Origin of the sequence: Halomonas sp. 111 (assembly GCF_052379685.1) — a bacterium.
Classification (GTDB): domain Bacteria; phylum Pseudomonadota; class Gammaproteobacteria; order Pseudomonadales; family Halomonadaceae; genus Vreelandella; species Vreelandella citrativorans.
Window position 1 is genome coordinate 1 of the sequence record NZ_JBQSYV010000023.1, and the last position, 57,474, is coordinate 57,474.

The following is a 57,474-nucleotide window of genomic DNA, read 5'->3' on the forward strand; positions in this document are numbered from 1 at the left end:
GTCACGGGTTTTTCCGTAAGCACAGCTACCCTGGCCGCTGGCATCGGTCGAAATCATGCCGCCGATGGTCGCTCGATTGGAGGTCGAAAGCTCCGGGGCAAAAAACAGCCCGTGGGACTTTAAGGCGGCATTCAACTGATCCTTGACCACCCCTGCTTGAACGCGTACCCGACGGTTCTCGACATCAATATCCAGCACCTGATTCATGTGCCTGGAGATATCCACCACGATGCCATCGGTAAGCGACTGACCGTTGGTACCAGTGCCGCCGCCTCGCGGCGTTAACACCACCTCGCGGTAAGGCGCTTCAGCGGCCAGTTTGGCCAGGCACTCCAGGTCTTCTGCATGGCGGGGAAACACCGCCGCCTGGGGCAGACGCTGATAGATCGAGTTGTCGGTTGCCAGCACCGTGCGGTGGGCATAGTCAGGGGCAATCTCGCCATCGAAGCCGCGTGTTTTAAGGGCTTCCAGAAAGCGCTGGTAGTGGGAGGCCAAGCGTTCAAACGGGGCGGTTCGAGAGTCCAGCGATGCAATCATAATCGTTCAAGCCGTCAGTGCCGGGGCATCAAAAAAAGAGAGCGCTACTTTACCTCAGTGCCTGCCCGGCTGCACCCTGCGCTAAACATGCTAGCTCAAAGCTTCTTTTACCAGGGCGGCAGAAGCAGGCGACATGGGCAGTGCCAGGGCCAATTCATGAGCTTGGGGTGACATCTTGCGCCAGGTTTTTTGAATAATTCGCACCATATGGTCATGTTCGACCTTGCGCGAAAAATCGGCAAAGTAGTTTTCCAAAAATACCAGACAGGCGCAGTCTTCAAGTGTCTGTACGTCGGCGTCACGGCCCAACCCCTTTTTGGTGATGAGTGTGATAACCCGCTCGGCGTCCTCTGCGCTATAGCCTGCTTCACGCATTAATTGGGCGGCAGTGTCGCCTGCGCGGATACCCTGGTCGCGCCGCCAGGTTAAGTAGCCTACTCGACCTTCAAGGTACGCTTCGCGTGCTACCTGCCAGCGCTGCAAGTGCTGGGCGCGGACAGCAATCTGTAAGCACTCGCTGGGTGTCTGGTTAAGGTGAGCAAGCCATTTGCTCATGCGCTGTGCGTAAAGCAGCTCGGCAGGGAGCGGCTCATCGGCCACGTTGGCCGTTTTTGGGTCTTCGCTGTGAAGCTGGTCCAGCGCAGTTAATACCTGTTCAAGGCGGTGGGGCATGATGCTCTCCTGGTTAGCTGTCGCGATACTCTGCAACGGTCTCGTCGCAGAGTATTCTGGCGTGGGGCGGGCGGTCAGGCTTTATTATCGGCGTTATAAACGTCGAGGTTCAATTCGCCTTCGCTTTTACCTACCAGGGTAGTGACCATAATGTCGCCCGCCACGTTAACGCTGGTGCGCGCCATATCGAGAATACGGTCGATGCCTGCTACGACGGCGATGGCCTCAAGCGGTAAGCCAATTTGAGCCATCACGATAGAGAGCATGATAAGACCCGCACCGGGTACGCCTGCGGTGCCAATGGAGGCAAGCGTGCCGGTGGCGACAATCATGCCGTAGTCGACCAGGCTCAGCTCAATACCCAGCATTTGGGCAATAAACAGTACGACGACGCCCTGGTAAAGCGCTGTACCATCCATATTAATAGTCGCGCCCACTGGCAGTACAAAGCTTGAAACGCCTTCAGATACGCCTAGGTTCTTCTGTGCACAGCGAATCGATACCGGCAGTGATCCTGCCGAAGAGGCGGAGGAGAACGCTATCATCATGGCGTCGAGGCTGCCCTGGAGATAACGCACTGGGTTAAGTCGCCCCAATAGGCGAATAAAGCCTGAGTAAATCACCAGAACATGCAGCGCACAGGCTAAATACACCACGCCAATCAGCTTGGCGAGTGGTAACAGGATTTCCAGCCCGTATTGGCCAGATACATGCGCCATTAGGCCAAACACCCCAAAAGGTGCAAAGGCCATGACGATGCCCGTGAGCTTGTACATTGCCTCGGCAAAGCTATCGAACACCACGACCAGTGCTTCACCCTTTTCACCAATCAGAGTCAGTGAAATGCCCAGGCCAATCGCAAATACAATAATTTGCAAAATGTTGCCGTTGGCCAGCGCATCAATGGGGTTACGGGGTACCAGGTTAATCAAAATGGATGCCAGGGTAGGCGCCTCGCTTGCATTCACGCTGCTATCAAAACTGATGTTAACGCCTGCTCCAGGCTGTAGCAGTGTCGAAAGCAACAACCCGATACTGATAGCAAAGGCCGTGGTCAAAAGATAAAGGCCGATGGTGCGGGCGCCAATGCGACCCATTTTTTGCGGGTCGCGCATCGACGTAATGCCGACCACCAGCGTTGAGAACACTAGCGGTACGATCAGCATCATGATCGCGTTGATAAAAATATCGCCCAGCGGCTTAAAGATGCTGGCGTTTTCACCCAGTAGCGCGCCCGCCGCTATCCCTAGCGCTAAACCTGCGAGAATTTTCTTCCAGAGGGCGATGCCTCTCCACCAGCCGAAGGCGCCTTGTGATGTGCTCACGGATCTCTCTCCTTGGAGTTTTATTTACGGTTGATCAATAGCAGGATTACGATTCGGCGCGCACTTTATCACTTTTTAGTAAGAAGGGCGGGGGCTTGTAGTGGGCGAAGTGAGCGCTTACGGGCGGCTGCGGCTTCGAAGCAGCCTCTGGTTATTTAATCGCCGACGTGAGTTGCCGGGCACGTTGCTATAACGCCCCCATAGCTCCCCGCCGTGCTTTTGCCTACAATAGGGGCCTTTGATACTGGCGTTTGGCGCCGTGTTTAACTGAATACAGGCCAAGGAATAACTCATGCTCGATCCGAAACTGCTGCGCGGTGATCTGGACGCGCTAGCGCAACAACTAGCTCGTCGCGGCTTTGTACTGGATAAAGAGGGGCTTCAGACGCTGGAGTCGCGCCGCCGTGAATTGCAAACGCAGACCGAGCAACTGCAAAGCGAGCGTAATACGCGCTCAAAAGCCATTGGCAAAGCCAAAGCCAGTGGTGAAGATATCCAGCCGCTGTTGGATGAAGTCAGCGATTTAGGCGATCGTCTGGATAACGCCAAGTGTGAGTTGGCCGAGGTGCAAACGGCCTGGGATGACGCGGTCAGCGGTATTCCTAACCTGCCCCATGAAAGCGTGCCGGAAGGTGAAAAAGAAGAAGACAACGTTGAGTTGCATCGCTGGGGTACACCACGTGAGTTCGATTTTGACGTGCTCGATCATGTCGATTTAGGCAAAAAATCCGGTTATCTGGATTTTGAATTGGCCGTTAAACTGACCGGTGCCCGCTTTGCCGTTATGCGTGGGCCCATTGCTCGTCTGCACCGCGCGCTGGCCCAATTTATGCTGGATACCCAAACCGAGAAGCACGGCTATGAAGAGTGCTACGTGCCCTATATGGTGAATCGCGACTCACTAACCGGCACCGGCCAGCTGCCGAAGTTTGGCGAAGACCTGTTCAAGCTGGATGATGAGCGCGAGTACTACTTGATTCCTACTTCTGAAGTGCCGCTCACCAACTTTGTGCGTGATGAGATTGTGGATCAAGCGGCATTACCGATGAAGCTCACGGCGCACACGCCGTGCTTTCGTAGCGAGGCTGGTTCGCACGGGCGTGATACACGCGGCATGATCCGTCAGCATCAGTTTGATAAAGTGGAAATGGTGCAGATTGTAGAACCAGAGAAGAGCTATGAAGCGCTGGATGAAATGCGTGGTCATGCAGAGGCGATCTTACAAGCGTTAGAGTTGCCGTACCGGGTAGTGACACTTTGCACGGGCGATATGGGCTTTGGAGCATCGAAGACCTACGACCTGGAAGTCTGGCTGCCCAGTCAGAGCACTTATCGGGAAATTTCGTCTGTTTCCAACTGCGAAGACTTTCAGGCGCGACGTATGCAGGCGCGCTTCCGTCAACCGGATGTGAAAAAGCCACAGCTCCTGCATACGTTAAATGGTTCTGGCTTGGCCGTTGGCCGTTGCCTGCTGGCAATACTTGAAAATCACCAGCAGGCAGACGGCTCGGTGGTTATTCCTGAGCCGCTACGTCCCTATCTTGGTGGTCAGGAGCGTCTGGCCCTTTAAGCGTCCATTCGACGTTAACCCCGGCATCAATACGGATGGTGCCGGGGCTGTAATCGCTTTGTGATCCGCTACTGGCCATATCACTCTCAGCCCGCATGGCCATCATGCGGGGCTGAAACATAGGCGCTTGCGTCTCTTCAATACGCTGAACGTGGCCGAGTTCGGTTTCCAGCGTGCTGGCCATCAGGTTGGCTTTGTGGCGAGCTTTCTCCAGTGCTTTTACCAGCGCTTCATCGGTGGCGGCTTCTCTGTCCTGTAAATCAAATTGGACGCCGTCCATTGCATTCACACCCACCCCGATCAGCGCGTTGAGCACATCGCCCAATTGATCAAGGTCGGTTAGCTCTATGCTGAACGGGCGTTCAAGGCGCGTGCGTTGGAGCATCTCCTGGTCGCCATTTTCGCTACGTGGCGCAGCGACATGGTCAGGATAAACGTTCAACGACCCGGCATTGATAGCGCGTCGCTCGATTCCCAGGGCTTCAATGGCTTCGATCAGTTCGCTGGCACGATTCTCAAGGCGTTCACGGGCTTCTCCTAACGCTTCGCTGTCGGTATCTTCCAGTGAAGAAACGGCAGGTGTGTTTTCCCAAAGGCGCGCTGTGAACGTCGCCTGGTCGGGTTCAACCTCAACCCAGGACTGTGCCTGGACATTTAAGCTGGGCGGTGCAGGCGGGGCCGCAAAGGCGAGGGGAGTGCTCAGAAGCGCCAACAGAGCGCCACTTAAAATTCCATAACGAAAACGCGGTAAACGTGCCGATACTGGGCTCATAGAGAAACTCCTTGAGGTAGAGAAGACTAGCCGGGTACGCGTCAATTAAAAGTATAGACGCTTGCTTGGAATAGCGACTACAGGGAAAGTTCAGCGTAAAAGAGGTGACGCAAAACAGTTGCTTATTATTTGCACGGTTTGTGCAATACCTTTATTACCGCCATTATGTATGGGTAACTAGCTAAGGATGAGGCTATGTCGAGATTATCGGATGAGGATTATCGAAGTATCCCCTTAAATGCCACGTTGGCGCTAGCGGCATTAGTGGTAATTATTGCGGGAATGAAAGGGGGGGCAGATTTACTTGTACCCTTGCTGCTGGCGGTATTTATCGCGGTAGTGTGTACCTCTCCGGTGCAGTGGCTACACCGTTGTGGCCTAAGCATGAGAATGTCGGCTTTTTTAACCCTGATGGTGTTGTTGGGGTTTCTTTCACTGATTGGCGTGTTGGTCGTCAACAGTTTTAGCACCTTTGTGGCGGCGCTGCCTGATATTGAGGAGCGGCTTTACGAGCACTATTGGGACCTGCTTAATACGCTCGCCATGCATGGCTTTAATATTGACCCTGATGAGCTTAGCGCCGTCTTTTTCAATGCGGATGAGGAAGGCTCTTCTTGGGTGGCAACGCTGTTGGGTGAACTGGGCAACCTGGTGATGCAGAGTATCATCGTGGGGTTGCTGGTTATTTTTATGCTGTTTGAAACGCTGAACCTTCGCCAAAAAGTTTCGCGTGCCTTGGAAAACCCTGCACCTAGTTTAAAGCGATTTAGCGAATTCAGCTTAACGCTAAAGCGCTATTTGGCCGTAAAAACAATGATTAGCCTAGCCACGGCGGTATTAATTTGGCTCTCCTGTGTGATTGTCGGGGTTGATTTCCCATTACTTTGGGGTGTTCTGGCGTTTGGGCTTAACTTTATCCCTAACATTGGCTCAGCACTTGCGGCTATCCCTCCAGTGCTGCTGCTTCTGGTGTCCCAGGACGGTGGCGCGCTACAGGCGCTGCTGCTGGCGTCCGCTTACCTGGTCATTAACTTTGTACTCGGTAACCTGATTGAACCGCGTGTCATGGGGCAAGCGCTAGGGCTTTCAACGTTTGTGGCGTTTCTTTCGCTGGTTGTTTGGGGGTGGATTTTTGGACCGGCGGGGATGCTGCTATCTGTCGTGTTAACCATGACCCTAAAAATTGCTTTGGATAGCCATCCGCAGACGCGCTGGATTGCCCATTTTCTGGGACCTGGGAGACACCGCACGGGGCGTTATCTTAGCCAGCAAGATGCAGGTCGCGCACCGTGGAAACGTAAAAATAGTGCTACGCCCGAAGAGCATCTAAAAGAGGGGGAGAGTTAACAGGAGGGGCCGCACGGCCACCACCGGTTGTGCCGGCGGTGGCCAATTTCATCAAGCGTTTTGGTCGATGAATTGCGTTAGTTGAGACTTGGATTGTGCGCCTACCAGTGAAGCGACTTTGGTACCAGACTTGAACAGCATAACGGTCGGTACACCGCGTACGCCTTGTTCTGCGGCAATTTCAGGCGCATCGTCAACGTTTACGCTGACCACTTTTAAGTTATCACCGCGCTCGGCTGCCACTTCATCGACAACCGGTGCCATAACTTTACACGGGCCACACCAGGGCGCCCAAAATTTTAGCAGGACAGGCTGGTCGGCGTTGAGGACTTCTTGCTCAAAATTAGCGTTAGTGACGTCAACATTATTAGCCATTTGCTTCTCCCGTTTGCGTTGCTCTTGCAGTGTCGTTGCCTCAAATGGAGCAACGGTCATTACGCGTTAAACCTGCGCACTTTCATTACGCCAAGTCGGCAGATGTTAGCGGGCGCGGCGTTTGCTGGCAAATATCTGCGCTTATTTTTGTGCTTAATTACAAAATTAATAGATGCTAATAGAGATCATCTCTTATAATATAAGTGAATTATAGAGTGTTTTTTTATGCCAAATAGTGCTTTGTGGCGAGTGCAAGATAGGCGGTGCCAGCGTTAGATGACCTGCCTGCTATCGGTATAGATAATGAGGTGATGATATGAAGCTACAACAACTTCGCTATATTTTGGAAGTTAACCGACACAACCTAAATGTATCGGCGACCGCTCAAAGCCTGTTTACCTCTCAGCCTGGTATTTCCAAGCAAATACGGCTGTTGGAGGATGAGTTGGGCGTTGAGATTTTCGCGCGTAGCGGAAAACATCTAACCCGGGTAACGCCAGCAGGTCAGTCCATTATTAACCTGGCGGGCCAGGTGCTCAAGCTTACCGAAAATATTAAACAGGTGGCCCAGGAGCATAGTGATGAGCGGCGGGGAAGCTTATCTATTGCGACCACGCATACCCAGGCACGCTATGCACTTCCGCCGATTATCAGTGAATTTACACTGAAATATCCGGAAGTCGCGCTACATATGCAGCAGGGTACTCCTAAGCAAATTGCTCAAATGGTGAGTGAGGGGCAGGCCGATTTTGCGATTGCCACTGAATCGTTGGAGCTGTTTACCGACCTGGTGCTCTTGCCTTGTTACCGCTGGAATCGCTGTATCCTGGTGCCTAAAGGCCACCCACTGGCAGAACTGAGTGGACCTTTAACGCTGGAAGCGTTGGCAGAACATCCGCTGGTGACGTATGTCTTTGGATTTACCGGTCGTTCCCAGTTGGATGATGCGTTTAAAGCGAAGGGTTTGACGCCTAACGTTGTGCTAACGGCAGCGGATGCCGACGTGATTAAAACCTATGTGCGGCTCGGCATGGGCGTTGGGATCGTGGCACATATGGCGGTAGACGATAAGTTGGACGGGGATTTAGTCGCGGTGGATGCCAGCCACCTGTTTGCGAGTTCAACGACTAAAATAGGCATTCGCCGGGGCACGTTTATGCGTGGCTATATGTACGATTTCCTGGCGCGCTTTGCCCCACACTTGACGCGAGACCGTGTGGATGAGGCGCTCATTGCTGGCCCACGCTTTGAACAAGCGCTGTTTGAAGGGATAGAGCTGCCCGAGTACTGATAGCTTGTGGCACTGATGTGTGACAAGTGCTTGTTACACGCACTTATCACAAGCACTTATTACAAGTACGGATTGCAAGTACCTACTAAGATACTAACGCTTTAAGCGCTCACGTTGTTAGGGGGCATGATGCCAGCGAAACCGCTGGCAAGCCGCTAACAACGTGAGTCGTACGTTTGGCTTGTGGCCTAACCTGGAGCCAAGTCTTTCAATACCTGGTTTTTCAATGACAGATTTTCAGAGAAAGGTTTAATGCTGTAGGTGCAAGCCACACTCGCGTTTTTCTTCCACCTTGGTGGGGTCGAAGTAATCGAAGTTGTTAGGCAGGTCGTGCGCCTGTAAGTATTGATACATCTCTTTAGCACTCCAATGCAACACCGGCGCCACTTTAACCAGCCCATCACTGTTACGGCTGACGGGCTGCATTTTGGCCCGTTCGGGCGTGTCTTCTGCACGAAGCGCTGTAAACCATACGTCAGGGCGCATCTCACTTAATGCACGTTCAAACGGCTCAATTTTGACCTCTTGGGTGAAGGCCGCATGGCGCGGGTCATCAATGCCCGGCATGGGGCCTTCGAGTGCTTCACGATGCGCGCGCGTCCGCTTGGGTATATAGCTGACCATGTTCAGGTTCAAGCGCGTTATTAGCTCGTCGGCGAATCGATAAGTGGCTTCGGTGTTATAGCCACTGTCCATCCAGACAATCGGCATGTCAGGACGTACCTGTGTCACCATGTGCAGAATAACGGCTTCAAAAGGGCGAAAGTTCGTCGTACAGATCGCCCTTTCACCTTGTGTTAACGCCCACTCAATAAGTGCTTGTGGGTTCTTGCTAAAATCGTTCTCGGAAAAATCACGATTGATCGCATCTAGCGATGAGGACATGCTGCCTCCTTGTCATATTAATGAACCATACCGCTAGGCTATCAAACTGCCCGTCGTTCCCCCCAATACCGTTTGGTTTGGCTTTTATATTCCTTTTTGATTTAAGTACGGCGGCTGTTATTCCAGTGCCTTAATAAGATGGCGAATTTTGTCAAGTGTCTCCACGTACTCTTCCTCAAGTGCTGAGTCGGCAACCAGCCCACCGCCGCCCCACACGTGAAGCCTCCCGGCATCCGCCGCTAACGTACGAATAGTAATAGAAGTGTCCATGCTGCCACGTATATCAACGTATCCCATGCTTCCGCAGTACACGCTGCGCTGACACGGCTCAAGCTCGGCGATAATCTGCATGGCGCGAACCTTGGGCGCGCCGGTAATCGACCCGCCGGGAAAGGCCGCCGCCAATAAGGCAAGAGGGTAGGCGCCGGACGCGAGCTGTCCGCGCACTACGCTCACCAGATGATGCACATTAGGGTAGCTTTCCAGCTTGCAGAGTTGGGGCACATTGATACTGCCCGGCTTACATACACGGCCCAGGTCATTGCGCAGTAAATCAACGATCATGACGTTTTCAGCACGATCTTTAAGGCTGCTGGTTAGATCATTGGCCAAGGCAAGATCCTCATCAGCCGTAGCGCCCCGTGGTCGGGTGCCTTTTATAGGACGAGCCTCAACCGCGCCATTACTGCTTTTGATAAACCGCTCGGGTGAAAGAGAGAGAACGGCCTGTTGGCCCCAAGCCATGAAGCCTGAAAACGGTGTGGGCGTGGCGTTGCGTAAGCGTAAATAGGCCTGCCATTCATCGCCCTGGTAGGCAGCAGAAAAGCGCTGGGCGAGGTTAATCTGATAACAGTCGCCCGCCAGAATATAGCGCTGAACGGCTTTAAAGCGTTCAGCGTAATCGCTCTGGCTAAGCTCTGCTTGAAAGGGTTCGGTTAAGGCAAAAGGGGGCCGTTTGGGCGGCGCCTGGTCTAGCCACTCTAGAACCTGCTCGCGACGCTGCGCGGTGGCTACCAGCCACGCCCGCTTTGCTACGTGGTCAAGGGTGATGCACCAGTCATAAAGGCCCAGGCGCGCCTGAGGTAGGTGAGTCACCTGAGGTTGTTGGTGGGTCGCCAGTGAGCGCCCAAGGTCATAGCCCCAGTAGCCTATCAGTCCGCCCATAAAGGGCAGCTCGCTATGTAAGGCGTGTTGATCAACCTCTGTAGCCTGTAGCGGTAGCTGATTTAACAGCCACTGCTGCTGAGCAAAGCAATCGCCTAGCGGTAGAGCCGCTATATTGAGCTGTTCACTCGTGAGTACTGACTTGCCTGTGGCGTCCACTTCCAGCGTCGCTAAGGGGTCGCTGCTCAGAATATCGTAGCGCCCTTGAGCGACGGGGCGGCCACTATCCAAAAGTACTGCACCTGGGCGTTGGCGAAGCGAATCAAACAGCGCTAACGGGTCAGAAGAATAGGGCAGAGTAAATATCGACAATGCCGTGGTCATGGAGCAAACGCCTCGCCGGTAAAAGGCCGTTCATTTTAGAGGGCGTTGAAGGCCGACACCAGCAATGTAATCGATGTGCTTCTAACGGTTTTAGCGAGATTGTTGACACTGACGGAAGGGGTAGACTTTTTGCTTACAACCAAAGATACATAAAATCGCCAGTATTCTATGGTTGACGCTAGAAAGGCGCGCAGCTAAAGTTTGAATACTTTCCTAATTGTCGACAATTCGCCATGAGTTCATCCATTAGCGCCCCTTATTCTGTTGATTCGTCGCTTGAAATAGCGCCGCCTGAAGTGCGCACGCTAGCCGAGCGAGTATTTCATCAACTGCAAAGCGATATTGTTCGTGGCGTCTTGGCGCCAGGCAGCAAAATCACTGAGCCCGGGCTTTCAAAAACGTACGGCATTTCTCGCGGTCCGCTTCGCGAAGCCATGCGGCGTTTAGAGTCTCATCGCTTGATTGAGCGCATACCTCACGTCGGCGCACGCGTCGTTAAGCTCTCTATGAAAGAGCTGATAGAGCTGTTTGATGTACGCGAAGCGTTGGAAAGCATGGCCGCAAGGCTAGCAGCGGAGCATATGTCGGCAGAGGAAATACAAGGCCTTCGTGATGTGCTGGCACTGCACGAAGGGCAGGCCGATTTACAGCGCGGTGAAGCTTACTATCAGCGTGAGGGCGATCTCGACTTTCATTACCGCATTGTGCAAGGCAGCCACAACAAGATGCTAATGAGCCTGCTGTGCAATGACTTGTACTACCTGGTGCGCCTTTATCGTACGCAGTTTAGTGCCAGCGGTACGCGCCCGCAGCGTGCCTTTGTTGAGCACCACCGGATCGTGGACGCCATTGAATCAGGTGACGCCGAACTTGCTGAGCTATTAATGCGCCGCCACGTCAGTGCCTCGCGTGCCAATGTTGCCGACCGTTATGCCGCGATTCTTAAACAGCAATCATCTGAGCCTGCCGAGGAACGGCAGGCCCCTACCCTTCAGGAGACACGCTAATGTCAACGCTCACCCCAGGCGCCCGTTTTAAAGCCGCCCTTGACGCCCAGCGCCCGCTGGCCATTTTAGGCACTATTAACGCGTATACGGCGATGATGGCTGAACGTGTCGGCCATCAGGCGATCTACCTTTCCGGCGGTGGGGTGGCAAATGCCTCGTTTGGCCTGCCTGATTTAGGGATGACCAGCATGAACGATGTCGCCGAGGATGCGCGCCGTATCTGTGGTGCAACGGACCTGCCGTTGCTGGTGGATATTGATACCGGATGGGGCGGCGCGTTCAATATTGCCCGTACAGTGAAAGAGATGCAGCGTGCTGGCGTCGCCGCCGTTCATCTGGAGGACCAGGTGGCGCAAAAACGTTGTGGTCATCGACCCAACAAGGCAATCGTTTCCCAGGCTGAGATGGTTGATCGCATTAAAGCGGCCGCCGATGCCCGAATAGATCCCGATTTTTATCTGATTGCACGCACCGATGCTTTTCAAAAAGAGGGCCTGGACGCGGCTATTGAGCGCGCCAATGCCTGCGTTGAAGCCGGTGCGGATGCCATCTTTGCTGAAGCCGTATATACCCTTTCCGATTACCAGGCATTCTGCGAGCGAGTGGATGCCCCGATTCTGGCCAATATCACTGAGTTTGGTGCGACGCCGCTCTTTACTCAAGCCGAGCTTGGCGAGGTTGGTTGTCGCATGGTGCTTTACCCGCTCTCTGCGTTTCGAGCGATGAACGCTGCTGCCCTGAATGTCTATCAAAGCATTCTGGATAATGGCCATCAAAAAGAAGTCGTTAACACCATGCAGACGCGCGATGAACTCTACGATTTCCTCAACTATCACGATTTCGAGCAGAAACTGGATGCGTTATTCGCCGAAAAGGGCGAAGAGCCGCAATGAGGCGCGCACGACAACACGGTTATCTGCAATTAATGATAGGTACAACGATAAGCACACCAGGAGACTCGTCATGGCTGATAAACCGCTAGCGGGAGCAGGGCTGCGTGGACAAAGTGCGGGAACTACCGCCTTGTGTACTGTTGGAAAGACTGGCTCGGGCCTAACGTACCGTGGCTTTGATATCAAAGAGCTGGCTGAAAAGGCTAAATTTGAAGAAGTCGCCTACCTGCTCTTGAAAGGTAAATTGCCTAATCAGGCAGAGCTTGACGACTACATCCGCAAATTAAAGGGCTTGCGTGGGTTGCCCGATGCGCTGAAAACGGTGCTTGAGCAAATTCCGAAAGATGCTCACCCGATGGATGTCATGCGGACCGGCACCTCCATGCTGGGCAATCTTGAAACCGAAGAGAGTTTTGACGAGCAGCAGGACGTTGCTGATCGGCTGCTGGCCGTGTTGCCTTCGATCATTTGCTACTGGTATCGCTACTCTCATGACGGAGTGCGGATTGATACCCAAACCGACGCTGCATCGGTTGGCGGGCACTTCTTGCATCTACTGCGTGGCGAGCCGGCCTCTGAGCTCCATGCGCGAGTGATGAACGTATCGCTTATTTTATATGCCGAGCATGAGTTTAATGCGTCGACCTTTACCGCCCGGGTGTGTGCCTCAACGCTTTCTGATATGCACTCTTGCGTCACTGGCGCCATCGGTTCGCTGCGTGGCCCGCTGCATGGCGGTGCCAATGAAGCGGCCATGGCGATGATCGAAAACTGGAAATCGCCAGAAGAAGCGGAAAGCCAGATCATGGGCATGCTGGCGCGTAAGGATAAAATTATGGGATTTGGCCACGCGATTTATCGCGAGTCTGATCCACGCAACGAGATCATCAAGCAGTGGGCCAAAAAGCTTGCCGATGACGTAGGCGATACGGTGCTTTATCCCGTATCTGAAAGGGTCGAAGAAGTGATGTGGCGTGAGAAAAAGCTGTTCTGCAACGCAGACTTCTTCCATGCCAGCGCCTATCACTTTATGGATATTCCCACCAAGCTGTTCACACCAATTTTTGTCATGTCCCGGCTAACGGGGTGGGCCGCACATGTCTTTGAACAGCGCGCCAACAATCGAATTATCCGCCCCAGCGCTGACTATATTGGTCCCGAGAAAAGCGAGTGGGTGCCGATAGAAGCGCGAGATTAATCAGCGTGCTGCCTGGCGGCTTGGCTGCCGGGCTTGTTTAAGCTCCTCCTTTCGCGAGTCTGTTTTTATGAATAGCCAATATCGTCAACCACTGCCAGGCACCAGCCTTGATTACTTTAATGCGCGCCAAGCCGTTGAGGATATTCAGCCAGGAGCCTACGCCACGCTCCCTTACACATCACGCGTGCTGGCAGAGCAATTGGTACGCCGCTGTGATCCTGAGCTTCTCACCGATGCCCTTAAACAGCTCATTGAACGCCGGCGCGACCTGGACTTCCCTTGGTATCCTGCGCGGGTGGTATGCCACGATATTCTAGGCCAGACGGCGCTGGTTGATTTGGCCGGGCTGCGCGATGCTATCGCCGAGAAGGGCGGTGACCCGGCCAAGGTCAATCCCGTAGTTCCCACCCAGCTGATTGTCGATCATTCGTTGGCGGTAGAACACCCGGGCTTTGAAGAGGGGGCCTTTGAGAAAAATCGCGCCATTGAAGACCGGCGCAACGATGACCGCTTCCACTTTATCAACTGGACCAAAACGGCTTTTGAAAACGTTGATGTCATTCCGCCTGGCAATGGCATCATGCACCAGATCAATCTGGAGAAAATGTCGCCGGTAGTGCAGAACCGGGACGGCATTGCTTATCCTGATACCTGCGTGGGTACCGATAGCCATACCCCCATGGTGGACGCGCTCGGGGTTATTTCAGTCGGCGTTGGTGGCCTGGAAGCTGAGAGCGTCATGCTTGGTCGCGCTTCCATGATGCGCTTGCCCGATATCGTCGGGGTAGAGCTGACCGGTAAGCTGCAGCCAGGAATCACGGGCACCGATATGGTGCTGGCGATCACCGAGTTTCTGCGTAAAGAGCGCGTGGTCGGTGCCTATCTGGAATTTTATGGCGAGGGCGCCGATGCGCTGACGGTCGGCGATCGCGCCACGATTTCAAACATGACGCCCGAGTACGGTGCGACGGCGGCGATGTTCTATATCGATAGCCAAACCATCGATTATTTGAAGCTCACCGGTCGTGAAGATGAACAGGTGGCGCTGGTGGAAACCTATGCCAAGCACACCGGCCTTTGGGCGGACAGCCTGACACAGGTTGAGTACGAGCGAGTGCTGAGCTTTGATCTTTCATCGGTTGCGCGGACGTTGGCAGGGCCTTCCAACCCGCATGCGCACCTGCCCACTTCCGAGCTTGTTCAGCGCGGTATTGCGGTAGGGCTTGATGCAGCACGCGAAGAAGAGAAAGCGGGCAAAATGCCTGATGGCGCCGTTATTATCGCCGCTATCACCAGCTGCACCAATACGTCCAACCCGCGTAATATGGTGGCGGCTGGGTTAATTGCGCGCAACGTCAACCGGCTCGGCTTGTTGCGTAAACCCTGGGTAAAGTCATCCCTGGCGCCTGGTTCAAAAACGGTCAAGATGTACCTGGAAGAAGCCGGTTTGATGAATGAGCTGGAAGATCTGGGTTTTGGCGTGGTGGCTTATGCGTGCACCACCTGTAACGGCATGTCGGGTGCGCTTGACCCTGTTATTCAGCAGGAAATTATCGACCGGGACCTTTATGCCACGGCAGTGCTTTCCGGTAACCGCAACTTTGATGGGCGGATTCACCCCTACGCCCAGCAGGCCTTTTTGGCCTCGCCGCCATTAGTGGTTGCTTACGCCATTGCAGGCACTATTCGCTTTGATATTGAAAAAGACGTGCTGGGGATCGACCAGGCGGGGAATCCCGTTACCTTGAAGGATATCTGGCCAGCGGATGAAGAGATCGACGCTATTGTGAAATCCTCGGTGAAGCCCGAGCAGTTCCGCCAGACCTATATCCCCATGTTCGATATTGATAAAAGCGCGCGTGCCCAGGTTAATCCGCTATATGACTGGCGCCCCCAGAGTACCTACATTCGTCGCCCACCTTACTGGGAGGGCAATATGGCGAAAGAGCGTACCCTGAAAGGCATGCGCCCGCTGGCCATCTTGCCGGACAATATCACCACCGATCACCTATCGCCTTCCAACGCCATTCAGCTTAACAGCGCGGCGGGTGAGTATTTGGCGAAAATGGGCCTGCCGGAGGAGGACTTCAACTCCTACGCGACTCATCGCGGCGATCACCTCACCGCCCAGCGCGCTACCTTTGCCAATCCCAAGCTGTTTAACGAAATGGTCCGCGATGAAGAAGGCAATGTCGTTCAGGGATCGCTGGCGCGGGTCGAACCTGAAGGGGAAGTGACCCGCATGTGGGAAGCTATCGAAACCTACATGGCGCGTAAGCAGCCGCTGATCATTATTGCTGGCGCCGATTATGGCCAAGGCTCATCAAGAGACTGGGCTGCCAAAGGCGTGGCGCTTGCTGGTGTGGAAGCCATTGCTGCTGAAGGGTTTGAGCGTATTCATCGCACAAACCTGATTGGTATGGGCGTAATGCCGCTAGAGTTTGAGCCGGGAACCACGCGCACGACATTAGGCCTGGATGGCACCGAAACCTTTGATGTTGAGGGGGCTGTTTCGCCGGGCGCGATGCTTACGCTGGTGATCCATCGTCAAAACGGGGGCAGCGAGCGCGTAGCGGTCAAATGCCGCCTGGATACCGCCGAGGAAGTATCAATTTACGCCGCCGGTGGTGTGCTGCAGCGCTTTGCCCAGGACTTCCTCGAGTCAACGGCTGCGTAAGTGCCGGGTTATTTTTCGGAGTGAACAAGATGACTGATGTCGCCAACGCCCGCCATGTGCCGCAAATAAAAATCCCCGCCACCTATATGCGTGGCGGTACCAGCAAAGGCGTGTTTTTTAAATTAAGCGATTTACCCCAGGCTGCTCAGGTGCCGGGCGAGGCGCGTGACAAGCTGCTGCTGCGTGTGATTGGAAGCCCCGACCCGTACGAAAAACAGATTGACGGTATGGGCGGCGCGACCTCAAGCACCAGTAAAACGGTCATTCTTTCCAAAAGCCACTCGGCTGATCACGATGTGGATTATGTGTTTGGCCAAGTATCCATCGATAAGCCCTACGTGGATTGGAGCGGCAACTGCGGCAATCTTTCGGCGGCGGTAGGCCCATTTGCCGTAGCGAACGGGCTGGTTGATCCGGCACGTCTGCCTGAAAACGGTGTGGTCGAGGTGAGAATCTGGCAGGTCAATATCCAGAAAACTATCGTATCGCAGGTGCCCATCGTGAATGGGGAGGTTCAGGAGACCGGCGATTTCGAGTTGGATGGCGTGACCTTTCCCGCCGCCGAAATTCCCGTGGCTTTTATGGACCCGGCTGACGGCGAGGGGGCGATTTTTCCCACCGGCAACCTGGTGGATGACCTGAATGTGCCGGGTGTGGGTATTCTGAAAGCTACCCTTATCAATGCAGGTATCCCCACGGTGTTTATTAATGCCGCTGATATTGGTTACCGCGGTACCGAGCTGCAAAACGCCATCAATGGCGACGGTAAAGCATTAAGTATGTTTGAGACTATCCGTGCCCATGGCGCTGTACGTATGGGGTTGATAGGGGATGTCAGTGAGGCTGCGAGCCGCCAACATACGCCCAAGGTAGCGTTTGTTGGGCCGCCAACTGATTATGTTTCCTCGAGCGGTCAGACCGTTAACGCTGGTGATATCGATCTGGTGGTGCGGGCGCTGTCCATGGGTAAATTGCATCACGCCATGATGGGCACTGCCGCCGTGGCAATTGCTGCTGCCGCTGCGATAGACGGTACGCTGGTTAATTTGGCGGCCGGAGGCGGAAAGCGTCAGTCCGTTACGTTTGGCCACCCGTCGGGCAGTTTGCGCGTTGGCGCAGAGGCCAATCTGGTTGACGGGCACTGGCAGATTGATCAGGCCATTATGAGCCGCAGCGCGCGCGTGCTAATGGAAGGTGCGGTACGCGTACCGGGCGACAGCTTTTAACTCACTGCATTGATTGGGAGGCGACTCCATGAATGTCACAGCGGAGATAAACGAGCGGCCAGAATACGATGATGAGCTACAGCTAATCGCTGATTATGTGCTGAGCTTTGATACTCCCTCGCCGGCGGCACTGTCTACGGCTCGTTACTGCTTAATGGATACGTTGGGCTGTGGGCTTCTGGCGCTGCGTTTTCCAGAGTGCACCAAGCATCTTGGCCCGCTGGTAGAAGGTACCCAGGTGCCATTTGGGGCGCGTGTGCCGGGCACTTCGCTACGCCTTGACCCGGTAAAAGCGGCCTGGGATATCGGCGCAATGATCCGCTGGCTGGATTATAACGATACCTGGCTTGCCGCCGAGTGGGGGCATCCTTCTGACAACCTGGGTGGCATCCTGGCGGTTGCCGATCACCTGTCGCAAAAGCGGGTTGCCCAGGGGGATGCGCCTCTGACGATGCGTGATGTGTTGAACGCCATGATCATGGCGCATGAAATTCAGGGAGTGCTGGCCCTGGAAAACAGCTTCAACAGGGTGGGGCTGGATCATGTACTGTTGGTGAAAGTGGCTTCGACGGCGGTGGTTGCCAAGCTAATGGGCGCTGCGCGCGAGCAGTTGCTGGCCGCGCTTTCCCATGCGTGGGTAGACGGCCAGAGCCTGCGCACCTACCGACATGCACCCAACGCCGGGTCGCGCAAAAGCTGGGCGGCTGGCGATGCCACTTCCCGAGGCGTTCGCTTGGCGGATATGGCGTTGCGCGGTGAGATGGGCATTCCCAGCGCGCTCAGCGCACCGCAATGGGGGTTTTACGATGTGTCCTTTAGCCATAGTAATAAAGACCTGAGCCTTAAACCTGAAGTAGAGCGGCGCCTGCGTTTTCAGCGTGAGTTTGGGTGCTATGTGATGGAAAACATTCTATTCAAAATTGCTTTCCCGGCGGAGTTCCATGCCCAAACCGCCTGCGAAGCGGCCGTACTTCTGCACGCTCAGGTAAAAGAGCGCTTGGCTGATATTGAGCGCATTGTGATTACCACACATGATTCAGCGATTCGGATAATTTCCAAAACCGGAGCGTTGGCTAACCCCGCTGACCGCGATCACTGCCTGCAATACATGACGGCCGTGCCGCTTATCTTTGGCTCGCTTACCGCCGAGCACTATGAAGACAGCTTTCATGCGGCTCATCCGCTAATTGATGTACTGCGCGACAAAATGGTGGTCGAGGAGAATAGCGACTATTCAGCGGATTACCACGACCCGCAGAAGCGCTCTATCGCGAATGCGGTACAGGTCTTTTTCCGTGATGGTAGTGCAACAGACAAAGTTGCAGTGGAGTATCCGATAGGCCATCAGCGACGTCGAGAAGAGGGAATGCCGCTATTGGTCGATAAGTTTGAGCGCCATCTCGCCACCCGTTTCCCTGCATTTCGCTGCGAAAAGATTAGCCAGCTCTGCGGTAACCAAGCGACGCTTGAAGCAATGCCGGTGGATCAATTCATGTCACTTTGGATGATTTAAAAGTTTGCCTAGTCACGAGGTCACGGGCAGTAATGCGGAAGAGAGAGGAGTCGTTAGGTGAGCTTTTCAATGTTGGGTATGTGATAAACACTTGCCCGGCAAACAGCTGCTGTGCTGCCGCCGGGCAATAGTAATCCTGCTATGTTGCAGGGCTTACTGCAGGGCTTACTTCAGGGCTTTAGTCTTCGAGTACGATTTGGTCGCGCATGCGATCTACGGTTGCTGCGCCGATGCCGCTGACGCGCGTTAAATCATCAATACTTGCAAATTCTCCCTTGGTATCACGCTCTTCGATAATGGCGGTAGCGCGGCTTGGTCCAATGCCGGGAAGCTCGCTCAACAGCTCGGCGTTGGCGGTATTAACATTGATAGGCGCGACGGCTTGAGCCAGTGCGCTACTGGATAATCCCAGACTTAAACTAAGTAACAGGGCGGCAAACAAGCTTTTTAATGTCATGTTCATTACGCGTATTGTTCCTTCTTGTCGATAAAGAAAAGTAGCATAACCAGGCACTGTGCTAACGGGTGCCTTAACTAACTTAACGCGTTCGCTATCCTATTGTTGTCAGTGATGTAGGACACTGTTTGTAGGATTTTCGCTTGTACTGGTTAGCAAATAGCTTACAAGCGGGTCGTGTTGGACTGATATAATGCTTAAAAATGCGTATGGAGTAGTGTTGTGTCTGAATCCCCGTTGATTATCGCGCTTGATTACCCGTCACTTGACGCCGCCTTGTGCATGGCGGACCAACTAGACCCCGCCCGGTGTCGTTTAAAAGTAGGTAAAGAGCTTTATACCCGCAGCGGCCCGGCTATCCTTGAAGCGCTGCATGGGCGCGGGTTTGACGTGTTCCTTGACCTCAAGTTTCATGATATTCCCAATACGGTGGCGGGGGCTGTTCAGGCCGCAGCAGAGCAAGGCGTCTGGATGGTGAATGTGCACGCCAGCGGTGGCCGCAAGATGATGGAAGCAGCCGCCGAGCGTTTGGTCAGCCAAGGTTTAGACACGCACCTAATCGCCGTTACCGTATTAACCAGCCTCCAGGAGAGCGACCTGCGCGAAGTGGGTTTAAACGTTTCACCCGCCGAACAGGTGGAGCGCTTGGCGCTTTTGACCCAACAAAGCGGCCTGCACGGCGTTGTATGCTCAGCCCAAGAGGCGGCACATTTAAAGGCTGTGTGTGGTGAGTCGTTTTTAAAAGTAACGCCCGGTATTCGGCCGAGTTTTGCCGCTGTTAACGATCAGCAGCGTATTATGACGCCGAGCGAAGCGATGCAGGCAGGGAGTACACATTTGGTGATAGGGCGGCCTGTTACTCAGGCGTCTGACCCCATGGCGGCGCTGGCGGCTATCGAAGCAGAGCTTCAGTAGCACGATATGTATGTGGCTACTCGCCCTCTACACCGGTAATCGGCTTGGTAGTGCCCCAGCGGCGGCAGCTGGGGCACTGCCAGGCAAGGGCATCACTCGTAAAACCACAGCGTCTGCATTGATGGCGTGGACGATCTTTTAAAAGCGCATCCGTGTGGTATTTCAGCAGTGATAAGCGAGTGTCCGGCGCCGTTCTTCCGCTTAGCTTCTGGCTTTCGACATACAGATCCAGCAGATAGTCCAACCCGCCAAGGCTCGGCGCATCACGTAGCCAGTTTCCGGTTAATTCAATGGCGGTATCCACGCCATCCCGCTGGTGAATAAGCTCGCCGAGCATAACGATAACGCTGGTGTAAGGTGCCTGGCCCAGTAGACGGTATAAGTGCTTCTCCAGACCTGCTATATCGTCGTTACGCGCATAGGCCCGCTGAAGGGTTGGCAGCATGGTTGGGATATGCGCGGCATCCTGTTCAGGAATATGGTCAAGACGTTCTATCGCGCGGCCATAGTGGCCGTTATCCATCTCAAGATCCGCCAACAGTAGTGTGGCGCGAATGCAACGTTCATCCAGCAGTAAGGCTTTTTTTAGATGCTTTTTCGCGAGCGCACGGCTGGATTGTTGGATCTCTTCTATGGCCAGCTCGCATAGCCAGTGTGACGCTGGGCGCCGCATACCTGGGTGCTGCTTTAGCAGGGGTTGGATTACCTCTAAAGCGGTTTGCCACTCCTTTTCGCGCTCCAGAAGATCCACCAGTAGCTGCTTGGCCGCATAGCGGCGATCATCGTCGGTGGATTGCTCAAGCAGCGAGTGCAGCAGTCTCTGGGCACGGTCATGAACACCTAGCGCTATAAAATCGCGCGCAAGCTCAAGCTGGATGCGTTCGTTGGTGCCATGCGATAGGGCCGGGCGTGCAAGCAGGTTTTGGTGAATACTGACGGCTTTGTCTGCCTCGCCACGTGTGCGAAAGAGCTTACCCAGCGCGATATGGGTATCTACCGTATCGCTATTAACATCAAGTGCACTGATAAACGTGTTAATGGCTTCATCGGGTTGCTCATTCAGCAGGTAATTTAACCCAACGAAATATTCGCGCGACAGTTGAGAAGGCGGCGCTGTTGGCGCTCGCCGGTGGCGCTGGGCAGCGTATCGAATGCCTAGCCCGAAGCCTATGGCAATCGCTACCAATAGTAGCCCTAGCAGCATGACATCATGCATTTACGCTAGTTCCTTAAACTCCTGGGTGCGTAAACGATCAAGCTCTTTGCGCTGCTGTTTGTTATGGCGCTCGCTGCGTGCAAGGCGTGCTTTCAATCGTACGTATACCCCCATCATTGCGAGCATGCCGAGTATGACGCCAAACGTTAATGTCGCCAGCAGCCATACCGAGAGTGTGATGGGGGGGAGTTCAACCCAGATCAGATTCAAGGCAATGGTTTGCTGATTGTTGACGGCAAACAAGATGCCTACCAGTAGAACAACCAGCAAAATAATGGCGAGAATCAGCCCTTTAATCCAACGCATGAGAGTTTCCTAGTCAGTGACGTTCGCAGTATGACCCTATTGTGTATGAGTCTTGGCGCGACGTCATCCCACAGTCACAGATTATCAAAGTATGGCGGCTTCGGTCTCTGTGTTAGTAACCCAGCGCACGGCTGGCATCTACCTGTTCGCGCAGCTCTTTGCCGGGCTTAAAGTGCGGTACATATTTACCGTCCAGCTCGACCGGGTCGCCCGTTTTGGGGTTACGGCCAGTACGCGGCTCACGGAAATGCAGTGAGAAACTGCCAAAGCCACGTATTTCTACACGACCGCCGCTGGAAAGAGCGTCCGTCATATCGTCCAGTATAATACGTACCGCCGTCTCGACTTCTTTGGCGGATAGCTCCGGTTGACGCATCGCGATTTGTTCGATTAGTTCAGATTTTGTCATCGGTTGGCTCCCTGTAAACGGTGAAGGCTGCCGTTAATAATAGCGGCTGACCTTGATAACCTCGAATTCAGCATACTGTGCAAATTGATATTAAACAATTCAGATAAAACAAGGTACTAGACTGAATAACAGCATAGGCGAAGCTTGGCGCTGGCGCGACCCTTTAGCTTAGGTATACTGACGCTTCATTTTTACCAATGAAAGAGGCTGACCTTGAACGACGATACATCCCCAGCAGCCGTGCTACGTAAGCGACTCTACTGGCATTCGCGTCGCGGTATGTGGGAGCTTGATCTGTTGCTGATCCCGTTTTTAGAAAAACGCTTTGACACACTTAGCGAAGAGGAGCAGTTGACTTATCAGCGCCTAATTGAAGAAGAAGACCAGGACTTGTTTGTTTGGCTCATGCACCGTGAATGGCCTGAAGACCCAGCGTTAAAGCATATGGTGAAAATGATCGTTGAGCATGCAGAAAACACCGATAATTCTGCCTATCGTACCCTCTAAAATGGCAGGCCTGCTTCACTCGGGTTTGGCGATGGGGCTGTGTTCGTTGAGCTACTGGGTATTGGGGCTTTGGGTAGGCAGCGGCATTACCTTTGTCATCAGCCTTTTGCTATGGCGTACTCTGCATAGGCAAGTCCATGGCGTGCTTTATCTAAGCAAGCGTGATACGGCTATTTATGGCCGTTGGCGAAAGCCCTATGGAGAGCTGAGCGATGAAGTGGTGGTTCGCTGTGATTACCTGGGGCCTTGGTTGGTGGGCTTGTGGGTGGGGCCACAGTGGCTCTGGCTGTGGCCCGATAGTTTCTCTCGTCATCATCACCGTTTGTTGCGCCGCTTATACCACCGTGCCGGGCATTAAATCCGCTAGCGTTAAACAAGAAATCGCAGGGGCGGGAAGGTGAGACGGCCAATCCATAGAGTAATGTAACCCGCGTGATTCATGCCGTTTCAATGCGGCGATAACGGTTAGCTGAGCCAGCCTGATTGCTTGACGTAACTGCATGTACTCAGGTTGAAACTGCCCGGCTCCTAAGCGTTCCAAACGCTTATCCAATAACGCCAACTGCTCATGGGCGGCAGCCAATCCTGAGTTGCTGCGTACAATCGACACCTGTTGGCTCATCGTGGTTCGTAGCTCGTGGCGCCATTGAGCCAGTAGGTCCTGCTCTTCAACGCTTAATAACCGGGCGGACGGTGGTAGGGGCGTAATGGGCGGCGCGTGCCATTCGTTGAGATGTTGTTCTCGAAGTGCGCTTGCACAGCTACGCGCATACACCAGGCACTCCAATAGTGAGTTGCTGGCCATGCGGTTGGCACCATGTAGGCCGGTACAGGCAGCTTCACCGACTGCATAAAGCCCCGGTATGCCTGTCGCGCCCTGATGATCGGTGGCAATGCCACCGCAGCTATAATGGGCGGCGGGGACGACGGGGATGGGTTGCTGGGTGATATCAACCCCGCGCGAGGCGCAGTGTGCCAAAATGGTTGGGAAGTGGTGGTGAATAGCTTTTTCACCAAGGTGGCGGATATCCAGCCATACATGCCCTTGGGTGCCTTGCTGAATTTGAGCATCGATGGCTCGCGCAACAACGTCCCTGGGAGCAAGTTCTGCGCGAGGATCAATGGCTGGCATAAACCGCTCACCGGCTTCATTGAGCAAGTAACCACCTTCGCCACGTACCGCTTCGCTAATTAAAAACGCGGGGCCGTCAGGATCATACAGGCTGGTCGGGTGAAACTGCTGAAACTCCAGGTTCATTAATCGCGCGCCAAGCTCCGCAGCCATCATCATGCCTTCGCCGCTACCGGGGGTAGGGGTTGTGGTGTGGCGATAAAGGCCGCTAGCGCCCCCGGTGGCTAGCGTGGTGTAAGTCGCGGTGAGTGTTTGCCGTTGTCGCTCTGTATCGATGCCATAGGCACCTGTGCAGTGCCCGTGGCAGTTTTGGAGTAACCCTAAAATAGTGATATCGCGGCGCAGGGTAATATTGGCATGCGCGGCGACTTTGTCTTGCAGGGTATCTACCACAGCGCGCCCCGTGGCATCGTCGGCATGAATAATACGCCGGGCGTTATGGCCGCCTTCACGGGTCAGGTGATACGGATAGCAAGCGTCAGGGGCGGGGTCCGGGGTAAAGTGTACCCCTCGATCAATTAACCATTGGATAGCCGCCGGGCCGTGGGTAACGGTAAAACGTACAGCCTGCTCATCACATAACCCGTCACCGGCGACAAGTGTGTCACGAATATGCGCTTCCAGGTTATCTTCGGGGGAGAGCACCGCTGCAATGCCACCCTGGGCCCATCGGCTGGCGCCTTTATCATTGTGGGCTGGATTTACCAGTGTCACCGACAGGTGGTCGGCAATGTCCAGGGCGAGGGTTAACCCGGCGACGCCGCCGCCAATAATTAATACATCCGTTGTTGGCGTGCTCATGCGGCCCGCTCCTTGTTTTTGCTATCTGGCGCTATGGCGCATAAAAGGTAAGCGCATCGCGTAGTCATTAGCCGTTGACGATGTATAGACGCAAAAAAATCCGCGTCGATCAAAATGATCTCGCAGATAATAAAGTCATAGGGGGAGATAAAAACAATGGTGCCCGGAGCCGGACTTGAACCGGCACGGAGTTACCTCCGAGAGATTTTAAGTCTCTTGCGTCTACCAATTTCGCCATCCGGGCAGTGCAATTGGTGTATCGTTGCACTTAACACAAAAGTGGAGGCTGGAGTCGGAATCGAACCGGCGTACACGGAGTTGCAGTCCGCTGCATAACCACTCTGCCATCCAGCCTAAAGAGTCGATGGAGTGGGAAGATAGATTCGACCGGGCTGGCGTTCCAGCTCTCGACCTAACCTGCTTGCCGCACAATCCAAGTTGGAGCGGGAAAAGAGATTCGAACTCTCGACCCTCGCCTTGGCAAGGCGATGCTCTACCACTGAGCTATTCCCGCTCGACTCGAGGGCGAATTATACGCATCGTTGAGCGGTTGTCAATCATCAATGATGCAAACATCCCCTTCGAGGAATCAACTGCTTACATGGAGCGGCTAAGGTGCGGCCAGGCAGCCTTTAAATATTGGATCATGGACCAAAGCGTTAAGGCCGCAGCGACGTACAGCACTACCACACCCAGTAGGGCGATCTCGTGTGTGGGCGGCAGCGCCAAAAGGATCAGCAGGGCCACCATCTGGAGCGTGGTTTTAAGCTTGCCTATCCAGGAAACCGCGACCAAACCCCGCTTGCCCATTTCTGCCATCCATTCGCGCAGGGCCGATATGACGATTTCACGGCCAATAATGACAAGCGCAGGCAAGGTCAGAATGAGTGTGTCGTAGCGCTCAATCAGCAGCGCGAGTGCCACAACGACCATTAGTTTGTCGGCCACTGGGTCTAAGAAAGCGCCAAAGGGTGTTGACTGATTCCAGCGGCGGGCCAAATAGCCATCTAGCCAATCGGTCATCGAGGCTAGCGCAAAAAGGCCAGCCGCCAGCGGCATGCTCCAATTAAAAGGCAAGTAGAACAGCACAACGAGCAAGGGAATAAAGGCAACTCTTGCCAGTGTAAGTACGTTGGGTATATTCATCGCGACTGGCGATCCTTACCGGAGAGTCATTAAATTCGAAATGTAGTAAAGGCTATTCTATCCGCCTTAGCGACTAGCATCTATGCCCAATGGTGGTTTATCCATTCAGGGCCAAATAAATACTCTCTGCAAGTGCGGCGCTAATGCCGGGGACTCTTGCCAGCTCGGCGCGGCTCGCTTTCTGCACACCTTGCAATCCGCCAAAAAAACGTAACAACTCACGGCGCCGTTTAGGACCAATGCCGGGAATGTCTTGCAGAGTAGAAGTGCGCCTGGCCTTGTCGCGCTGGGCTCGGTGGCCTGCAATTGCAAAACGGTGCGATTCATCCCGGATATGCTGAATTAAGTGCAGAGCAGGGGACGCGGGATCCAAGGGAAGTGGGTTATCCGATGTTTCCAAAAAGAGTGTCTCAAGCCCGGCCTTGCGTGTGGTGCCTTTGGCAACGCCTAGCAAAATGATCGTGGTAATGCCGAGTTGGTTGAGCACCTCTCGGGCCATATTAAGCTGACCTTTGCCGCCATCGACAATCAAAATATCCGGGGCGATGGCTTCGCCGCTTTCTACGCGTTTCAGCCTTCGCGTCAGCGCTTGCTGCATGGCGGCGTAATCATCGCCCGCCGCCACGCCTTCTATGCGGAAATGGCGATAGTCGCTCTTGCGCGGTCCTTGATGGTCAAAGACCACGCAGGAGGCCACGGTGGCTTCACCCTGGCTATGGCTGATATCGAAACACTCAAGCCGTTCGGGCATGGATTCAAGGCCCAGTGCTTTCTGAAGCGCTGCAAAGCGTTGGGTGAGCTGCGTATGGTTCGCCAATTGAGACGCTAACTGCTGCTCAGCATTGGTCATCGCCAGTTGCTGCCACTGGGCGCGATGCCCGCGTACCTGGCTTGTCACACGAATACGCTTGCCCGCTTGCTGTGTGAGCGCCTCGGCAATCAGGTCGCTGTCATCCAGCGCATGGCTGGTAATGACTTCACTGGGCACGTTATGCGGCTGGCCAAAATAGTACTGGCTCACCACCTCGGTCAGTAGGGTTTCTGGGGAAAGGTCTAGACCGTTTTTGGGCGCATGGTGGCGGGCGCCGAGCATGCGCCCATCGCGAACGCTTAACACCGAAACGCCTAGCGCGCCTGGCCGTTGGGCGAGCGCGAAAATATCGGCATCGCCGTTCTGGTTATCGACAAACTGGCGCTGCTGTAGCTGGCGTAATTGCTGTATCTGGTCACGGAAGCGGGCAGCCTCCTCAAAATCCAGGTCTTGGCTGGCGGCTTCCATCGCCTCGGTCAGCGCTTGGGTTACGTGTTCACTTTTGCCTTCCAGACACATAACGGCGTGTTCAACGTCGCGGCGGTAATCCTCTTTTGCAATGTAGTCTACGCAAGGAGCGCTACAGCGCTGGATTTGATGCTGTAGGCACGGACGAGAGCGATGGGCAAAAACACTGTCTTCGCAGTTGCGAATGCGGAAGATTTTCTGCATGAGTGACAGGCTTTCGCGTACCGCGCCGCTGCTGGGGTAGGGGCCCAAGTAGCGGCCGTCGTCACGCCGTTGACGTGCGCGTTTATATTCAAGCCTGGGATAGTTGTGGCGATCAGTGACGAAGATAAACGGGTAGGACTTATCATCCCGTAATAAAATATTGTAGGGCGGGCGAAGCTCCTTGATCAGGGTTTGCTCAAGTAGCAGTGCCTCGGTTTCGCTGCGGGTTACGGTGATTTGAATATCCGCAATCCGTGCCACCATCGCCTGCGTTTTAGTGTTCAACTGGCCACGAAAATAGCTGGCAAGGCGGGCTTTTAAGCGTTTCGCTTTGCCTACATAGAGCGTATCGCTGTGTTCGTCAAGCATACGGTAAACGCCGGGGGAGGTGCTTACCGAGCTTAAAAACTGTTTTGCATTAAATGTCATTGCACCGTATCGAACGCCGAGGAGTGGCTAAGGATGTTAGGTTTATCCCTGACTGGCGTCAAAGCCATCCACTAGGCCATGACGTAGTGCCAGGTGTGTCAGTTCGACATCGGTGGCCACCTGAAGTTTATCAAATAGCCGATAGCGGTATGTATTCACGGTTTTGGGACTCAAATGCAAACGGTCAGAAATATCCTGAACGCGCTGACAGTTGACGATCATTAATGCAATTTGTAGCTCGCGATGGGAGAGATGGCTAAACGGGTTGTCTTCGTTAGTAAAGTGAGACAAGGCCAAGCGCTGGGCTATCTCTTGGCTGACGTAGCGACGACCATGAAATACCTGGCGGATCGCATCGGTCATTTCTGTTGCGCCGGCGCCCTTGCTTAAAAAACCGGATGCGCCAGCCTCCAACATGCGGCGTAGTACGCTGTCTTCCATGTGCGCCGTTAAGATCAGTACCTTGATATCTTCCATCGTACGATGGATGCGGCGCGTTGCTTCCAGCCCGCCTATCCCCGGCATGCGTATGTCCATCAGGACAATGTCCGGTTTTAAATGACGGCACTGGGTGACTGCGCTTTCGCCATCGTCGACCTCACCGACAATTTTGATATCGCTCTCTTCATTTAGCAGATGAGCAATACTGGTTCTTACCAGATGATGATCATCGGCGATTAGAACGTTGATCAAGGGGGCTGGCTCCTGCGTGGAAACATAGTGGGCTCAGAAGGTAGCCTCTGACGCTGACCCATAGAGTGCCACAGCTGACTATAAAGTAGAATTAGCAAACGCGTATTTGAATGGTTTCTTGACCTTGGTCCGGTTTCATAATAGCATGCGCCTCGCTTAGTCCGTAAGGGCGACGGCATTGGGGCCTTAGCTCAGCTGGGAGAGCGCAACACTGGCAGTGTTGAGGTCAGCGGTTCGATCCCGCTAGGCTCCACCAGAATTAATCGAAAAAGCCTCGCTATTCATAGCGAGGCTTTTTCGTATGTGTGTATCAATGGCTCTTGGGTGATAGTTGCCTAAAACTCGCCATCTGATGCAAAACATCAATATCAATAGCCACCAAACAGGGCTCTTTGGTGGCTATTGATGCGGGTTTATTCGCTAATCTGGCCAAGCAGTAAAAACTCGATTAACGCCTTTTGCGCGTGTAAGCGGTTTCCAGCTTCTTGCCATACCACCGCGCGGGGGTCATCAAGCAGCGTATGGCTGATCTCTTCGCCACGGTGTGCAGGTAGGCAGTGCAAGAACAGTACATTGCTTTGCGCCTGATCCAGCATGGTTTCTGTGACCTGGAAACCGGCAAAATCCGCTTCACGCTTGGCCTGCTCTTCCTCTTGACCCATGGACGCCCAAACATCGGTGGTCACCAGGTCTACGCCCTGAACGGCTGCCTGCGGGTCGTGCATTAGTGTGACGTGATCCCCAGCGGCCTCCATGATGTCGGCGCGTGGTTCGTAGCCTTTCGGGCAGCAAATGCGCAGATGGAAATCAAACTGGCGCGCCGCGTTAATCCACGAGTGACACATGTTGTTACCGTCGCCAATCCAGACGGCGGTGCGGCCCTTAACGCTTCCGCGTAGCTCGGTCCAGGTCATCACGTCGGCCAGTAGCTGGCAAGGGTGATAGTCATCGCTTAACGCGTTAATGACGGGAACGCTGCTGGCGCTGGCATAGGTTTCAAGGCCCGCATGAGAGAAGGTGCGGATCATAACGGCATCGACCATCTCGGAAAGCACGCGAGCGGTGTCTTCGATTGGCTCGCCGCGCCCTAACTGAGTGTCGCGCGGAGATAAGAACAGCGCGTGCCCGCCAAATTGCGCCATGCCGGTTTCAAACGATACGCGTGTACGTGTCGACGATTTTTCAAAGATCATCGCCAGCGTTCGGTTCGCCAGCGGCGCATACTCCGGCCCGTTGGCCTTAAGATCTGTTTTGATTTTAATGGCACGCTGAATCAAATAACTCAGTTCATCAGGCGTCAAATCCAGCAGGGTAAGGAAATGGCGTGTCGCCATGGTTGCTTCTCTCCGCGTAAAAACACCATCCTAGCGAGGCGGCGGGGGATGCGCAACGCGAACGGCACGCGTAGAATGGTCTCCAAAGATGAAGGCCGAGTACCGTACTCAGGTATTAAGGCAGGCGTCAGGCGCCTGGGTGATCTACGGTTTATTTCGTGCGTATACTGACCTTCGTTGCGCTAGTTCTTTACTTAAGGAGTACTTTTATGAGCACAACAGCCGAAAATATTCAGCGTCAAATTAGCGAAAATCCCATTTTGCTTTACATGAAAGGCTCGCCTCAGCTGCCGCAGTGTGGCTTCTCAGCCCAGACGGTCCAGGCCTTGATGAACTGCGGTGAGCGCTTTGCGTTCGTTAATATTTTGGATAACCCGGATATCCGTGCTGAGCTGCCTAAAATCGCCAATTGGCCTACTTTCCCGCAGCTGTGGGTTGAAGGTGAGCTGGTCGGTGGCTGCGATATCGTCGTGGAAATGCATCAAAACGGCGAGCTCGAAAAGCTGGTTAAAGAAGCTGCCCAGCGGGCAGGTGCGGAAGATGGTGCAGATAACGCCTAACGATAACGCCCGAGTTCCCCGCTCGGGCGGTTGGCGGGCTGCGGCGTAGCCGCTAGAATGGCGTTTTATCACGCATTGTGGCACCTGCTGTTATTGAAAGATGCATCATCAGGACAGCCCGCCGAAGGAAGTATTGCTCAATGAGCTATCAGGTTCTGGCCCGCAAGTGGCGACCACGTACATTCCACGAACTCGTGGGTCAGGCCCATGTTCAGCGCGCCTTGGTCAATGCGCTTGACCAGGGGCGTCTTCACCACGCCTATTTATTTACCGGCACCCGCGGTGTCGGTAAAACCACGCTTGCCCGCATATTGGCCAAATGCTTGAACTGCACAGCTAACGGGCGCGGCGATGAGGGCATTACCTCAACACCGTGTGGTCAGTGCGATAGCTGCGTAGCCATTGATGAAGGGCGTTTTGTCGACTTGATCGAAGTCGATGCGGCGTCGCGCACCAAGGTAGAAGATACCCGCGAATTACTGGATAACGTGCAGTATGCGCCCACCCAGGGGCGTTACAAGGTGTACCTGATTGATGAGGTGCACATGCTTTCAACCAGCAGTTTTAACGCGCTATTGAAAACGCTGGAAGAGCCGCCCCCTCACGTTAAGTTTCTGCTTGCCACTACTGATCCGCAAAAGCTGCCTGCAACGGTGCTGTCGCGCTGCCTTCAGTTCACGCTTAAACACATGCCGCCTGAGCGAGTTGTTGAGCATCTCACCTATGTACTGGGTGAAGAGGGCGTGGCCTTCGATGAAAGCGCGCTATGGCTATTAGGCAAAGCAGCTGAAGGCTCAATGCGTGACGCCATGAGTCTGACCGACCAGGCGATTGCCTTTGGGCAGGGCGCCGTCCGCCATGTCGATGTAGCGGCGATGCTGGGAGCCCTGGATCACCGGCATATTTTAGCGCTGGTAAGCGCGCTGGCGGATGTAGATGTGCAGCAACTGCTGGCTGAAGTAGCACAATTGGCAGAACAGGGCCCTGATTTTGCTGCCGTGCTAGACGAGCTGTCGGCTATTTTGCACCGTCTTGCCGTTGCCCAAATGGTGCCGGACGCCGTGGATAACAGTCATGGTGATCGAGAGGCTATTTTACAGCTCGCCAGCCGCTTTACCGCTGAAGATATTCAGCTCTACTACCAAATAGGGCTTCAAGGCCGAGGCGATATGGCACACGCGCCTGACTTGCGCAGTGCGCTGGAAATGACGCTACTGCGCATGCTGGCATTCCGGCCGCAGGGCGTGCCCAAGCCGCCCCGCACGCCGCTGCCGCTGCGTGCTGAGCCAACAGGGTCGGAGGGCAGTCAAAGCGTGGGGCAGAGCGCAGCGCCAGCCAGTACGGCGACTCAGTCACCTGCTTCAGCCTCGGCCAGCAATTATGTTCAACCAGAGCCCGAAGCGTCTGCCGCGTCTGCGGTTAGCTCTCTATCCGATGCTCCCGTACCTGGGACTGGGGATCAGCCAAAGGCAGACACAGACTATATAGACACGCCGCAAGCAGAGCTCGAAAAAAAACATGTCCAGCAGCCAGCGTCTGATGTACGTGTTGAAGGGGAAGCGCTTGGCGATAGTCCCGAAATACGGATGGGTTCAACAGGGTATAAAGCAGACGATAACGAGGCAGCTGCCGCGGATAGCCCAATGCCGCCGCCATGGTCGCTTGATGAGGTGGAGCAAGCCGAAGCACATGAAAGCGGCCAAACGGAAGCGCCTTCGCCAAGTGCTCGCAAAGCCCCCGCTTCAGAGGCTGTGTTGGCTTCAGCGCCGGTATCAACCTCTGAGTCAGAAGCCGTGCCAGCCCCTGGGCAGACAGCGCCCATCGCTGACGTCGGCAATGAAGTGCTGGACCATGCAAAATGGCTGCTATGCTTTGATTCTTTAGGCTTGGGCGGCTTAACGCGCAGTTTGGCGGCGAACTGTCTGCTGGAGAGCGACGATGGCAATACGTTGACGCTGCGCCTGGATCCAAGTCAGGCGGCCATGCAGGCAGAGATTCATAAAACGCGCATCGAGCGCGCATTAAGTGAACAAGGGTTGCCGCGCCGGGTCGAATTCGTGGTGGCCGAGCTGTCGACACAGAGTGAGACACCGCGTCAGCGCGAAGAGCGGTTGAATCAAGAGCAGCATGCGCAGGCTGTTGATCTCTTGAACCACGATCCCAATATACAGAAGTTACAGCAGGCGTTTGGTGCGACGCTGATAGAATCAACTGTCAAGCCTGCGGCCGCCAAGCGTTAGCATTGCACCGGATACTCGTTTTTTAACAACCCCGTCTTTAATTAGCCAGGAGAGCACACCATGTTGAAAGGTGGAATGGGCAACTTGATGAAGCAAGCCCAAGAGATGCAGGAAAAAATGCAGCGCATTCAGGAAGAAGCCGCTCAGTCAGAAGTATACGGTGAAGCCGGCGCAGGCATGGTTAAAGTCACCATGAACGGACGCCATGACGTGAGCCAGGTCAGCATCGATCCAAGCGTAATGGAAGAAGATAAAGAGCTGCTTGAAGATCTTTTAGCCGCCGCGGTGAATGATGCTGTACGTAAAGTTGAAACAAACTCTAAAGCTCGGATGGAAGAAGCAACGGCTGGATTGAACCTGCCGCCTGGTTTCAAGATGCCGTTCTAAGTAATGCGATTTTCTCCTCTTATTGAACAACTGATGGATGCGTTTCGTGTGTTGCCAGGGGTTGGGCCGAAGACGGCCCAACGTATGGCAATGCATTTGCTTGAGCGTGAGCGGGCAGGCGGTCAGCGTCTTGCTTCGGTCATTCAAAAAGCGATTGACGAGGTCGGCTACTGTCAGCGCTGTCGCACGCTGACCGAAGCTGATATTTGCGCGATATGCGAAACGCCTCGCCGCGACGATGCCTTATTGTGTGTGGTTGAGTCACCCGCTGATCAGCTGGCGATTGAGGAAGCGGGTGGCTTTCAGGGCCGCTATTTTGTGCTTCATGGGCACTTGTCGCCTTTGGATGGTATCGGTCCTGACGCGATTGGGCTTGAGCAGTTGGAAACGCGTGTAGCAGAAGGCCATATCGAAGAAATTGTACTGGCGACCAACCCAACCGTCGAAGGTGAAGCAACCGCGCACTATATCGCCGCTCAATTGGCCCATTACGGCGTGAAGTTTTCACGTTTAGCTTATGGTGTGCCTATGGGTGGTGAGCTTGAGTATGTCGATGGCGGTACCTTAAGCCGTGCGTTTAATGGCCGACAGCCCTTTACCAGCGATTAACCCACCAACATTGCAAGCGCAATCGCGGTTGTAGCAACCTGGAAGTATGCTTTGTCTTCTCTAGCCTCCCCCGTATACCAGTGGATTGACAGCCCCGAGGCGCTTGACGCGGCCTGCGCACAAGTGGCCAACGCCCCTGTCATCGCGCTGGATACAGAGTTTTTCCGTGAAAACACGTTTTTCCCCGTCCCTGCATTAATTCAATTTGCTGCCGGGGACGTTGCGTACTTGGTTGACCCGCTGGCCACGTCCTGCACGCCCGCCTTTCGGCAGTTACTGCAAAATAGCGCCATTAAACTGCTGCATGCGTGTAGTGAAGATTTAGAAGTTTTTCAGCATTGGGCCGGGGTGTTACCAACGCCATTGGTGGATACGCAGGTTGCTCAAGGGTTTCTCGGTGAAGTGCCCTCGATGGGGTATCAAAAGCTGGTGGAGTTTTGGATAGGCGAAACGCTGCCCAAAGAGGAGACACGCTCCAACTGGCTAGAGCGGCCTTTGACGTCCTCTCAGTGTGACTATGCGGCGTTGGATGTTATTTACCTGCTTCAAGTATGGGCGCATCAGGCTGAACGACTGGAAGGGTTAGGCCGCGGCCAATGGCTGCATGAAGAGTGTGCCAGTTTGATCGAACAGGCCGGGCGCAGTGTTGAAGCGGATGGCCAGTGGTACGCCCGTCACCGTCAGCTATGGCGGCTTGATCCGCGCCAATTAGAAGCTTATCGCCTGATGACCATTTGGCGGGAAGGCGAAACACGGCGGCGTAATTTGCCGCGCAATTGGCTTATTAGTGACAAGTTGCTGTTTGCGGCTGCTGACGCCATGCCGAAAAATCGCTATGAGTTGGCCGAGGTGGAAGGCTTTAAGCCAGCGTTGGTCAAAAAAGAGGGCGACACGCTATTGGCAATGGTTAAAAAGGCCCAGCACTGCGACGAAAATGAGCTGTTGGCGCGTTGGCCGGACCCGATGCAGCCCGCCTTTAAACAACGTTTCAAAGCCCTAAAATCCGTTATTAACACGAAAGCGGCCGGGCTTGGCATGGCGTCTGAAGTGTTGATGCGCCGCCGTGATATTGAGGCGTTGGTTATGCAGGACATGGCAAGCCAGCCTTTAACTCTGCCACAAGGATGGCGGGGCGAATGTTTCGCCGATGAGCTTGAGCAGGCATTAAAGGAGTTGTCTAAATGAGTGACAAGCTGCTTTGTGAGATTTTTAAAAGCTCGCGAAAAGATGAAATGTATTTATACGTTGATAAGCGCAAAGGGCTCACGCCCGTTCCTGAGGCGCTGCTTGCAACGTTTGGAAAGCCCGTTGCGGTATTCACCATGATTCTCACCGCCGATAAAAAACTGGCCCGAGTAAATGTTGATGACGTTATAGCCGCTATTGATGAGCAGGGCTTTTATCTGCAGATGCCGCCTGCAAAAGAGGATTACTTGCTTGATGTACATCGCGCGCAATTAAACGCGCGCGATGCGGCGCAGTAGCCGCTACCGTGAATTTCCTGGCCCATGCCTGGCTTGCCTGTGAAGGGAGTGATGATTTTCTTTACGGCAACCTGATTGCCGATGGTGTTAAAGGTAGCCATCTGGGTGATTGGCCAGCGGATGTCGCGAGCGGCATACAGCATCACCGTAAAGTGGATGCCTGGGTCGACCAGCATCCAAGCGTGCTAAATGCGAAACATCGGGCGCCTGCAGGTAAGCAACGCTACGCTGGGATTGCACTGGATATTGTGTGGGATCATTTTTTAGCGCGAGATAAGGCCGGCTTGCTTGAGCAGCAGCAAATGGTAGAGCGCTGTTATCGCCTGTTGTCAGCGAGACCGGCGCCCAATCGGCTGGAGGGGATGATGCCCTTTATGATCAAGCATGATTGGCTAAGAAATTACGCCGATTTTGATTTTACCTGCAAGGCAGTTGCGGGTCTTGGTCAGCGCTTGTCAGGACCAAATCGGCTTGCTGAACTCATCCCTTGGCTGCAAAGCGACTATCGTTTACTGGAAGCGGATTATCATTCGCTATGGCCAGCGTTAAGCGCCACGTTAAGCAGCGATGGGCTGTAAGTTACGCGTATAACCCGCAAGAGGAGTAAGGATGGAAACCGGAATGCGCGAGCGCTTTTGGGAGCGTTACACGCTGGAAGAGCTTACCCCGCAAGAGTGGGAGGCACTTTGCGATGGCTGCGGGCAGTGTTGCCTGTTAAAGCTACATGATGATGAAACGCAGGAGCTGGCCGTCTTGAACGTCGCCTGCCGCCTGCTGGATATTCAAAGCTGCCAATGCAGTGATTACCCGAATCGCTTTGATAGTGTGCCTGACTGCACCCAACTGACGCCTGCACTGGTAAAAGAGTTTACCTGGCTGCCCGCTTCGTGCGCGTATCGCCGAGTATCCGAAGGGCGGAAGTTAGCTGGCTGGCATCCGCTGCTGAGTAATGATGCGGAGCGCGTGCACCGTAAAGGCATCAGCGTGCGTAGCTTTGCGGTCTCTCAAGACGATGTGCCCGAACGAGAACTTGAATCCCACATTATTGCTGTACTGCCCATGTAAGTAACCATCCTGCTAGTGGCAGCCCCAGCCCTCTCCTTTTTGACGACATTAAGCCGGTCCACACAAATATCCAGCCTGACGTGATCGTTAGGCGACGGGCTTGTGCTTGGCTATATTTCTTAAGGCAAGCATTATGCCTTTGAACAAGGATGGTTGAGCCGCTGTGTTTTTAGCTGCTGTGTTTTTATTCGGCTTGGCGGACGGTTGCTTAAGCGGCATGTCCCAAATGGTTGGGAAGTGGTCCTGGTGCTTCATTGCTTGCTCCAATAGTAAAGGTAAAAGAATTCGACTAAAGTTCAGTATGAAGCAAAATGGTTTTTGTGGAAAGTATTTTCAAAAAATAAAAGGCAGCGCGAAGGCTGCCTAACGGTGGGAGGTTTAAAGCAGTGGGCTGCTTAGATGGCGCTATCTTTGAAATCGGCGGCTAACCCCAATGCCCAAAGGATAAACGCGTCCTGCCTAGCGGTATCTTGCCACGCTTTAAATCGGCCGGATGCACCGCCATGCCCGCTGCTCATATCGGTATGCATCAAAACAGGGGCGCTGCCTAGCTGCTGTTGGGTGACTTGCGCGTAATATTTGGCAGGCTCCCAGTAGCTCACCCGTGTATCAAACCAACTGCCTTCAATCCAAAGCGCGGGATACTCTTGGGCCGTTATATTGTCCATGGGCGAGTAGTGACGAATGCGTTCGGCCACTTCGGGTGTTTCGGGGTTTCCCCATTCGCTATACTCAGCGGTGGTTAGGGGAAGTTCGGGGTTTTGCATCGTGCGTAAGACATCCAAAAACGGCACATCAAGCACAGCGGCACAAAAAGCCCTGGGAGCACGATTAACACACGTGCCGACCAATAAACCGCCAGCGCTGGCGCCGTAAGCGACTACTCGCGCAGGATCACTTACTCCGCACTCCACCAGCGCATCCCGCGCGGCCAGAAAGTCGTTAAAGCTATTCTCCTTATGCGCCATTTTACCCTGCAAGTACCAGGGTTCACCCCGCTCGCCACCGCCGCGCACATGGGCAACTGCAAACGCGGCGCCGCGTTCAAGCAACTCCAGGCGGGCAATAGAAAACCACGGGTCAAGCGCTTCCCCGTAAGCACCGTAGCCATAAAGTAGCGTGGGTAATGGCTCGCCGACCAGGTCCGCACGCATTACGATAGAGACCGGTACTTGCTCGCCATCTGCGCTGGTGGCCCATATTCGGCGGCTTACCAACTGCTCCGGTGTTAAACCACCATAAACGGGAACGCGCTTAAGGAGTGTTCGCTCGCCATTGGCAAGATCAAGCGCAAACCAGCTGGGGGGCTGTGTAAAGGACTCCTCGCGTAAGCGTAATTCCTGGGTGTCAAAATGCGGCGCATCTTCAAGTGATTGGGAACAAGGTTGCTCTGGCAGGCTAAGGTAGTCGTCAACCAAGCGATGATGCTGTGCATCCAACACCCAGCGACGCAGCACTACCTGCGCTTGGGTATGGTCGCGCTCTGCGATAATCAGCCCCCAGGAAAACGCATCAATACCTTCCAGTGTGGTGTCATCGCGCGGCGCAATAAGCGGCTGCCAGCGTGCTTCAGGGTTGCCCAGGGCTGGTTCGTCCAGGAAGTCGAGCTGAAAATGCGCGCTTGTCTGGTTATGGACGCGGTAAAAGGTGCCTGGCCGGTGATCAATCGTGTACTCAACGCCGGATTGACGGGGCTGCACACAGAGTGGCACGGCCGATGGCCGATGCGCGGGCAGCGCGTAAATCTCGTTGGTATCTTTCGAGCCGCTTTCGATCAGTAACCACTGGCGCGAGCGGGTTTTGCCAATGCCCAGCCAAAACTCAGGGTCCTTTTCACGCAGCACCAGAGTAGGCGCTGAGTGCTGTGCAGGTGCGTTAAAAGGGAGCGATACTTGCCAAATACTGTCAGGGCGTTGGGTTGCATCAAATCGAGTAAAAAAGAGAGTTGCCGAGCTTGCTGTCTGGTCTTCAGCCCAACATAAGCCCGCACCAATATCGCTGAGCAGAGAGACAGGCTCGCCGCTGGGCAGCGATTTTATCCAAAGCGTGTAGCGCTCGTCTCCTTGTGTGTCCTCTGTCCAGGCGAGCCACTGCTCGTCAGGAGAGAGTGCCATATCGCCCATGTCATAAAATTCTTCATCCGCAGCACGGGCTTGAACATCAAAAAAACATTCACGCTGTGCCGGTTGCCCGTTTGGGAAACGCCACCAGTGAGGGTAATCATCGTCGGCGCCGGTCTCGCTCCAGAGCGTAAAGTGGTCAAGCGCTGTCTCAAGGCTGGTGACGGCAAGCTCACGGCGCGCAAGATGGCTTTTATAGAGCGTTTCGGCCAGCGGAGCCAGCGGTGCAAACCATTGGGCCTGCTGCTGGTTGGCGGCTTCTAAAAATGCGCTAACATCAGGCGAATCTCGTGCTTCCAACCAGTGCCATTTGGGATCATTAGCGCGATAATAGCGCGCGACGGGTGAGCCTGCGAGCGTGTCTGGCTGTGCTTTCATAAATTGATAGGTACCATAGCGGGAAATTAACGTCGGGTGCATGCACCCACATGAGGGGTATTATGCTGTTTACAGGTTCAATGTCACAGCTGTGGCTAAGTTATTACGGTATTTCGCTGCTGGTCGTCATTGCCATCTATTTTGCGGTGGCGTTTCTACCGCGTTTGCCGCGCCTGGTGGTGACGTGGGGAATGGCGGGCGCCATGTGGACGCCAGCGATGTTTCGTCTACCGCTAGTAGAAGAGGGTGAGTTCTATACCGGTTGGGCGCCTGCGGCGATGGTGGCCGCGGTTGGTTTTCTTGAGCATAACGTTAATGCGCTGCGTGGCAGCCTGTTGTGCCTGGTCGCTGGGATTGCTATCGGCGCAGCGATAGGCATCGCTCTCTGGTGGTGGCGTCGGCCGCCAAGTGCGCCGCCCGCCAAGCGCGTGAAACAGGAGGAAGCTGAAGACCCACAGCCTACGCGTCGTCGCGAACCGGTTATTGGTTAATGCAGATAATGAAAAGCGGAAGGAGGCGCGGTTATGTGTGAGCTGTTGGGGATGAGCGCTAACGTCCCGACCGATATCTGCTTTAGTTTTTCAGGCTTTTTACATCGTGGTGGCGGCACTGGGCCGCACCGCGACGGGTGGGGTATCGCTTTTTATGAAGAGGGCGGGTACCGCGAGTTTCGTGACCCGCATCCTTCTGTCAACTCGCCCATCGCACGGCTAATCTGCGACTACCCGATTAAATCAAACGTAGTGATTAGCCATATCCGCCAAGCAAACGTTGGCGGTGTGCGCCTGGCGAATACTCACCCTTTTACGCGTGAAATGTGGGGCCGCCCTTGGTGCTATGCGCACAATGGTCAGCTAAGCGAATGGCAGCACTTACCGTTGGGGGTGTACACGCCGGTTGGCAATACCGATAGCGAACATGCTTTTTGTTGGCTAATGGGTCAACTGCGAGACGCTTTTCCAACGGCCCCGGCATCGCCTGAATCTTTATGGGAGACGCTGCATGCACGATGTGAACAGCTACGTGCTTTGGGCGTGTTTAACTTGTTGCTGTCCGATGGTCAGTATCTCTATACCTACTGCTCGACGAAGCTTGCGCATATTACCCGGCGAGCACCCTTTGGTGATGCCGAGCTTTCTGATGCCGAACTTACGGTTAATTTTGCCGAGCACACGACACCCAATGATGTGGTTTCTGTTATAGCCACCGAGCCGCTAACCCACAATGAAGCCTGGTGCACCATGGTGCCCGGCGAGCTTTTAGTGTGGCGTGAAGGAGAAATCGAGGCGCGTTACTGTCCATAAGGGCTTGTCCATAAGAACTGTCTATAAGAACTGTCCATAAGAACTGCCCATTACGCTACATTGTTACGTAGACATTTAGAAAAGATGGGAGGAAGGTTAGGAGGAAAGTTAAGAGCTCGGCCCTTTATCGGCTAAAGTTGAAACACAAGTTTCAATCGATCGTTTTACAGCATGTCTGGGGTCGTATATCGTTGGCCCTCTTGCCTCGCGACAATAACAAGGTCGGTTATAACATCGACATGGATAGCGGAGATTGCCCATGAGCGAACACGCCACAGCGCCTATTTTACGCGGCCCAGCGCTTGAAGGGTTGGATAAGTACAACTCTGTCACAGATGTTTTTCACGCGGCAGTAAGCCGGTATCAGCAAAAGCCTGCTTTTAGCTGCATGGGCAAAACGCTTACTTTTGCTGATCTTGACCGTCTTTCAGCAGACTTTGCCGCTTGGCTTCAGCACGAGACTGATTTGAAGCCGGGCGACCGGATCGCCATTCAACTGCCCAATGTCTTGCAATTCCCCGTGGCGGTGTTTGGCGCCATGCGGGCAGGTCTGGTCGTGGTAAATACCAACCCGCTTTACACCGAGCGGGAGATGACCCACCAGTTTAAGGATTCTGGTGCCAAGGCTGTGTTGATATTAGCCAATATGGCTAAAAAGCTTGAAAACGTCGTTGATAAAACCGATATCAAACATGTGCTGGTCACCGAGTTGGGAGACCTGCACGGCCTGCCCAAACGGTGGTTGATTAATGCGGTCGTGAAGCATGTGAAAAAGATGGTGCCTGCCTACTCGCTGCCCACCGCGTTAAGCTTTCGTGATGTTTTGAAGAAGGGCGCTTCTTTAAATCACACTGAGGTAAGCCGAGAACAGGATGATTTGGCCGCGCTGCAGTACACCGGCGGTACAACCGGCCTGCCAAAAGGGGCGATGCTAACCCACCGTAACTTGATTGCTAATATGCTGCAGGCGCGTGCCGCTATTGGTACGCATCTAAACGTGGGCGAGGAGTTAGTAATAGCGCCACTGCCGGTTTATCACATCTACACCTTTACAGTGAACTGCCTGTTTTTAATGGAGTCGGGCAATCATTCGCTGCTGATTACCAACCCCCGTGATCTGGACAGTTTTATAAAAGAGCTTAAAGGGCTAAAGTTCACAGCGTTTATTGGCTTAAATACGCTGTTCAATGCGCTGTGTAATCGTGACGACTTTAAGCAGCTCGATTTTTCCCATCTAAAGCTGACTATTTCTGGTGGTATGGCACTAACCAAGGCAGCCGCCCAGCGTTGGGAGCAAACGACAGGTTGCCCAGTTGCTGAGGGGTATGGATTGACAGAAACCTCGCCAATTGTGAGCTTTAACCCAACCGATGCTATTCAGTTGGGTACGATCGGTAAGCCCGTTGCAGGCACCTCGGTAAAAGTAGTGGATGCTGATGGCAATGATGTGGCTCTGGGCGAGCCGGGCGAGCTTTGCGTGCAGGGCCCTCAAGTGATGAAGGGATACTGGCAGCGCGACGATGAAACCCGTAACTCCATCGATGAGGGCGGCTGGTTCCATACCGGTGATATCGCCGTGCTTCAGGATGACGGCTACATCCGTATCGTTGACCGCAAGAAGGATATGATTCTGGTGTCGGGCTTTAACGTCTACCCCAATGAGGTGGAAGACGTGGTCGCCGCCCATCCGGATATTATCGAAGCGGCGGTAGTCGGTGTGCCGGACGACGACGCAGGTGAAGTCATCAAGCTGTTTGTCGTCTCCAAAAACAGTCAGTTGGATGCCGAAACGCTGCGCAGCTGGTGCAAAAAAGAACTTACCGGCTATAAAGTGCCCAGGTTCATCGAGTTTCGTGATGAACTGCCCAAAACCAATGTGGGCAAAGTATTGCGTCGTGAACTGCGCGATGAAAATAAGCCTGCGGCCAGTGAGGCAGATAGTTAGAGGAAGCGTCTATAGTGACGAAAATAGATAACGCACTGATGAGCGATTACGCCACTGGTTAGGCGTCGCGTTGGTGAAAGCGTTACAATATTCGGCCCGCTCGCGTAGCGGGCCGAATAGTTATTTGCCCTACCGATATCCATTGGTACATCTGCTTTTCAATAACGAATGGAAACTGAGCCTAACGTGACCACCGATATGCCCTCTGATCTTACCGATAATCAACGCTTGGCTACGCTTAATGAAACCATAAGCAACGTTATGCTGCGTGATGCCCAGCGCCTTGAGCGGCGCGTAGCAGGGCTGGCGCGTCGCCTGCGCGACAACAAGCCGATTGGTCACGGTTTGCACGAGGTGGAGCGCGATATTCACCGGGCACAGCAAGTGTTTAACCAGCGCGAGGCGTTGAAGGTGACCTTTAACTATCCGGCTGAGTTGCCGGTGGTTGAGCGTCGGGAAGATATTTTAAACGCCCTTCGTGACCATCAGGTGGTGGTAGTGGCGGGGGAGACCGGGTCGGGCAAAACGACTCAGCTCCCCAAAATGTGCCTGGAGTTAGGCCGTGGACGTAAAGGACTTATTGGCCATACACAGCCACGGCGTTTAGCGGCGCGCAGTGTTGCCGGGCGGCTGGCCGAAGAGCTTGAGGTGTCGCTTGGCGAGCAGGTGGGCTATCAGGTACGTTTTACGGATCAAAGCAGCCCCACCACGCTAGTGAAGCTAATGACCGACGGCATCTTGCTGGCTGAAACCCAGCACGATCCCTTGCTGCTGCGCTACGACACCATCATTATTGATGAAGCTCATGAGCGCAGCCTGAACATCGATTTTCTGCTGGGCTATTTAAAAAGGTTGTTGCCTAAACGTCCTGACCTTAAAGTGATTATTACCTCGGCAACCATTGATGTTGATCGTTTTGCCGCGCATTTCGGTACGCCTAAAGCACCCGCACCCGTCGTTGAGGTATCAGGACGTACGTATCCGGTCGACGTGCATTATCGCCCTTTGGTGCGTGATGAAGAAGATGAAGAGGATCGCACCTTACAAGAAGGGATTTTGCACGCCGTTCTCGAAATCGAAGCCATCGAGCGCGAAAAAGGCTGGCTACATGGCCCCCGGGATGTTCTGGTATTTTTGCCGGGCGAGCGAGAAATTCGTGAAACAGCCGATACGTTACGCCGGGCTGATTTGCAAGGGACGGAAATTCTGCCGCTGTACGCACGTCTCTCCAATGAGGAGCAGAACCGGGTTTTTTCTGCCCACCGTGGAAGGCGCATTGTGTTGGCCACTAACGTTGCGGAAACCTCGTTGACGGTGCCCGGCATTCGCTATGTGGTGGACCCGGGGCTTGTCCGGATTAGCCGCTACAGCTATCGGGCAAAAATTCAGCGCCTGCCGATTGAGCCGGTAAGCCAGGCCAGTGCCAATCAGCGCAAGGGGCGCTGCGGTAGGGTGGCAGAAGGGGTGTGTATTCGTCTTTACGACGAAGAGGACTTCGTCTCGCGTCCAGCCTTTACCGATCCTGAAATTCAGCGGACCAATTTAGCCTCGGTCATTCTGTCGATGCTGGCGCTAAAACTGGGTGATATTGAGGCGTTTCCCTTTGTAGACCCACCGGACAGCCGCTTTGTAAAAGATGGTTTTCGGCTACTGTTTGAGCTGGGCGCGGTCAACGAAAAGCATCACCTGAGCGAGTTGGGGCGAAAGTTAGCGAAACTGCCCATCGACCCGCGCTTGGCACGGATGGTGTTAGCAGGTGCGGAGCGCGGTAGCCTGCGTGATGTTCTGGTGGTGGTGTCCGCGCTTGCCATTCAGGACCCGCGAGACCGTCCGGCCGATAAACGCCAGGCTGCCGATCAGGCGCACCAGCGTTGGCACGACCCGGATTCGGATTTTGTCGCGCTGCTCAACTTGTGGCATGGCATTGAGAATGCCCGCGAAGCATTATCCGGCAATCAGCTGCGCCGCTGGTGTCGCGAGCACTATATTAATTATTTACGCATGCGTGAATGGCACGATACGTTCCGCCAACTTAGGCAGTTGCTGCGCGATATGCAGATCGATGTTCCCGCTCCGCTACCGCGCAATGACGAGGAGAGTGAAGAACAGGCGCGTCAGGCCAGACGCAAGACCTCAGGCAAGTTACACCAGGCGCTTCTTTCAGGCCTGTTGTCTAACCTGGGCACGGTAGTGGAAAATCGCGAGTACCTGGGGGCGCGTAACCGAAAATTCATGATTCATCCGGGGTCTGGGCTCGCTAAAAAATCGCCCAAGTGGCTAATGGCATTTGAGCTGATTGAAACCACAAAACTGTATGCGCGCACCGTTGCCAAGATCGACCCCCAGTGGATCGAACCGCAGGCTCAGCACTTGGTGAAACGCAGCTATAGCGAACCTCATTGGGAACAAAAGCGCGCGCAGGTCGTTGCTTTTGAGCAAGTAACGCTGTTTGGCCTGCCTATTGTCGCGCGTCGGCGTGTGCACTATGGGCCGATTGCCTCCAAAGAATCGCGCGAGCTGTTTATCCGTCGTGCGCTGGTGGAAGGCGAGTTTACGACCCAGGGCGCGTTTTTTGCTCATAACCGCGCACTCATTGACGAAGTGGAGGCGCTTGAAGACCGCGCCCGCCGCCGTGATATTCTGGTCGATGAAGAGGCGTTGTTTGCGTTTTACGACGCGCGTATTCCAGACGATATTGTCAATGGTAAAGGCTTCGAGCACTGGCGTAAGCAGGCTGAACGCCAGACGCCTGCGCTGTTGAATTTTGATCTGGATGCGCTGAAAGCGCGTGACGCTGCCGATGTCACCCAAGCGCAGTACCCTGACCATTTAACACTTGCCGGGGTGGCTTATCCGGTGAGTTATCACTTTGATCCCAACGCAGACGATGATGGCGTTACATTGACCGTACCTGCCGCCATGCTGCCTCAATTGCCAGTGCACGCATTAGAGTGGTTGGTGCCTGGGCTTTTAAGAGAAAAGTGCATTGCGCTTTTAAAGTCGCTGCCTAAAAGCATTCGCCGCCAAGTGGTACCCATTCCTGATTGGGTCGATGCAGCGTTGGAAACCCTGGTGCCTGATCAACGCCCGCTCACAGAAGCATTGGGCGAATTTATACGTCGACGTACCGCAACGCGTGTTCACCCGGATGACTGGCGGCTGGATCTACTCGATGCCCACCTGATTATGAACATTCGAGTCGTCAATCATGCTGGAGAGCTTCTGGGCCAAGGGCGCGATGTCAGAGCGCTGGAGCAGCGCTTTGAAGCGGCGGCCAGTGCCGGTGCCCAAGCGCTGGCCGAGCAGGCAAACCAGGCGCCTACGCTTGACGGCCTGCCTGAGGAGCCATTGCCTGATTCGCGTGTGACTACGCAGGCGGGCATTCGTGTCGAGGCCTACCCGGCGTTGGTGGCTGAAGCCAGTGAGTTTAAGGTCGCACTTTTTGATCATCCGGCAAAGGCATTGGCGGCGCATCAAGAGGGGGTTGCCCGGCTGGCAATTGCCAAACAGCCTGACCAGGTAAAAGCGATTAAGCGCCTACCCGGTGTTGAAAAATGCGCGCTGCTGTTTGCCAAAGTGGGCAGCAAGCAAGCGTTGCTGGATGACCTGATGTTAGCCGTCTTTACTCAAGTTGTTGCCCAGCATCCTTTGCCGCGCTCATCGGCCGAATTGAGCGCTCGCCTAGACGCTACCAAAGCAGAGTTGGTTGATTACGCGACTTCCCTGCTTGAACAGGTCGAGGCGGCGCTAAAAGGCCACTTGGCAGTGAGTAAAGTGCTTAAAGGCAAGCTCAATTTTGCGCTTGCCCTAGTGTATAACGATATCAGCGTACAGATGCAGCGGCTGGTTTACCCGGGTTTCATTCGTGATGCAGGCCAATGGCTGACAGAGTATCCTCGTTATACCGAAGCCGCGCTCATCCGCCTTGAAAAAGCCGCACGTGAGCGCGGGCGTGACCAGATGCTGATGCATGACGTTCAGGCCCTTGAAACTCGCTTTGATGCGCGGCGTAAAAGCGAGCTTCGGGGGCGTGTTGAAGATCCCGAGTTGGTGGAATTTGGCTGGTGGATACAGGAGCTTCGCGTTTCCCTTTTTGCTCAGCAGTTGGGAACGCTGATGCCTGTATCGGCAAAGCGCCTTGAAAAGCGTTGGCAAGAAATAATTAGCGTTTAAAAGATGACTGGTAAACCCTGCAAATAACGCACACAGTAATATTAAGCGCGAGCCTTGGGCCTGAGTCTGAACAGCAAGCAATAGGGGCAAAAGCCGCTTAGAGGAGATAGGCATGACAAACGTGGTGATAACCGGGACAGGGCTTTATACACCGGAACACGCCATTGATAATGCGGCGCTGGTGGCTGCATTTAATACGTGGGTGGATAACGAAAATGCGTGTCATGCGGATGCGATTGCACGGGGTGAGCGTGAGCCGCTGGCCCACTCCAGCAGCGAGTTCATCGAAAAAGCCTCTGGTATTAAAAGTCGTTACGTATTGGATGCTTCAGGTATTTTAGATCCTGAGCGGATGTGTCCCCGGCTGCCATTACGTCAAAATGACGAGCCCTCTCTTCAGTGTGACATGGCCGTCTCTGCTGCACGCCAAGCGCTGGAAAAGGCCCAGGTAGCACCTGGTGACATCGAACTGGTGATTGTGGCTTGCTCCAATATGGAACGTGCCTATCCTGCGTTAGCGGTAGAAGTGCAGCAGATGCTGGGTGCCAAGGGTTATGGATTTGATATGAACGTGGCTTGCAGCTCTGCTACGTTTGCCCTTGAATCGGCCGCTAATGCTATTGTGTCCGGCAGTATTAAGCGCGCACTGGTAGTGAACCCGGAAATCTGTTCGGCACATTTAAACTTTCGAGACCGTGACAGCCACTTTATTTTCGGCGATGCTTGCACCGCTGTGGTCCTGGAAAACAGTGTCGATGCAGTGGCCGATGAGCGCTTTGAAATTATAGGTACGCGGCTTATTACCCAGTTTTCCAATGCCATTCGCAATAATGCCGGCTTTTTAAACCGTGTTACGGACAGTGATCCGTTAGCAATTGATAAGCTCTTTGTGCAAGAAGGGCGGCGAGTTTTCAAAGAAGTATGTCCCATGGTAGCCCAGTTGATTACAGATCACTTGACGTCGTTGGAGCTATCGGGAAGTGATCTCAAAAAAATGTGGCTGCATCAGGCTAACCGCCATATGAACGATCTTATCGCTCGCAGAGTATTGGGTTTTGAGCCCAGTGAGGCGCAAGCGCCCATCATTTTAGACCGCTATGCAAACACAAGCTCCGCTGGCTCCATTATTGCCTTTCATTTACATCATGAGGATATGGTGGAGGGCGACATTGGTGTGATTTGCTCCTTTGGAGCAGGCTACAGCGCAGGGAGCGTCGTAGTTCGACGTCAGTAACAGTACGACGTCAGTGATAGTACGTTAGTTTTTGAAGAGGAATAACCATGCTGCGGTTGTTAGCCAGGCAAGCCCCCACTTTTTCACTGCGTAACGCAGCTCTACCAGCTGTGCTGCTTATCACCATGGCGGCTAGCGGTTGTGCCAGCACGCAAATGGCTCAAGATGCGAATCCGGATGATCCGTGGGAGGGCTTTAATCGCCGCGTTTTTGCCTTTAACGATGTCGTTGATCAGTATACGTTGAAGCCGGTAGCCCAAGGGTATCGCACGATTACGCCTAGCCCTGTACAAACCGGTGTCAGCAATTTTTTCTCCAACCTTGGAGAAATTCGTACGGTCATAAATAGTCTTCTTCAAGGAAAACCGGCGAACGCTGGGTTGGCAACATCCCGTTTTTTGATCAACACGACGGTGGGTATCGGTGGGTTGCTTGATTACGCGACGTTGATGGAGATTAACGCAAGCGACGAGGATTTCGGGCAAACGCTGGCGGCTTGGGGGTGGGATGACTCACGCTACCTTGTCTTGCCGTTTTTGGGACCCAGTACGTTACGTGATGCTACGGGTCGGCCTGCTGATATCATGACCTATCCCATCGTTTACGTGGATGATAACACCACCGAGCTTGCATTAAGCGCGCTCAATATTATTGATCGACGCGCCGCGTTACTAGATCGGGAAAACTTGATTAGTGGTGATCGCTACAGCTTTGTGCGCGACGCTTATTTGCAGAGCCGCCAGTTTGAAATTAGTGACGGCGAGTTAGGCGATGACCCGTTTGCAATGGATGATTTTGACTTTAACGACAGCGATTTCAATGACAGTGATTTCGACGACAGCGATGTTAGTGACGACGATTTCGCCGATTGAGGCTTGATATGGATCATTCCAGGCAACTGGTTGCGGTAATTGACGCGCCCGGTCCGGAGCGCGATGCGCTGGCAGAAGCCATCACGTGTGACGGTATGGGCGTATATGCTGCAGATAATATCGACTATCTTCCAGCAGAAACCGCTTTGATTGTTGCGCATGCGCATTCGGTGCCTCAGCAGCAGTGGTCGCAGTTGACGCGTCGCTTACCCACGTTGGTGGTGAGCGACTCACGTCAGGATGCGGACCTGATCAAGGCGGTTGACGTAGGGTTGGTGGACTATATCGTTCATCCTCTACGCCATGCTGAACTGCTGCGACGAATGATTCGTAAGGCTATTGAGCTCAATGAGTTAGCTATCGAGCGAGACCGTGATAGAGAAAGACTCGCTGAATTAAACGAGAGCCTGGAGACACATCTGGCGCTGCTGCGCATGGACCAGCAAAGTGGGGGGCATATTCAGCGTCGGTTATTGCCTGCTCGCCCCAAGGTGGTGAACGGCGTTTACTATGATTATTGGTTTGCGCCCTCGCTTTATCTATCCGGCGACTTTCTGGATTATCAGCGTTACAACGACCGTTACAGTGCGTTTTATTTTGCAGACGTTTCTGGGCACGGCGCATCCTCGGCGTTTGTGACCGTGCTATTAAAGTATTTATGCAACCGTTGGCTGAATGAGTGGGACGGCCGCAAACCTGAGTGCTTGGCGCCGGACTGGTTGGCCGCTATGAATCGAGAGTTGCAGGGGACCGATATCGGTAAACATGCAACGTTGTTTGTAGGTGTTATTGACCATCACTCTCATACTCTTCACTATTCGCTCGGTGCACAGCTGCCGATGCCTTTTTTGGTTGCGGGCAGTAAGCTCTCTCGGCTTGAAGGAGAGGGGATGCCAGTAGGCCTTTTCCCCGATATAGAGTATCCTTCGCTGAGCTGTGCCTTGTCGGCCGAATTTCGATTATGGCTGTGTTCAGATGGTGTATTGGAATGCTTGCCGGGTAAAACGCTCGACACGCGGCTCAAGGAGCTTGAGCAATTAGTAAGCGAAAGTGTCACGCTTGAGCAGTTGCGCGAACGGCTAGCCAAAACAAGTGTCCTGCTGGCAGCAGGGGAGACGGGTGAGGCGAACCAGGAACGCGGTGCTTTACCCGATGATCTAACAATCATGATGGTGAGCGGATTTGGTCATGCTGATTGATGAAGGCCGTATTAAAGCGGCGTTCGACTCCGGTGTTTTTGTCTTAAAACTCTGTGGCGATGTGCGGTTAACGCTTTGTGCCACGCTGGATACCCAGGCACAACATCTGGCTGAAACGCCTGGGTTACGTGCGGTAATGATTGACTTGCGTGAAGCGACCAATGTCGATTCAACGGCATTGGGTTTTCTTGCAAAGGTGGCGATGGCTGTAAAAGGGCGCTTGGCCCACCCGCCTACTATCATTGCGGATAATCCTGATGTTCGTAAAATGCTCGATGTTATGGGCTTTGCGCGTTTTTTTACATTGATGGAGGCGCCGCTTCAACAGCCGCCAGCGCTTAGCGATGCGCTTGTTGAACTGCCAGAAGAGCCTGCGGATGAAGATGGGCTGCGCGAGCGAATTCTTGAAGCGCATCGTATTTTAATGCACATGAATGAGCATAATCGCGAGCAGTTCCAACCGTTGGTTGAGATGTTGGAGGCGCAGAATACAGAAGCCCACCATTAAAAAAAGCCTCCCTGATAAAGAAAGGGAGGCCCTGACGACTGGCACCCCCCCACTTTTGTGGGGGGGTGTCGTTTAAGCGTGGCGCAATTTAATAACTTATGACTTTCGCAGTGTGCCGAGTAATGTTTCCAGCTCACGCTGGTCGGCCATAAACTTGCGAATACCTTCCGCTAGTTTATCAGACGCCATTTCATCTTCATTCATGGCCCAGCGGAAATCGCTTTGCGTTAATGGCTCGTCCGCTGAGCTACTCGCGCCCATCGGCGTTAGCTGGCGAGTTAGTTCACCCTGCTGTTCATCCAACTCGGTAAGCAACTTGGGCGAAATGGTCAGACGGTCACAGCCTGCCAGAGATACAATCTCGCCGATATTACGAAAGCTTGCGCCCATTACGATGGTGGGGTAGTTATGGCCCTTGTAGTAGCTGTAAATCTGTTTGACAGACTGTACGCCTGGGTCATTGTTACCGTTAAAATCGGCTTCAGGCTGACGAGATTTATGCCAATCGAGGATGCGCCCGACAAACGGCGAAATCAAAGTGACGCCTGCATCGGCACATGCTTGAGCCTGAGCAAAACCAAACAGCAGCGTGAGGTTGGTGCGGATGCCTTCACGCTCAAGCTGTTGCGCTGCCTGAATACCCTCCCAAGTGGAGGCCATCTTGATTAATATGCGCTCATGGCCCACGCCCTTTTGGGCGTACCGCTCGATCAGTGAATGCGCGCGCGCAATAGTGGCATCACGGTCGAATGAAAGCCGAGCGCTTACTTCGGTGGATACGTAGCCGGGCACCAGTTCACTAATTTCACTGCCAATCTCGACAGCCACGCGGTCAACCGCATCATCAATATCCTTGCTTTCCTTGGCAATAGCGGCCAAGTGGGCGCGGCGCTGCTCTTGCTGAGCGGCTTGTAGGATGAGTGAAGGGTTCGTCGTTGCATCTTGTGGCGCAAAACGTCGGATGGCTTCAAGGTCGCCGGTATCGGCGACTACCGAGGTCATTTCTTTAAGCTGTGTTAGCAGGCTAGTGGCCATTCATTACTCCTTGCGTCGTTAGTCCTTTACTGTAGCAAGGCAGGCGCTCGCTGAATATTATCCGATGTGGGGGTATTGGATAAGTCAGGTGTTGGCGGAGAGGCCTGCCAAATAAAATCATCGCTGGATATCTCTCCGACTTTAAAGCGCGCGGCCTGTTCACGCATCCTTTCTGCAGCGGCTTCAAGCGACATTGCATCCTGGGCAGTAGCTTCAACCTGCTTGGTATTGGCTCGATTCACCTGGGTCTGTTCGTGCAGTGTTGAATTCAGATGTTCAATGTGGCGGTGCTGCTCATTAGCCGCATCAGCGATCTGAAGCATGATGCTATTGGCTTGTTCGGTCGTTTCAACAATCGCGTTCATGCCGTGGCTGGCCTTATTGGATAAGGTATGGCCACGCTCAATACTGTTGCCTGATGTGGCAAGCAAGGTTTGGATTTGGCGCGCAGCTTCAGCGCTGCGTGAGGCTAGTTGGCGTACTTCGCCCGCCACGACGGCAAAGCCTCGGCCTTGTTCGCCAGCGCGAGCGGCCTCTACAGAGGCGTTTAACGCAAGAATATTGGTTTGAAAAGCGATGGAGTCAATAACATTAACAATCTCATCGACTTCTTTTGAGCGTGCGTGAATCTCCTCCATGGTGGTCAGGAAGTTGGTCATTATCTGGCTACCATCTTGGGTTTGTGATGCCGCCGTAGACGTTAGTTGGGTTGCATCGGCGGCAAAACCAGCGGTGGTGGCAACGTTCTCTGTCAGCTCATCCAGGTTAGCCGCGGTCGTTTCGTGGGATGCGTTTTGCTGGCGCGTTCGGATAGCAAGGTCTTCATTGCCTAGCGCCAGGCGTTGAGCGCTATCGAAAATATGGCGGCTATTACTATGAAGCTCTGAAACGGTTTCAATGAGTGCACGCTGCATATTATCCAGCTCTTGGTAGAGCTGGCCTATTTCATTATTGCCTTGAGCCGGGACCTTAACGCTTAAATCACCCTCGGCCATTGTACGAAAGTGTGCGACCAAGCGGTTAATAGGTAATAGAACATGACGCTGCCCAATCCAGGCCATTAAACCTAGCAGTGCCAAGGCAATAGCAATGCCTCCTGACAGCAATTGACCAATCAACTGACCGCGGCGTTGAGCGTTAGTCATTAGCTCTGTACCCTGACGGTCAGCCAGTTGATAAAAGCTACGTGCCTCTTCGGTTAGGGCTTGGCTATGTGCTAACGCATCAAGCGTCAATTGCCGGTAGCCGCCGCGGTCACCTGTCTGAACGGCGTTTAATTGTTCATTCATCGTGCCAATAAGCGCTGTTGCCTGCTGCTCAATAGCGTCTCGAAGTGTCGGGTGAGGTGTTTCAGCGGTTGCTTCCAAAAACGTTGCCAGCGCTACTGCCATTTCAGAGAGCTCATTTTCGACCGCTTGAAGCGCCTCTGTCGGGTCTCCTAGCGAGGGGCGCAATTGGCGTTCAAGCGCTCTGTCCAAACGGTGCAATCCCTCAAGGCCCGCTATATGAAGCCGGTTTAGCGATGACGACTGTTGAACATTAACCTGTTCAAGAAGCGCTAAATCGTTCTGGCTCTGCTGCATCATTTTCCATGTCAGTAGGGCAAACATGAGCACACACAGTGCGACAAGCAGTAAGGCGGATAGGCTTAGCCAGCGTAGTGGGATATTTTTCAGCGCTCTAAAATTCATAGTGCTTCCATGAGTTGGTCTTGGAAAAGGCTTATGAATCCTAGGCTAAGCAGTTTATGTTTCAGTTTTTCGGGGCTGCGGTGCTTAATTTTCATCACCGCGTTACTATTAGCGGCCTATCGATTGCTGCCGTGCTTGATGGTGGCTAATTAATTCAGGGAGTCCTATGGAACTTAACCCACGACGGGTTGCTTTGTTGGTTGCTGCCAACACAGCGCTTGCCCCTTTTGCGATTGACGCCTATTTGCCTGCGATTGGTGTGTTAGCGGAATCTGTTAATGCCAGCATTCATCACGCGGAGCTTTCGATTAGTGTGTTCCTGTTTGGTTTTGCCATTGGTCAACTTGTCTTTGGACCGCTATCTGACCGGATAGGACGCAAGCCGGTACTCATGGGTGGTTTAGTCGTATTTATGCTGGCAAGCCTGATGATTACCACGGCTGATAGCCTCAACTCGCTTTTGTTTTGGCGATTTATCCAGGCGCTGGGTGGCGGAGCCTGCGTGGTTAACTCTGCCGCCATTGTACGCGACTGCTTTAGCGGCCGAGAGGCTGCCAAAGTGATGTCGACCATGGCCATGATCATGATGTTGGCTCCCCTGGTGGCACCGGCGGTGGGGAGTATGCTGCTGCATGTGGCAGGCTGGTGGCTGATTTTTGTTTTTCTTGCGGCATATGCCGGTTTTTTGCTTTGGCTGCTGGGGACGCGGTTACCCGAAACCCGTGATATGACACTGCCTGCAGCGTCGCCTCGTCAGGTGCTCGGCAATTATGTAAGCGTGCTGCGGCATAAAGAAGGCATGGGGTATATCTGTGCAGTGGCCGCCTCTTTTGCCGGTCTTTTCGCCTTTGTAACAGCATCGCCCTTTGTCTATCTTGATTATTTTGGTCTCTCTCCGGGGATGTATCCGCTGATTTTCGGGGTTAACGTCGTTGTTATTGCGCTCTCCAACCGCGTTAATATTTATATGCTGCGTCAACGCACACCCCAACAAAACCTGCGCTTGGGGTTAATGATCCAGATGATCGCGGGCTTGGGCTTGGTGATCGTTACAGCGCTGGATATGGTCACGCTATATACCGTTGTGCCTCTGGTGATGGTATTTACTGGCATGATTGGCTTGATCACTCCGAATGCCATCTCGTCACTGCTGGATCACTTTGGGCATATCAGTGCGACCGCAACGGCGTTGCTGGGTGGCATCCAGTTTAGCTGTGGCGCGCTTGCCGGGGTGTTGGTCGGGGCGTTTGAAGTCGCCCACCTGTGGCCCATGGTATTGACCATGCTGGGGGCGTCATTGTTGGGCAATATTGGCGTGCGGATGCTGACCGACAATTCAGAACAGAGTCGCTAGTCGTTTTATCCTGTCGTAGTGTTCTCATTTGCTATACGACGTTTTGCGTATTTAACGATTTAGAGATTGTCATATTTCTGCAATGATACGTGTGCAAACTCTCCTTTGTGAAAGGCCAGAAGGCCAACTCTTCCGGTAAGCATCAGCTGGCCGGATATCAAACCAGAGGGGAACACGACGTGAAAAAGCATACGCTAAGTGTTGCAGTAGTAGCCGGTCTAGCGGTAGGTGTTTCAAGCGCTGCCATGGCTCGCGACACAATCCAAATTGCGGGCTCTTCTACTGTACTGCCGTTTGCAGGTATCGTGGCTGAAGAGTTTGGTAATACGTATTCTCAGTTTAATACGCCGGTAGTTGGTTCTGGTGGTTCAAGTGGCGGCCTTCGTCAGTTCTGCCAGGGCGTTGGTGAAAACACCATCGATATCGCTAACGCTTCTCGCTCAATTCGTAGCGGTGAGGTTGAGAGCTGTGCCGAAAACGGTGTTAACGAAATTATTGAAATCCAATTCGGCTACGACGGCATTGTATTTGCCTCGCGCCTTGATCGTGGCGAGTTTGCACTAACGCCTGAGCATGTTTTCAAAGCGGCTGCTGCTCAACTGCCGCAAAACGGCGAACTGGTTGATAACCCCTACACCCGCTGGTCTGAAATCGACAGCAACCTGCCTGACCAGGAAATCGTACTGGTTATCCCGGCTTCCAACCACGGTACGCGTGAAGTCTTTGAAGAGAAAGTCGTTCACCCGGGTTGTGACACTGTTGCTGAAGTAGAAGGCGATGCTTGCATCAACCTGCGTGGCGATGGCCGTATCGTTGAAATTGCCGGCGATTACACCGAAACCCTGGCACGCCTGGATGCTCAGGAAGATGCAGTAGGTGTCTTCGGTCTTAGCTTCTACGATCAAAACCGTGACCGCTTGCAAGTAGCGACCGTTGATGGTGTAACACCTAGCCTGGAAACGATTGGCTCTGGTGAGTATCCGGTTTCTCGTCCGCTGTTCTTCTACGTGAAAGGCGAGCACATTGACGTGATTCCTGGCCTGGCGGAATACACGGAGTTCTTCCTGAACGAAATGACCTCTGGCTATGGCAGCCCGCTGGAAGACGCTGGTCTGATCCCGATGGATGAGAGCGAGCGTAGCCAAGTGCTTGAGCAGTTCGAATCCCGTACGGTCGTAAGCGTCGACTAAGTGCGGCACTGCTTCAGATTCGGTGTACCTTATTAAGTTTGTTTTTGCGCCAGCATCATGCAGTTGATGCTGGCGCTTAAACGTAGCAAGTCAAAGGCGGAAAGATAATGAGCAACTTTGCCTTGATAGCCACGCTGTTGGTGTTGATGGCCTTGGCATACCATTTAGGCTTGACGCGCAGCCGTGCGGTTGCGGCAACTCAAGATGTACGAATGCATTCGCGGCCGGGCTATTACGGTACGCTTGTGGCGCTTTGGTGCGGCTTGCCTGCACTCGCTATATTTTTATTATGGTCATTTTTAGCCCCTCAGTTAATCGACATGCTGGTTATTCAGCAGTTGCCTACTGACATGGTTGCCAGTATGAGCGACCGTGAAATGCAAACGTTTCTGGATCGTGTAACTGCCTTGGCAAACGAACATGGCGTAGCGGGTGGTGGTAGTCCTGAAGAGTGGGCCGCTGCGGCACATATGGCAAGGCTCCAAACGTTTGAAAATTTTAGCCTGGTGGCATTAGTCGCCGTGCTATCTGTGGCGGGCCTGGTCATTGCACGGCGGCGTATCACGCCCCAGTGGCGCGCCCGTAACCAGGTTGAACGGGTTATTATGTTTGCGCTAGCCGCAAGCTCGGCTGTCGCTATATTTACAACGATTGGCATTGTGCTCTCCATGCTGGGCGAGGCAATGAGGTTCTTTAGTTTTATTAGTCCCGCCGACTTCTTTTTTGGCACTACCTGGAACCCTCGATTTAGCACCTCTGGTACCTCTGACCAAGGGGAGTTTGGTTTATTACCCCTCCTCTGGGGCACCATAATGGTCAGTGGCATTGCACTGTTGGTAGCGATTCCTGTTGGGTTAATGACCGCAATCTACATGGCAGAGTACGCGCCGCCCTGGTTGCGCAATGTGGCCAAGCCGGTGATTGAGATTTTGGCGGGTATCCCGACCATTGTTTATGGCTTTTTCGCGCTGATGGTAGTGGGCCCCTTTCTCTCCGCTTTTGGTGATCTGATTGGCATTAATATTCGCACAACCAGCGCGCTAACAGCGGGCCTGGTCATGGGGATCATGATCATTCCTTTTGTCTCCTCGCTGTCTGACGACATTATTACCCAAGTGCCTAAGTCGCTGAGGGATGGTGCGCTGGGTTTGGGCGCCACCAAGTCAGAAACGATTCGGCAGGTGGTGTTGCCCGCCGCGCTTCCCGGCATTGTGGGTGCTTTTTTGCTGGCAGCTAGCCGCGCGATTGGGGAAACCATGATTGTGGTATTGGCCGCTGGTAATAACCCTGTACTGCATGCCAACCCTTTCGAGGCGGTATCGACTATTACCGTAACGATTGTTAACCAATTGACCGGGGATATGGATTTTGCAAGCCCCCAGTCACTGGTTGCGTTTGCCCTTGGTCTTACCCTGTTTGTGATCACCTTAGGCCTAAACGTCATCGCACTGGTTGTCGTGCGTAAATATCGCCAGCAATACGAGTAAGTGACTATGTCCATAACGATTGAGCAGCGCCGGCAACACCGGCTGATGACGATAGAAAAGTCGCTGGCGAAACGGCATCGTAAAGAAAACAGCTTTCGGCGGATGGGACTTGCCGCCGTTATTACCGGTATGGTGCTGGTCGCCATCCTGTTTATCAGCATACTGATGCGTGGTGTGCCAGCGTTTTGGCAAGCCACCATGTACATGGATGTGTATTTCGACCCTGAGATTATCCAGCTTGAGCCCAAACCTGAACGCGCTAGTGGCGAGAGCCAGTTTGAGTTTGAAGAGCGTTTTTTACAGTGGGAAACACAAGCAGGGCTGGCCAATTGGCAATCCTTAATTGATAACGCTCTGGAAGAGGCGTTGGGGGTAGAGGTAGAGGGGCCGCAGTTACGTGATCTGCGTGCGCTTGTCACCTCTGGCGAGCGCTATGCGTTGCGTGATCGGTTTGTTGAAGATCCTTCGCTGTTGGGGCAAACCGTCGAACTCAAGATGCTGGCGAGTGCGAACGTGGATGTCTGGGTCAAAGGCAATATTGATCGTGATTTACCTGATGCACGCCAACAGCTAAGTGCTCAAACGCGTGCCTGGGCTGACCAGCTTGAAGCGTCTGGTGTCATTCGTAACGCGTTTAGTACCTCGTTATTTTTAAATACTGACTCACGCAGCTCTTTGGCATCAGCGGGACTGGCCGGGGCCTTTATGGGTTCGCTGTTTATGATGATCATCGTCATCGCGCTGTCTGTGCCGTTAGGGGTATCAAGCGCTATTTATCTGGAAGAGTTTGCGCCCAAGAATCGCTTAACCGATCTAATTGAAATCAATATCAATAACCTGGCAGCGGTTCCTTCCATTGTGTTTGGTTTGCTGGGCGCATCTATCTTTATTGGCTATTTAAGATTGCCTATTTCAGCGCCGCTGGTAGGGGGGCTGGTGCTTACGTTGATGACGTTACCGACCATTATTATCGCTACGCGGGCATCGTTACGCTCCATTCCGCCCTCTATTCGTCAAGCGGCGTTGGGGATCGGG

The 57,474-nt window shown here is 53.8% G+C and carries 52 protein-coding genes and 4 tRNA genes (1 of these 56 only partly in view); 33 read left to right on the forward strand and 23 right to left on the reverse strand.

Going from position 1 to position 57,474, the window contains the following annotated elements; genetic code table 11:
* From ACT3T7_RS15710 to ACT3T7_RS15720, 3 genes are all read right to left on the reverse strand, one after another.
* Positions 1–537 (reverse strand): FAD-binding oxidoreductase (locus ACT3T7_RS15710; RefSeq protein ID WP_444631520.1); only part of this gene is annotated, 537 nt, incomplete at its 3' end.
* A 90-nt stretch (positions 538–627) separates the two neighbouring features.
* Positions 628–1,209, reverse strand: a complete 582-nt coding sequence (locus ACT3T7_RS15715; protein ID WP_444631521.1) for a DUF4202 domain-containing protein — start codon at positions 1,207–1,209, stop codon at positions 628–630.
* Between the two features lie 74 nt (positions 1,210–1,283).
* Positions 1,284–2,534 (reverse strand): dicarboxylate/amino acid:cation symporter, encoded by a 1,251-nt coding sequence (locus tag ACT3T7_RS15720; RefSeq protein ID WP_172117091.1) that lies wholly within the window; start codon positions 2,532–2,534, stop codon positions 1,284–1,286.
* A 292-nt stretch (positions 2,535–2,826) separates the two neighbouring features.
* On the opposite strand from ACT3T7_RS15720, the gene serS reads away from it, so the two are divergent.
* Entirely contained in the window at positions 2,827–4,104 is a 1,278-nt protein-coding gene (gene serS, locus ACT3T7_RS15725; RefSeq protein WP_444631522.1) for a serine--tRNA ligase, read from the forward strand.
* Here the strand turns inward: serS and ACT3T7_RS15730 are convergent.
* Entirely contained in the window at positions 4,049–4,876 is an 828-nt protein-coding gene (locus tag ACT3T7_RS15730; RefSeq protein WP_193057097.1) for an SIMPL domain-containing protein, read from the reverse strand. The two genes, serS and ACT3T7_RS15730, sit on opposite strands and share 56 nt — an antisense overlap.
* A gap of 195 nt (positions 4,877–5,071) precedes the next feature.
* Between ACT3T7_RS15730 and ACT3T7_RS15735 the strand changes: the two genes are divergently transcribed.
* On the forward strand, positions 5,072–6,223 hold the full coding sequence (locus ACT3T7_RS15735) for an AI-2E family transporter (RefSeq protein WP_193054876.1): 1,152 nt from the start codon (positions 5,072–5,074) through the stop codon (positions 6,221–6,223).
* 51 nt (positions 6,224–6,274) lie between these two features.
* On the opposite strand, the gene trxA is transcribed toward ACT3T7_RS15735, so the two are convergent.
* Positions 6,275–6,658, reverse strand: coding sequence for a thioredoxin (gene trxA / locus ACT3T7_RS15740; protein WP_140398967.1), 384 nt, complete (start codon positions 6,656–6,658; stop codon positions 6,275–6,277).
* A gap of 256 nt (positions 6,659–6,914) precedes the next feature.
* On the opposite strand from trxA, the gene cysB reads away from it, so the two are divergent.
* Complete coding sequence (gene cysB, locus ACT3T7_RS15745; protein ID WP_444631523.1) at positions 6,915–7,889, forward strand: HTH-type transcriptional regulator CysB; 975 nt, start codon at positions 6,915–6,917, stop codon at positions 7,887–7,889.
* Positions 7,890–8,138: 249 nt separating this feature from the next.
* On the opposite strand, the gene ACT3T7_RS15750 is transcribed toward cysB, so the two are convergent.
* Positions 8,139–8,774: a phosphoadenosine phosphosulfate reductase domain-containing protein gene (locus ACT3T7_RS15750; RefSeq protein ID WP_444631524.1), complete on the reverse strand. Its 636-nt coding sequence runs from the start codon at positions 8,772–8,774 to the stop codon at positions 8,139–8,141.
* A 117-nt stretch (positions 8,775–8,891) separates the two neighbouring features.
* Positions 8,892–10,262, reverse strand: coding sequence for an aminodeoxychorismate synthase component I (gene pabB, locus ACT3T7_RS15755; RefSeq protein ID WP_444631525.1), 1,371 nt, complete (start codon positions 10,260–10,262; stop codon positions 8,892–8,894).
* Between the two features lie 233 nt (positions 10,263–10,495).
* On the opposite strand from pabB, the gene ACT3T7_RS15760 reads away from it, so the two are divergent.
* The 6 genes from ACT3T7_RS15760 (at position 10,496) to prpD (ending at position 18,776) form a co-directional block, all read left to right on the forward strand.
* Complete coding sequence (locus tag ACT3T7_RS15760) at positions 10,496–11,269, forward strand: GntR family transcriptional regulator (RefSeq protein WP_444631526.1); 774 nt, start codon at positions 10,496–10,498, stop codon at positions 11,267–11,269.
* Positions 11,269–12,162 (forward strand): methylisocitrate lyase, encoded by an 894-nt coding sequence (gene prpB, locus ACT3T7_RS15765; RefSeq protein WP_087106685.1) that lies wholly within the window; start codon positions 11,269–11,271, stop codon positions 12,160–12,162. Before ACT3T7_RS15760 ends, prpB begins: the two co-directional genes overlap by 1 nt.
* Positions 12,163–12,232: 70 nt before the next feature.
* A complete protein-coding gene (gene prpC / locus ACT3T7_RS15770) occupies positions 12,233–13,360 on the forward strand; it encodes a bifunctional 2-methylcitrate synthase/citrate synthase (protein ID WP_172117083.1) in 1,128 nt (375 codons plus the stop codon).
* Positions 13,361–13,427: 67 nt separating this feature from the next.
* Complete coding sequence (gene acnD, locus ACT3T7_RS15775; RefSeq protein WP_444631527.1) at positions 13,428–16,037, forward strand: Fe/S-dependent 2-methylisocitrate dehydratase AcnD; 2,610 nt, start codon at positions 13,428–13,430, stop codon at positions 16,035–16,037.
* Positions 16,038–16,066: 29 nt separating this feature from the next.
* Positions 16,067–17,263, forward strand: coding sequence for a 2-methylaconitate cis-trans isomerase PrpF (gene prpF, locus ACT3T7_RS15780; protein WP_172117081.1), 1,197 nt, complete (start codon positions 16,067–16,069; stop codon positions 17,261–17,263).
* A 28-nt stretch (positions 17,264–17,291) separates the two neighbouring features.
* Complete coding sequence (gene prpD / locus ACT3T7_RS15785; protein WP_444631528.1) at positions 17,292–18,776, forward strand: 2-methylcitrate dehydratase; 1,485 nt, start codon at positions 17,292–17,294, stop codon at positions 18,774–18,776.
* A 178-nt stretch (positions 18,777–18,954) separates the two neighbouring features.
* Here prpD and ACT3T7_RS15790 read toward each other — a convergent pair whose 3' ends face one another.
* The gene (locus tag ACT3T7_RS15790) at positions 18,955–19,239 is read right to left on the reverse strand and encodes a ComEA family DNA-binding protein (protein ID WP_172117079.1); all 285 of its coding nucleotides are present in this window, start codon (positions 19,237–19,239) and stop codon (positions 18,955–18,957) included.
* A 216-nt stretch (positions 19,240–19,455) separates the two neighbouring features.
* On the opposite strand from ACT3T7_RS15790, the gene pyrF reads away from it, so the two are divergent.
* Positions 19,456–20,148, forward strand: coding sequence for an orotidine-5'-phosphate decarboxylase (pyrF, locus tag ACT3T7_RS15795; protein WP_172117078.1), 693 nt, complete (start codon positions 19,456–19,458; stop codon positions 20,146–20,148).
* A 16-nt stretch (positions 20,149–20,164) separates the two neighbouring features.
* Here pyrF and lapB read toward each other — a convergent pair whose 3' ends face one another.
* The 3 genes from lapB to ACT3T7_RS15810 form a co-directional block, all read right to left on the reverse strand.
* The gene (gene lapB / locus ACT3T7_RS15800) at positions 20,165–21,364 is read right to left on the reverse strand and encodes a lipopolysaccharide assembly protein LapB (RefSeq protein ID WP_193054887.1); all 1,200 of its coding nucleotides are present in this window, start codon (positions 21,362–21,364) and stop codon (positions 20,165–20,167) included.
* The gene (locus ACT3T7_RS15805; RefSeq protein WP_087106669.1) at positions 21,365–21,670 is read right to left on the reverse strand and encodes a lipopolysaccharide assembly protein LapA domain-containing protein; all 306 of its coding nucleotides are present in this window, start codon (positions 21,668–21,670) and stop codon (positions 21,365–21,367) included.
* A 112-nt stretch (positions 21,671–21,782) separates the two neighbouring features.
* The gene (locus ACT3T7_RS15810) at positions 21,783–22,079 is read right to left on the reverse strand and encodes an integration host factor subunit beta (RefSeq protein ID WP_172117076.1); all 297 of its coding nucleotides are present in this window, start codon (positions 22,077–22,079) and stop codon (positions 21,783–21,785) included.
* 213 nt (positions 22,080–22,292) lie between these two features.
* Between ACT3T7_RS15810 and ACT3T7_RS15815 the strand changes: the two genes are divergently transcribed.
* Together ACT3T7_RS15815 and ACT3T7_RS15820 are read left to right on the forward strand one after the other, a co-directional pair.
* Positions 22,293–22,586, forward strand: a complete 294-nt coding sequence (locus ACT3T7_RS15815; protein ID WP_087106665.1) for an FAD assembly factor SdhE — start codon at positions 22,293–22,295, stop codon at positions 22,584–22,586.
* Complete coding sequence (locus tag ACT3T7_RS15820; protein ID WP_444631529.1) at positions 22,546–22,944, forward strand: hypothetical protein; 399 nt, start codon at positions 22,546–22,548, stop codon at positions 22,942–22,944. Before ACT3T7_RS15815 ends, ACT3T7_RS15820 begins: the two co-directional genes overlap by 41 nt.
* Here the strand turns inward: ACT3T7_RS15820 and nadB are convergent.
* The 7 genes from nadB to uvrY form a co-directional block, all read right to left on the reverse strand.
* Complete coding sequence (gene nadB / locus ACT3T7_RS15825; RefSeq protein ID WP_444631530.1) at positions 22,921–24,519, reverse strand: L-aspartate oxidase; 1,599 nt, start codon at positions 24,517–24,519, stop codon at positions 22,921–22,923. The two genes, ACT3T7_RS15820 and nadB, sit on opposite strands and share 24 nt — an antisense overlap.
* Positions 24,520–24,676: 157 nt before the next feature.
* A tRNA-Leu gene (locus ACT3T7_RS15830) sits at positions 24,677–24,763 on the reverse strand.
* A 36-nt stretch (positions 24,764–24,799) separates the two neighbouring features.
* Positions 24,800–24,873: transfer RNA gene (locus tag ACT3T7_RS15835), tRNA-Cys, on the reverse strand.
* Positions 24,874–24,958: 85 nt separating this feature from the next.
* Positions 24,959–25,033 (reverse strand) — tRNA-Gly (locus ACT3T7_RS15840).
* An 83-nt stretch (positions 25,034–25,116) separates the two neighbouring features.
* Positions 25,117–25,665, reverse strand: coding sequence for a CDP-diacylglycerol--glycerol-3-phosphate 3-phosphatidyltransferase (gene pgsA, locus ACT3T7_RS15845; protein ID WP_087106661.1), 549 nt, complete (start codon positions 25,663–25,665; stop codon positions 25,117–25,119).
* A 97-nt stretch (positions 25,666–25,762) separates the two neighbouring features.
* The gene (gene uvrC, locus ACT3T7_RS15850) at positions 25,763–27,577 is read right to left on the reverse strand and encodes an excinuclease ABC subunit UvrC (protein WP_444631531.1); all 1,815 of its coding nucleotides are present in this window, start codon (positions 27,575–27,577) and stop codon (positions 25,763–25,765) included.
* A 42-nt stretch (positions 27,578–27,619) separates the two neighbouring features.
* Entirely contained in the window at positions 27,620–28,270 is a 651-nt protein-coding gene (uvrY, locus tag ACT3T7_RS15855) for a UvrY/SirA/GacA family response regulator transcription factor (RefSeq protein ID WP_087106657.1), read from the reverse strand.
* A gap of 180 nt (positions 28,271–28,450) precedes the next feature.
* Between uvrY and ACT3T7_RS15860 the strand changes: the two genes are divergently transcribed.
* Positions 28,451–28,526: transfer RNA gene (locus ACT3T7_RS15860), tRNA-Ala, on the forward strand.
* Between the two features lie 157 nt (positions 28,527–28,683).
* Here the strand turns inward: ACT3T7_RS15860 and argF are convergent.
* Positions 28,684–29,604 (reverse strand): ornithine carbamoyltransferase, encoded by a 921-nt coding sequence (gene argF / locus ACT3T7_RS15865; protein ID WP_444631532.1) that lies wholly within the window; start codon positions 29,602–29,604, stop codon positions 28,684–28,686.
* A 209-nt stretch (positions 29,605–29,813) separates the two neighbouring features.
* Between argF and grxD the strand changes: the two genes are divergently transcribed.
* The 8 genes from grxD to ACT3T7_RS15905 all read left to right on the forward strand — a co-directional run bounded on the left by grxD (position 29,814) and on the right by ACT3T7_RS15905 (position 35,949).
* Positions 29,814–30,164: a Grx4 family monothiol glutaredoxin gene (gene grxD / locus ACT3T7_RS15870; protein ID WP_172117071.1), complete on the forward strand. Its 351-nt coding sequence runs from the start codon at positions 29,814–29,816 to the stop codon at positions 30,162–30,164.
* Positions 30,165–30,304: 140 nt separating this feature from the next.
* Entirely contained in the window at positions 30,305–32,404 is a 2,100-nt protein-coding gene (gene dnaX / locus ACT3T7_RS15875) for a DNA polymerase III subunit gamma/tau (RefSeq protein ID WP_444631533.1), read from the forward strand.
* Between the two features lie 60 nt (positions 32,405–32,464).
* Positions 32,465–32,791 (forward strand): YbaB/EbfC family nucleoid-associated protein, encoded by a 327-nt coding sequence (locus ACT3T7_RS15880; protein WP_172117069.1) that lies wholly within the window; start codon positions 32,465–32,467, stop codon positions 32,789–32,791.
* Positions 32,792–32,794: 3 nt separating this feature from the next.
* Positions 32,795–33,400: a recombination mediator RecR gene (gene recR / locus ACT3T7_RS15885; protein ID WP_172117068.1), complete on the forward strand. Its 606-nt coding sequence runs from the start codon at positions 32,795–32,797 to the stop codon at positions 33,398–33,400.
* 51 nt (positions 33,401–33,451) lie between these two features.
* Positions 33,452–34,585: a ribonuclease D gene (gene rnd, locus ACT3T7_RS15890; protein WP_444631534.1), complete on the forward strand. Its 1,134-nt coding sequence runs from the start codon at positions 33,452–33,454 to the stop codon at positions 34,583–34,585.
* Complete coding sequence (locus ACT3T7_RS15895; protein ID WP_193057112.1) at positions 34,582–34,884, forward strand: YcgL domain-containing protein; 303 nt, start codon at positions 34,582–34,584, stop codon at positions 34,882–34,884. The genes rnd and ACT3T7_RS15895 overlap by 4 nt, the downstream gene beginning before the upstream one ends.
* Positions 34,885–34,892: 8 nt before the next feature.
* On the forward strand, positions 34,893–35,462 hold the full coding sequence (locus tag ACT3T7_RS15900; protein WP_444631535.1) for an acyl carrier protein phosphodiesterase: 570 nt from the start codon (positions 34,893–34,895) through the stop codon (positions 35,460–35,462).
* A gap of 31 nt (positions 35,463–35,493) precedes the next feature.
* Entirely contained in the window at positions 35,494–35,949 is a 456-nt protein-coding gene (locus ACT3T7_RS15905; protein ID WP_172117064.1) for a YcgN family cysteine cluster protein, read from the forward strand.
* 87 nt (positions 35,950–36,036) lie between these two features.
* Here the strand turns inward: ACT3T7_RS15905 and ACT3T7_RS15910 are convergent, their stop codons facing one another.
* Positions 36,037–36,204 (reverse strand): hypothetical protein, encoded by a 168-nt coding sequence (locus ACT3T7_RS15910; RefSeq protein WP_444631536.1) that lies wholly within the window; start codon positions 36,202–36,204, stop codon positions 36,037–36,039.
* A 140-nt stretch (positions 36,205–36,344) separates the two neighbouring features.
* A complete protein-coding gene (locus tag ACT3T7_RS15915) occupies positions 36,345–38,447 on the reverse strand; it encodes a S9 family peptidase (RefSeq protein ID WP_444631551.1) in 2,103 nt (700 codons plus the stop codon).
* A 62-nt stretch (positions 38,448–38,509) separates the two neighbouring features.
* On the opposite strand from ACT3T7_RS15915, the gene ACT3T7_RS15920 reads away from it, so the two are divergent.
* From ACT3T7_RS15920 to ACT3T7_RS15955, 8 genes are all read left to right on the forward strand, one after another.
* Complete coding sequence (locus ACT3T7_RS15920) at positions 38,510–38,938, forward strand: hypothetical protein (RefSeq protein ID WP_172117063.1); 429 nt, start codon at positions 38,510–38,512, stop codon at positions 38,936–38,938.
* Positions 38,939–38,971: 33 nt separating this feature from the next.
* The gene (locus tag ACT3T7_RS15925) at positions 38,972–39,751 is read left to right on the forward strand and encodes a class II glutamine amidotransferase (protein WP_172117062.1); all 780 of its coding nucleotides are present in this window, start codon (positions 38,972–38,974) and stop codon (positions 39,749–39,751) included.
* 259 nt (positions 39,752–40,010) lie between these two features.
* Positions 40,011–41,696 (forward strand): AMP-binding protein, encoded by a 1,686-nt coding sequence (locus tag ACT3T7_RS15930; RefSeq protein WP_193057114.1) that lies wholly within the window; start codon positions 40,011–40,013, stop codon positions 41,694–41,696.
* 168 nt (positions 41,697–41,864) lie between these two features.
* Positions 41,865–45,869 carry an ATP-dependent RNA helicase HrpA gene (gene hrpA, locus ACT3T7_RS15935; protein ID WP_444631537.1) on the forward strand — a complete coding sequence of 1,335 codons (4,005 nt, stop codon included), beginning with the start codon at positions 41,865–41,867 and terminating at the stop codon, positions 45,867–45,869.
* Between the two features lie 112 nt (positions 45,870–45,981).
* Positions 45,982–47,103: a beta-ketoacyl-ACP synthase III gene (locus ACT3T7_RS15940; RefSeq protein ID WP_444631538.1), complete on the forward strand. Its 1,122-nt coding sequence runs from the start codon at positions 45,982–45,984 to the stop codon at positions 47,101–47,103.
* 47 nt (positions 47,104–47,150) lie between these two features.
* Entirely contained in the window at positions 47,151–47,975 is an 825-nt protein-coding gene (locus tag ACT3T7_RS15945; RefSeq protein WP_444631539.1) for an MlaA family lipoprotein, read from the forward strand.
* A gap of 8 nt (positions 47,976–47,983) precedes the next feature.
* Positions 47,984–49,174, forward strand: a complete 1,191-nt coding sequence (locus tag ACT3T7_RS15950) for a PP2C family protein-serine/threonine phosphatase (RefSeq protein ID WP_444631540.1) — start codon at positions 47,984–47,986, stop codon at positions 49,172–49,174.
* Positions 49,164–49,682, forward strand: a complete 519-nt coding sequence (locus ACT3T7_RS15955) for an STAS domain-containing protein (RefSeq protein WP_444631541.1) — start codon at positions 49,164–49,166, stop codon at positions 49,680–49,682. Before ACT3T7_RS15950 ends, ACT3T7_RS15955 begins: the two co-directional genes overlap by 11 nt.
* Positions 49,683–49,778: 96 nt before the next feature.
* On the opposite strand, the gene tal is transcribed toward ACT3T7_RS15955, so the two are convergent.
* Together tal and ACT3T7_RS15965 are read right to left on the reverse strand one after the other, a co-directional pair.
* The gene (gene tal / locus ACT3T7_RS15960; RefSeq protein ID WP_444631542.1) at positions 49,779–50,717 is read right to left on the reverse strand and encodes a transaldolase; all 939 of its coding nucleotides are present in this window, start codon (positions 50,715–50,717) and stop codon (positions 49,779–49,781) included.
* Positions 50,718–50,743: 26 nt separating this feature from the next.
* On the reverse strand, positions 50,744–52,408 hold the full coding sequence (locus ACT3T7_RS15965) for a methyl-accepting chemotaxis protein (RefSeq protein ID WP_444631543.1): 1,665 nt from the start codon (positions 52,406–52,408) through the stop codon (positions 50,744–50,746).
* 166 nt (positions 52,409–52,574) lie between these two features.
* Between ACT3T7_RS15965 and ACT3T7_RS15970 the strand changes: the two genes are divergently transcribed.
* The 4 genes from ACT3T7_RS15970 to pstA all read left to right on the forward strand — a co-directional run.
* Positions 52,575–53,762 carry a multidrug effflux MFS transporter gene (locus tag ACT3T7_RS15970; RefSeq protein ID WP_444631544.1) on the forward strand — a complete coding sequence of 396 codons (1,188 nt, stop codon included), beginning with the start codon at positions 52,575–52,577 and terminating at the stop codon, positions 53,760–53,762.
* Between the two features lie 179 nt (positions 53,763–53,941).
* Positions 53,942–54,952 (forward strand): substrate-binding domain-containing protein, encoded by a 1,011-nt coding sequence (locus tag ACT3T7_RS15975; RefSeq protein WP_172117052.1) that lies wholly within the window; start codon positions 53,942–53,944, stop codon positions 54,950–54,952.
* Between the two features lie 107 nt (positions 54,953–55,059).
* Positions 55,060–56,439: a phosphate ABC transporter permease subunit PstC gene (gene pstC / locus ACT3T7_RS15980; protein ID WP_444631545.1), complete on the forward strand. Its 1,380-nt coding sequence runs from the start codon at positions 55,060–55,062 to the stop codon at positions 56,437–56,439.
* A 6-nt stretch (positions 56,440–56,445) separates the two neighbouring features.
* Positions 56,446–57,474 carry the 5' portion of a phosphate ABC transporter permease PstA gene (pstA, locus tag ACT3T7_RS15985; protein ID WP_444631546.1) on the forward strand. Its footprint extends 330 nt past the window's final position, so the window shows 1,029 of its 1,359 coding nt (coding positions 1–1,029); the start codon lies at positions 56,446–56,448; its stop codon lies off the right edge, out of view.

Bases quoted from the DNA above. Each gene is read 5' to 3' on its own strand.
- ACT3T7_RS15715 (WP_444631521.1), bottom strand. From the start codon at position 1,209: ATGCCCCACCGCCTTGAACAGGTATTAACTGCGCTGGACCAGCTTCAC.
- serS (WP_444631522.1), top strand. From the start codon at position 2,827: ATGCTCGATCCGAAACTGCTGCGCGGTGATCTGGACGCGCTAGCGCAA.
- ACT3T7_RS15730 (WP_193057097.1), bottom strand. From the start codon at position 4,876: ATGAGCCCAGTATCGGCACGTTTACCGCGTTTTCGTTATGGAATTTTA.
- ACT3T7_RS15735 (WP_193054876.1), top strand. From the start codon at position 5,072: ATGTCGAGATTATCGGATGAGGATTATCGAAGTATCCCCTTAAATGCC.
- trxA (WP_140398967.1), bottom strand. From the start codon at position 6,658: ATGACCGTTGCTCCATTTGAGGCAACGACACTGCAAGAGCAACGCAAA.
- cysB (WP_444631523.1), top strand. From the start codon at position 6,915: ATGAAGCTACAACAACTTCGCTATATTTTGGAAGTTAACCGACACAAC.
- ACT3T7_RS15750 (WP_444631524.1), bottom strand. From the start codon at position 8,774: ATGTCCTCATCGCTAGATGCGATCAATCGTGATTTTTCCGAGAACGAT.
- pabB (WP_444631525.1), bottom strand. From the start codon at position 10,262: ATGACCACGGCATTGTCGATATTTACTCTGCCCTATTCTTCTGACCCG.
- ACT3T7_RS15760 (WP_444631526.1), top strand. From the start codon at position 10,496: ATGAGTTCATCCATTAGCGCCCCTTATTCTGTTGATTCGTCGCTTGAA.
- prpB (WP_087106685.1), top strand. From the start codon at position 11,269: ATGTCAACGCTCACCCCAGGCGCCCGTTTTAAAGCCGCCCTTGACGCC.
- prpC (WP_172117083.1), top strand. From the start codon at position 12,233: ATGGCTGATAAACCGCTAGCGGGAGCAGGGCTGCGTGGACAAAGTGCG.
- acnD (WP_444631527.1), top strand. From the start codon at position 13,428: ATGAATAGCCAATATCGTCAACCACTGCCAGGCACCAGCCTTGATTAC.
- prpF (WP_172117081.1), top strand. From the start codon at position 16,067: ATGACTGATGTCGCCAACGCCCGCCATGTGCCGCAAATAAAAATCCCC.
- prpD (WP_444631528.1), top strand. From the start codon at position 17,292: ATGAATGTCACAGCGGAGATAAACGAGCGGCCAGAATACGATGATGAG.
- ACT3T7_RS15790 (WP_172117079.1), bottom strand. From the start codon at position 19,239: ATGAACATGACATTAAAAAGCTTGTTTGCCGCCCTGTTACTTAGTTTA.
- lapB (WP_193054887.1), bottom strand. From the start codon at position 21,364: ATGCATGATGTCATGCTGCTAGGGCTACTATTGGTAGCGATTGCCATA.
- ACT3T7_RS15805 (WP_087106669.1), bottom strand. From the start codon at position 21,670: ATGCGTTGGATTAAAGGGCTGATTCTCGCCATTATTTTGCTGGTTGTT.
- ACT3T7_RS15810 (WP_172117076.1), bottom strand. From the start codon at position 22,079: ATGACAAAATCTGAACTAATCGAACAAATCGCGATGCGTCAACCGGAG.
- ACT3T7_RS15820 (WP_444631529.1), top strand. From the start codon at position 22,546: ATGCAGAAAACACCGATAATTCTGCCTATCGTACCCTCTAAAATGGCA.
- nadB (WP_444631530.1), bottom strand. From the start codon at position 24,519: ATGAGCACGCCAACAACGGATGTATTAATTATTGGCGGCGGCGTCGCC.
- pgsA (WP_087106661.1), bottom strand. From the start codon at position 25,665: ATGAATATACCCAACGTACTTACACTGGCAAGAGTTGCCTTTATTCCC.
- uvrC (WP_444631531.1), bottom strand. From the start codon at position 27,577: ATGACATTTAATGCAAAACAGTTTTTAAGCTCGGTAAGCACCTCCCCC.
- argF (WP_444631532.1), bottom strand. From the start codon at position 29,604: ATGGCGACACGCCATTTCCTTACCCTGCTGGATTTGACGCCTGATGAA.
- grxD (WP_172117071.1), top strand. From the start codon at position 29,814: ATGAGCACAACAGCCGAAAATATTCAGCGTCAAATTAGCGAAAATCCC.
- dnaX (WP_444631533.1), top strand. From the start codon at position 30,305: ATGAGCTATCAGGTTCTGGCCCGCAAGTGGCGACCACGTACATTCCAC.
- ACT3T7_RS15880 (WP_172117069.1), top strand. From the start codon at position 32,465: ATGTTGAAAGGTGGAATGGGCAACTTGATGAAGCAAGCCCAAGAGATG.
- recR (WP_172117068.1), top strand. From the start codon at position 32,795: ATGCGATTTTCTCCTCTTATTGAACAACTGATGGATGCGTTTCGTGTG.
- ACT3T7_RS15895 (WP_193057112.1), top strand. From the start codon at position 34,582: ATGAGTGACAAGCTGCTTTGTGAGATTTTTAAAAGCTCGCGAAAAGAT.
- ACT3T7_RS15905 (WP_172117064.1), top strand. From the start codon at position 35,494: ATGGAAACCGGAATGCGCGAGCGCTTTTGGGAGCGTTACACGCTGGAA.
- ACT3T7_RS15910 (WP_444631536.1), bottom strand. From the start codon at position 36,204: ATGAAGCACCAGGACCACTTCCCAACCATTTGGGACATGCCGCTTAAG.
- ACT3T7_RS15915 (WP_444631551.1), bottom strand. From the start codon at position 38,447: ATGAAAGCACAGCCAGACACGCTCGCAGGCTCACCCGTCGCGCGCTAT.
- ACT3T7_RS15920 (WP_172117063.1), top strand. From the start codon at position 38,510: ATGCTGTTTACAGGTTCAATGTCACAGCTGTGGCTAAGTTATTACGGT.
- ACT3T7_RS15925 (WP_172117062.1), top strand. From the start codon at position 38,972: ATGTGTGAGCTGTTGGGGATGAGCGCTAACGTCCCGACCGATATCTGC.
- ACT3T7_RS15930 (WP_193057114.1), top strand. From the start codon at position 40,011: ATGAGCGAACACGCCACAGCGCCTATTTTACGCGGCCCAGCGCTTGAA.
- hrpA (WP_444631537.1), top strand. From the start codon at position 41,865: ATGGAAACTGAGCCTAACGTGACCACCGATATGCCCTCTGATCTTACC.
- ACT3T7_RS15940 (WP_444631538.1), top strand. From the start codon at position 45,982: ATGACAAACGTGGTGATAACCGGGACAGGGCTTTATACACCGGAACAC.
- ACT3T7_RS15945 (WP_444631539.1), top strand. From the start codon at position 47,151: ATGCTGCGGTTGTTAGCCAGGCAAGCCCCCACTTTTTCACTGCGTAAC.
- ACT3T7_RS15950 (WP_444631540.1), top strand. From the start codon at position 47,984: ATGGATCATTCCAGGCAACTGGTTGCGGTAATTGACGCGCCCGGTCCG.
- ACT3T7_RS15955 (WP_444631541.1), top strand. From the start codon at position 49,164: ATGCTGATTGATGAAGGCCGTATTAAAGCGGCGTTCGACTCCGGTGTT.
- tal (WP_444631542.1), bottom strand. From the start codon at position 50,717: ATGGCCACTAGCCTGCTAACACAGCTTAAAGAAATGACCTCGGTAGTC.
- ACT3T7_RS15965 (WP_444631543.1), bottom strand. From the start codon at position 52,408: ATGAATTTTAGAGCGCTGAAAAATATCCCACTACGCTGGCTAAGCCTA.
- ACT3T7_RS15970 (WP_444631544.1), top strand. From the start codon at position 52,575: ATGGAACTTAACCCACGACGGGTTGCTTTGTTGGTTGCTGCCAACACA.
- pstC (WP_444631545.1), top strand. From the start codon at position 55,060: ATGAGCAACTTTGCCTTGATAGCCACGCTGTTGGTGTTGATGGCCTTG.